This is a genomic window from Photorhabdus noenieputensis (genome assembly GCF_018448935.1).
In the GTDB taxonomy this organism is placed as follows: Bacteria; Pseudomonadota; Gammaproteobacteria; order Enterobacterales; family Enterobacteriaceae; genus Photorhabdus; species Photorhabdus noenieputensis.
In genome coordinates this window covers 1-57,671 of record NZ_RCWC01000024.1, presented here as the reverse complement: position 1 = coordinate 57,671, position 57,671 = coordinate 1, and the positions used below count along the sequence as shown (strand labels likewise).

Annotated in this window: 62 protein-coding genes; 35 read left to right on the top strand and 27 right to left on the bottom strand. The window is 39.5% G+C overall.

Annotation, left to right across the window (positions count from 1 at the left end; translation table 11 throughout):
* Positions 1-37: 37 nt before the first annotated feature.
* Complete coding sequence (gene msrB / locus EAE91_RS15545) at positions 38-448, bottom strand: peptide-methionine (R)-S-oxide reductase MsrB (RefSeq protein ID WP_214089295.1); 411 nt, start codon at positions 446-448, stop codon at positions 38-40.
* Between the two features lie 457 nt (positions 449-905).
* Here msrB and gapA point away from each other — a divergent pair, with 457 nt between their 5' ends.
* Positions 906-1,901: a glyceraldehyde-3-phosphate dehydrogenase gene (gene gapA, locus EAE91_RS15540; protein ID WP_214089294.1), complete on the top strand. Its 996-nt coding sequence runs from the start codon at positions 906-908 to the stop codon at positions 1,899-1,901.
* Between the two features lie 137 nt (positions 1,902-2,038).
* Here gapA and EAE91_RS15535 read toward each other — a convergent pair whose 3' ends face one another.
* The 4 genes from EAE91_RS15535 to fadR form a co-directional block, all read right to left on the bottom strand.
* A complete protein-coding gene (locus EAE91_RS15535) occupies positions 2,039-2,791 on the bottom strand; it encodes a MipA/OmpV family protein (RefSeq protein ID WP_214089293.1) in 753 nt (250 codons plus the stop codon).
* A gap of 375 nt (positions 2,792-3,166) precedes the next feature.
* On the bottom strand, positions 3,167-4,249 hold the full coding sequence (gene dadX / locus EAE91_RS15530) for a catabolic alanine racemase DadX (protein ID WP_214089292.1): 1,083 nt from the start codon (positions 4,247-4,249) through the stop codon (positions 3,167-3,169).
* A gap of 6 nt (positions 4,250-4,255) precedes the next feature.
* Positions 4,256-5,566 (bottom strand): D-amino acid dehydrogenase, encoded by a 1,311-nt coding sequence (locus tag EAE91_RS15525; RefSeq protein ID WP_214089308.1) that lies wholly within the window; start codon positions 5,564-5,566, stop codon positions 4,256-4,258.
* A 512-nt stretch (positions 5,567-6,078) separates the two neighbouring features.
* Positions 6,079-6,807, bottom strand: coding sequence for a fatty acid metabolism transcriptional regulator FadR (fadR, locus tag EAE91_RS15520; protein ID WP_214089291.1), 729 nt, complete (start codon positions 6,805-6,807; stop codon positions 6,079-6,081).
* A 222-nt stretch (positions 6,808-7,029) separates the two neighbouring features.
* On the opposite strand from fadR, the gene nhaB reads away from it, so the two are divergent.
* Positions 7,030-8,577 carry a sodium/proton antiporter NhaB gene (nhaB, locus tag EAE91_RS15515; protein WP_214089290.1) on the top strand — a complete coding sequence of 516 codons (1,548 nt, stop codon included), beginning with the start codon at positions 7,030-7,032 and terminating at the stop codon, positions 8,575-8,577.
* A gap of 181 nt (positions 8,578-8,758) precedes the next feature.
* Positions 8,759-9,268, top strand: coding sequence for a disulfide bond formation protein DsbB (gene dsbB / locus EAE91_RS15510; RefSeq protein ID WP_214089289.1), 510 nt, complete (start codon positions 8,759-8,761; stop codon positions 9,266-9,268).
* A 137-nt stretch (positions 9,269-9,405) separates the two neighbouring features.
* On the opposite strand, the gene EAE91_RS15505 is transcribed toward dsbB, so the two are convergent.
* From EAE91_RS15505 to EAE91_RS15495, 3 genes are all read right to left on the bottom strand, one after another.
* A complete protein-coding gene (locus EAE91_RS15505; RefSeq protein WP_214089288.1) occupies positions 9,406-9,723 on the bottom strand; it encodes a putative hemolysin in 318 nt (105 codons plus the stop codon).
* A 53-nt stretch (positions 9,724-9,776) separates the two neighbouring features.
* Entirely contained in the window at positions 9,777-10,109 is a 333-nt protein-coding gene (locus EAE91_RS15500) for a DMT family transporter (protein ID WP_214054479.1), read from the bottom strand.
* A gap of 530 nt (positions 10,110-10,639) precedes the next feature.
* Positions 10,640-11,119 carry an Hcp family type VI secretion system effector gene (locus tag EAE91_RS15495; protein WP_011146791.1) on the bottom strand — a complete coding sequence of 160 codons (480 nt, stop codon included), beginning with the start codon at positions 11,117-11,119 and terminating at the stop codon, positions 10,640-10,642.
* A gap of 425 nt (positions 11,120-11,544) precedes the next feature.
* Here EAE91_RS15495 and EAE91_RS15490 point away from each other — a divergent pair, with 425 nt between their 5' ends.
* The 7 genes from EAE91_RS15490 (at position 11,545) to EAE91_RS15460 (ending at position 15,695) form a co-directional block, all read left to right on the top strand.
* Positions 11,545-12,033: a hypothetical protein gene (locus tag EAE91_RS15490; RefSeq protein WP_214089287.1), complete on the top strand. Its 489-nt coding sequence runs from the start codon at positions 11,545-11,547 to the stop codon at positions 12,031-12,033.
* Positions 12,026-12,553 (top strand): hypothetical protein, encoded by a 528-nt coding sequence (locus tag EAE91_RS15485; protein WP_214089286.1) that lies wholly within the window; start codon positions 12,026-12,028, stop codon positions 12,551-12,553. The genes EAE91_RS15490 and EAE91_RS15485 overlap by 8 nt, the downstream gene beginning before the upstream one ends.
* Positions 12,554-12,654: 101 nt before the next feature.
* Positions 12,655-12,963 (top strand): hypothetical protein, encoded by a 309-nt coding sequence (locus EAE91_RS15480; protein WP_244868871.1) that lies wholly within the window; start codon positions 12,655-12,657, stop codon positions 12,961-12,963.
* Positions 12,964-12,992: 29 nt separating this feature from the next.
* Entirely contained in the window at positions 12,993-13,412 is a 420-nt protein-coding gene (locus EAE91_RS15475; protein WP_214089284.1) for a hypothetical protein, read from the top strand.
* Between the two features lie 312 nt (positions 13,413-13,724).
* Positions 13,725-14,129, top strand: a complete 405-nt coding sequence (locus tag EAE91_RS15470) for a hypothetical protein (protein ID WP_214089283.1) — start codon at positions 13,725-13,727, stop codon at positions 14,127-14,129.
* Between the two features lie 548 nt (positions 14,130-14,677).
* The gene (locus EAE91_RS15465) at positions 14,678-15,085 is read left to right on the top strand and encodes a hypothetical protein (protein WP_214089282.1); all 408 of its coding nucleotides are present in this window, start codon (positions 14,678-14,680) and stop codon (positions 15,083-15,085) included.
* A 292-nt stretch (positions 15,086-15,377) separates the two neighbouring features.
* A complete protein-coding gene (locus EAE91_RS15460) occupies positions 15,378-15,695 on the top strand; it encodes a hypothetical protein (RefSeq protein ID WP_214089281.1) in 318 nt (105 codons plus the stop codon).
* A 124-nt stretch (positions 15,696-15,819) separates the two neighbouring features.
* Here EAE91_RS15460 and EAE91_RS15455 read toward each other — a convergent pair whose 3' ends face one another.
* The gene (locus tag EAE91_RS15455; RefSeq protein ID WP_011146791.1) at positions 15,820-16,299 is read right to left on the bottom strand and encodes an Hcp family type VI secretion system effector; all 480 of its coding nucleotides are present in this window, start codon (positions 16,297-16,299) and stop codon (positions 15,820-15,822) included.
* 425 nt (positions 16,300-16,724) lie between these two features.
* On the opposite strand from EAE91_RS15455, the gene EAE91_RS15450 reads away from it, so the two are divergent.
* The 8 genes from EAE91_RS15450 to EAE91_RS15415 all read left to right on the top strand — a co-directional run bounded on the left by EAE91_RS15450 (position 16,725) and on the right by EAE91_RS15415 (position 21,471).
* Positions 16,725-17,726 (top strand): hypothetical protein, encoded by a 1,002-nt coding sequence (locus EAE91_RS15450; RefSeq protein WP_214089280.1) that lies wholly within the window; start codon positions 16,725-16,727, stop codon positions 17,724-17,726.
* A 1-nt stretch (position 17,727) separates the two neighbouring features.
* Positions 17,728-18,135 (top strand): hypothetical protein, encoded by a 408-nt coding sequence (locus tag EAE91_RS15445; protein ID WP_065391538.1) that lies wholly within the window; start codon positions 17,728-17,730, stop codon positions 18,133-18,135.
* A 29-nt stretch (positions 18,136-18,164) separates the two neighbouring features.
* Positions 18,165-18,581, top strand: coding sequence for a hypothetical protein (locus EAE91_RS15440; RefSeq protein ID WP_214089279.1), 417 nt, complete (start codon positions 18,165-18,167; stop codon positions 18,579-18,581).
* A 539-nt stretch (positions 18,582-19,120) separates the two neighbouring features.
* Positions 19,121-19,528 carry a hypothetical protein gene (locus EAE91_RS15435; protein WP_214054474.1) on the top strand — a complete coding sequence of 136 codons (408 nt, stop codon included), beginning with the start codon at positions 19,121-19,123 and terminating at the stop codon, positions 19,526-19,528.
* 29 nt (positions 19,529-19,557) lie between these two features.
* Complete coding sequence (locus EAE91_RS15430) at positions 19,558-19,965, top strand: hypothetical protein (RefSeq protein ID WP_214089278.1); 408 nt, start codon at positions 19,558-19,560, stop codon at positions 19,963-19,965.
* 29 nt (positions 19,966-19,994) lie between these two features.
* Positions 19,995-20,402 (top strand): hypothetical protein, encoded by a 408-nt coding sequence (locus EAE91_RS15425; protein ID WP_214089277.1) that lies wholly within the window; start codon positions 19,995-19,997, stop codon positions 20,400-20,402.
* Between the two features lie 218 nt (positions 20,403-20,620).
* Positions 20,621-21,025 (top strand): hypothetical protein, encoded by a 405-nt coding sequence (locus EAE91_RS15420; protein WP_244868870.1) that lies wholly within the window; start codon positions 20,621-20,623, stop codon positions 21,023-21,025.
* 29 nt (positions 21,026-21,054) lie between these two features.
* Complete coding sequence (locus EAE91_RS15415) at positions 21,055-21,471, top strand: hypothetical protein (protein WP_214089275.1); 417 nt, start codon at positions 21,055-21,057, stop codon at positions 21,469-21,471.
* On the opposite strand, the gene EAE91_RS15410 is transcribed toward EAE91_RS15415, so the two are convergent.
* Positions 21,460-21,600, bottom strand: coding sequence for a hypothetical protein (locus EAE91_RS15410; protein WP_214089274.1), 141 nt, complete (start codon positions 21,598-21,600; stop codon positions 21,460-21,462). The two genes, EAE91_RS15415 and EAE91_RS15410, sit on opposite strands and share 12 nt — an antisense overlap.
* Before the next feature lie 123 nt (positions 21,601-21,723).
* Here EAE91_RS15410 and ttcA point away from each other — a divergent pair, with 123 nt between their 5' ends.
* On the top strand, positions 21,724-22,653 hold the full coding sequence (gene ttcA / locus EAE91_RS15405; protein ID WP_214054499.1) for a tRNA 2-thiocytidine(32) synthetase TtcA: 930 nt from the start codon (positions 21,724-21,726) through the stop codon (positions 22,651-22,653).
* Positions 22,654-23,273: 620 nt separating this feature from the next.
* Here ttcA and zntB read toward each other — a convergent pair.
* Positions 23,274-24,257 carry a zinc transporter ZntB gene (gene zntB / locus EAE91_RS15400; RefSeq protein ID WP_214089273.1) on the bottom strand — a complete coding sequence of 328 codons (984 nt, stop codon included), beginning with the start codon at positions 24,255-24,257 and terminating at the stop codon, positions 23,274-23,276.
* Between the two features lie 14 nt (positions 24,258-24,271).
* Entirely contained in the window at positions 24,272-25,894 is a 1,623-nt protein-coding gene (locus EAE91_RS15395) for a peptide ABC transporter substrate-binding protein (RefSeq protein WP_214089272.1), read from the bottom strand.
* A 173-nt stretch (positions 25,895-26,067) separates the two neighbouring features.
* Between EAE91_RS15395 and tpx the strand changes: the two genes are divergently transcribed.
* Positions 26,068-26,571 carry a thiol peroxidase gene (tpx, locus tag EAE91_RS15390; protein ID WP_214089271.1) on the top strand — a complete coding sequence of 168 codons (504 nt, stop codon included), beginning with the start codon at positions 26,068-26,070 and terminating at the stop codon, positions 26,569-26,571.
* A 167-nt stretch (positions 26,572-26,738) separates the two neighbouring features.
* On the opposite strand, the gene tyrR is transcribed toward tpx, so the two are convergent.
* The 6 genes from tyrR to pspA all read right to left on the bottom strand — a co-directional run bounded on the left by tyrR (position 26,739) and on the right by pspA (position 32,390).
* Complete coding sequence (tyrR, locus tag EAE91_RS15385; protein WP_214089270.1) at positions 26,739-28,322, bottom strand: transcriptional regulator TyrR; 1,584 nt, start codon at positions 28,320-28,322, stop codon at positions 26,739-26,741.
* A gap of 257 nt (positions 28,323-28,579) precedes the next feature.
* Positions 28,580-29,644 carry a YcjF family protein gene (locus tag EAE91_RS15380; protein WP_214089269.1) on the bottom strand — a complete coding sequence of 355 codons (1,065 nt, stop codon included), beginning with the start codon at positions 29,642-29,644 and terminating at the stop codon, positions 28,580-28,582.
* Entirely contained in the window at positions 29,641-31,038 is a 1,398-nt protein-coding gene (locus tag EAE91_RS15375; protein WP_214089268.1) for a YcjX family GTP-binding protein, read from the bottom strand. The genes EAE91_RS15380 and EAE91_RS15375 overlap by 4 nt, the downstream gene beginning before the upstream one ends.
* A 69-nt stretch (positions 31,039-31,107) precedes the next feature.
* Complete coding sequence (pspC, locus tag EAE91_RS15370; RefSeq protein ID WP_214089267.1) at positions 31,108-31,461, bottom strand: envelope stress response membrane protein PspC; 354 nt, start codon at positions 31,459-31,461, stop codon at positions 31,108-31,110.
* The gene (gene pspB, locus EAE91_RS15365) at positions 31,461-31,679 is read right to left on the bottom strand and encodes an envelope stress response membrane protein PspB (protein ID WP_011146806.1); all 219 of its coding nucleotides are present in this window, start codon (positions 31,677-31,679) and stop codon (positions 31,461-31,463) included. The genes pspC and pspB overlap by 1 nt, the downstream gene beginning before the upstream one ends.
* Before the next feature lie 36 nt (positions 31,680-31,715).
* Positions 31,716-32,390 (bottom strand): phage shock protein PspA, encoded by a 675-nt coding sequence (gene pspA, locus EAE91_RS15360; protein WP_214089266.1) that lies wholly within the window; start codon positions 32,388-32,390, stop codon positions 31,716-31,718.
* Positions 32,391-32,573: 183 nt separating this feature from the next.
* On the opposite strand from pspA, the gene pspF reads away from it, so the two are divergent.
* The 9 genes from pspF to gstA all read left to right on the top strand — a co-directional run bounded on the left by pspF (position 32,574) and on the right by gstA (position 42,414).
* Positions 32,574-33,578, top strand: a complete 1,005-nt coding sequence (pspF, locus tag EAE91_RS15355; RefSeq protein WP_214089265.1) for a phage shock protein operon transcriptional activator — start codon at positions 32,574-32,576, stop codon at positions 33,576-33,578.
* Between the two features lie 258 nt (positions 33,579-33,836).
* A complete protein-coding gene (gene sapA, locus EAE91_RS15350) occupies positions 33,837-35,501 on the top strand; it encodes an ABC transporter substrate-binding protein SapA (RefSeq protein ID WP_214089264.1) in 1,665 nt (554 codons plus the stop codon).
* A complete protein-coding gene (gene sapB, locus EAE91_RS15345; protein WP_214089263.1) occupies positions 35,498-36,463 on the top strand; it encodes a putrescine export ABC transporter permease SapB in 966 nt (321 codons plus the stop codon). The genes sapA and sapB overlap by 4 nt, the downstream gene beginning before the upstream one ends.
* On the top strand, positions 36,450-37,340 hold the full coding sequence (gene sapC, locus EAE91_RS15340; RefSeq protein WP_214089262.1) for a putrescine export ABC transporter permease SapC: 891 nt from the start codon (positions 36,450-36,452) through the stop codon (positions 37,338-37,340). The genes sapB and sapC overlap by 14 nt, the downstream gene beginning before the upstream one ends.
* Positions 37,340-38,332, top strand: a complete 993-nt coding sequence (gene sapD, locus EAE91_RS15335) for a putrescine export ABC transporter ATP-binding protein SapD (protein ID WP_214089261.1) — start codon at positions 37,340-37,342, stop codon at positions 38,330-38,332. The genes sapC and sapD overlap by 1 nt, the downstream gene beginning before the upstream one ends.
* Positions 38,333-39,142 carry a putrescine export ABC transporter ATP-binding protein SapF gene (gene sapF, locus EAE91_RS15330; RefSeq protein ID WP_214089260.1) on the top strand — a complete coding sequence of 270 codons (810 nt, stop codon included), beginning with the start codon at positions 38,333-38,335 and terminating at the stop codon, positions 39,140-39,142.
* A gap of 172 nt (positions 39,143-39,314) precedes the next feature.
* The gene (gene fabI, locus EAE91_RS15325) at positions 39,315-40,103 is read left to right on the top strand and encodes an enoyl-ACP reductase FabI (RefSeq protein WP_214089259.1); all 789 of its coding nucleotides are present in this window, start codon (positions 39,315-39,317) and stop codon (positions 40,101-40,103) included.
* 566 nt (positions 40,104-40,669) lie between these two features.
* Positions 40,670-41,428, top strand: coding sequence for a hypothetical protein (locus tag EAE91_RS15320; protein ID WP_214089258.1), 759 nt, complete (start codon positions 40,670-40,672; stop codon positions 41,426-41,428).
* A 380-nt stretch (positions 41,429-41,808) separates the two neighbouring features.
* Entirely contained in the window at positions 41,809-42,414 is a 606-nt protein-coding gene (gene gstA, locus EAE91_RS15315) for a glutathione transferase GstA (protein WP_214089257.1), read from the top strand.
* Between the two features lie 61 nt (positions 42,415-42,475).
* Here the strand turns inward: gstA and pdxY are convergent, their stop codons facing one another.
* The 4 genes from pdxY to anmK all read right to left on the bottom strand — a co-directional run bounded on the left by pdxY (position 42,476) and on the right by anmK (position 46,871).
* Entirely contained in the window at positions 42,476-43,339 is an 864-nt protein-coding gene (gene pdxY, locus EAE91_RS15310) for a pyridoxal kinase PdxY (RefSeq protein ID WP_214089256.1), read from the bottom strand.
* Positions 43,340-43,535: 196 nt separating this feature from the next.
* Positions 43,536-44,810 carry a tyrosine--tRNA ligase gene (gene tyrS / locus EAE91_RS15305; protein WP_214089255.1) on the bottom strand — a complete coding sequence of 425 codons (1,275 nt, stop codon included), beginning with the start codon at positions 44,808-44,810 and terminating at the stop codon, positions 43,536-43,538.
* Between the two features lie 245 nt (positions 44,811-45,055).
* Complete coding sequence (pdxH, locus tag EAE91_RS15300) at positions 45,056-45,709, bottom strand: pyridoxamine 5'-phosphate oxidase (RefSeq protein WP_214089254.1); 654 nt, start codon at positions 45,707-45,709, stop codon at positions 45,056-45,058.
* 49 nt (positions 45,710-45,758) lie between these two features.
* On the bottom strand, positions 45,759-46,871 hold the full coding sequence (gene anmK / locus EAE91_RS15295) for an anhydro-N-acetylmuramic acid kinase (protein ID WP_214089307.1): 1,113 nt from the start codon (positions 46,869-46,871) through the stop codon (positions 45,759-45,761).
* Between the two features lie 347 nt (positions 46,872-47,218).
* On the opposite strand from anmK, the gene EAE91_RS15290 reads away from it, so the two are divergent.
* Entirely contained in the window at positions 47,219-47,689 is a 471-nt protein-coding gene (locus EAE91_RS15290) for an outer membrane lipoprotein (protein WP_214054453.1), read from the top strand.
* An 86-nt stretch (positions 47,690-47,775) separates the two neighbouring features.
* Here the strand turns inward: EAE91_RS15290 and slyA are convergent, their stop codons facing one another.
* Together slyA and EAE91_RS15280 are read right to left on the bottom strand one after the other, a co-directional pair.
* The gene (gene slyA / locus EAE91_RS15285) at positions 47,776-48,207 is read right to left on the bottom strand and encodes a transcriptional regulator SlyA (RefSeq protein WP_036805437.1); all 432 of its coding nucleotides are present in this window, start codon (positions 48,205-48,207) and stop codon (positions 47,776-47,778) included.
* Between the two features lie 558 nt (positions 48,208-48,765).
* Positions 48,766-49,005, bottom strand: coding sequence for a DUF1289 domain-containing protein (locus EAE91_RS15280; protein ID WP_214089253.1), 240 nt, complete (start codon positions 49,003-49,005; stop codon positions 48,766-48,768).
* A gap of 172 nt (positions 49,006-49,177) precedes the next feature.
* Here EAE91_RS15280 and gloA point away from each other — a divergent pair, with 172 nt between their 5' ends.
* Entirely contained in the window at positions 49,178-49,591 is a 414-nt protein-coding gene (gene gloA / locus EAE91_RS15275; RefSeq protein WP_214089252.1) for a lactoylglutathione lyase, read from the top strand.
* The gene (gene rnt, locus EAE91_RS15270; protein WP_214089251.1) at positions 49,591-50,247 is read left to right on the top strand and encodes a ribonuclease T; all 657 of its coding nucleotides are present in this window, start codon (positions 49,591-49,593) and stop codon (positions 50,245-50,247) included. Before gloA ends, rnt begins: the two co-directional genes overlap by 1 nt.
* A gap of 238 nt (positions 50,248-50,485) precedes the next feature.
* Here rnt and EAE91_RS15265 read toward each other — a convergent pair whose 3' ends face one another.
* The gene (locus EAE91_RS15265) at positions 50,486-50,833 is read right to left on the bottom strand and encodes a Grx4 family monothiol glutaredoxin (protein WP_214089250.1); all 348 of its coding nucleotides are present in this window, start codon (positions 50,831-50,833) and stop codon (positions 50,486-50,488) included.
* A gap of 841 nt (positions 50,834-51,674) precedes the next feature.
* On the opposite strand from EAE91_RS15265, the gene purR reads away from it, so the two are divergent.
* Positions 51,675-52,700, top strand: a complete 1,026-nt coding sequence (purR, locus tag EAE91_RS15260) for an HTH-type transcriptional repressor PurR (RefSeq protein ID WP_214089249.1) — start codon at positions 51,675-51,677, stop codon at positions 52,698-52,700.
* 6 nt (positions 52,701-52,706) lie between these two features.
* On the opposite strand, the gene punR is transcribed toward purR, so the two are convergent.
* Positions 52,707-53,615, bottom strand: a complete 909-nt coding sequence (gene punR, locus EAE91_RS15255) for a DNA-binding transcriptional activator PunR (protein ID WP_214089248.1) — start codon at positions 53,613-53,615, stop codon at positions 52,707-52,709.
* A gap of 147 nt (positions 53,616-53,762) precedes the next feature.
* On the opposite strand from punR, the gene punC reads away from it, so the two are divergent.
* The gene (gene punC, locus EAE91_RS15250; RefSeq protein ID WP_214089247.1) at positions 53,763-54,959 is read left to right on the top strand and encodes a purine nucleoside transporter PunC; all 1,197 of its coding nucleotides are present in this window, start codon (positions 53,763-53,765) and stop codon (positions 54,957-54,959) included.
* 296 nt (positions 54,960-55,255) lie between these two features.
* The gene (gene cfa, locus EAE91_RS15245; RefSeq protein ID WP_214089246.1) at positions 55,256-56,407 is read left to right on the top strand and encodes a cyclopropane fatty acyl phospholipid synthase; all 1,152 of its coding nucleotides are present in this window, start codon (positions 55,256-55,258) and stop codon (positions 56,405-56,407) included.
* Between the two features lie 120 nt (positions 56,408-56,527).
* Here cfa and EAE91_RS15240 read toward each other — a convergent pair whose 3' ends face one another.
* Positions 56,528-57,505, bottom strand: a complete 978-nt coding sequence (locus EAE91_RS15240; protein WP_214089245.1) for a CgnE/CgnB domain-containing protein — start codon at positions 57,503-57,505, stop codon at positions 56,528-56,530.
* Positions 57,506-57,671: the final 166 nt, after the last annotated feature.

Here is a 57,671-nt window from a genome sequence, read left to right as displayed (position 1 = left end):
GCGTAAATTAAGATTATGTCCGCAATGATAAAAACGATTAACCTACTGTTTTTTCGCCTGTATTTTCATCAGTAAAACTTAATGCAGCCGAGTTGATGCAAAAACGTTCTCCTGTCGGTTGTGGGCCATCGGGGAACACATGCCCCAAATGAGCATTGCAATGACTGCAACGTACCTCAATACGATGCATATTGTGACTATTATCATCAAGATAGTGCACTGCATCTTGAGTAACAGGCTGGTAAAAACTCGGCCAGCCACAACCAGAATCAAATTTAGTGTTGGACATAAATAACGGCTGCTCGCAGCACAAACAATGATACACGCCACTTTTCTTATTATGTAGCAATTTTCCTGAGAATGGCGACTCTGTCCCGGCATTCTGGGTTACATGACGCTGAATATCAGTAAGTTCTTTATAGAGGGAAACATCAGGATTCTTAGCCATAACGACCACCTTAATAATAAGACTCATGTTCTCAATAAAATTGATTAATAATAACAAAAAATTAACATTACAGCAGTGGAATTTATTTTAAGCGGTTAACTGAATCTGTCTATACCCTATGGATTTCAAGATGCATCGCGACGGCAAGGGAACGAATCCCCAAGAGCATAGAGAACGATGTGAGCGAGTGCGGCCAACAAAGAGGCAATTGAAAGATAACGGGTATATTCTACTATTTGTGATGTGACTCGCATATCTAACTAATTAACTTTCAATATCTGTCTGTGCCTTGATAATGATGGCGGCTCGATTGCCAGTACCCGATAGCAAGCGCCTAAATGGTGAACTCAAAGCTAATGTTTTTCAGCTATTGACACGATTCCGCTTGACGACTGGCAAGGTTTTGGTAACTTTAGTAATAATTTTTAATTCACTAAAAAATAGCTGGTGGAACACTATGACTATCAAAGTAGGTATCAACGGTTTTGGTCGTATTGGCCGTATTGTTTTCCGTGCTGCACAAGAACGTTCAGACATCGAAATCGTTGCAATCAACGATTTGCTGGATGCCGAATACATGGCTTACATGCTGAAATACGATTCAACTCACGGCCGCTTCAACGGCACTGTTGAAGTAAAAGACGGCCACCTGATTGTTAACGGAAAAGTTATCCGCGTTACAGCAGAAAGAGATCCAGCTAACCTGAAATGGAATGACGTGGGCGTTGATGTTGTTGCAGAAGCAACAGGTATCTTCCTGACTGACGAAACCGCCCGTAAGCACATTGCCGCTGGCGCGAAAAAAGTTGTTCTGACCGGCCCGTCCAAAGATGACACGCCTATGTTTGTTATGGGTGTTAACCATAAAACTTATGCAGGCCAGGACATCGTTTCTAACGCTTCCTGTACCACTAACTGTCTGGCACCGCTGGCTAAAGTTATCAATGATAAATTCGGCATTGTTGAAGGTCTGATGACCACTGTTCACGCAACAACGGCAACTCAGAAAACAGTTGACGGTCCTTCTGCGAAAGATTGGCGTGGCGGTCGTGGCGCTGCTCAAAATATCATCCCATCATCTACCGGTGCGGCTAAAGCTGTTGGTAAAGTTATCCCTGAACTGAACGGTAAACTGACGGGTATGGCTTTCCGCGTTCCTACTCCTAACGTATCGGTTGTTGACCTGACCGTGCGTCTGGAAAAACCAGCTACTTATCAACAAATCTGTGATGCCATCAAAGATGCTGCCGAAGGTGAACTGAAAGGCGTTCTAGGCTACACCGAAGATGACGTCGTATCTAACGATTTCAATGGCGAAAAACTGACTTCTGTATTTGACGCCAAAGCAGGTATCGCTTTGAACGACAACTTTGTGAAACTGGTTTCTTGGTATGACAACGAAACCGGTTACTCTAATAAAGTTCTGGATCTCATTGCTCACATCGCCAAATAACTGAGCAACTTCCTTGCCTGAAAAGAGCTGCCCTTCCCCGGCAGCTCTTTTATATCTCACCCATTCACATCAAAAAGACTGAATACTATCTAGCGTAGCGAATTCAGTCTCTATTCAATATTAATTGCTACCGGCAATTAAAAACTATATGTAATACCTGTCCAGACTATACTTGAATATGACTTATTAACCATCGGACTATCTTTAACTTCACTCGGTAACCGCTCAACACGCCCCATCATAAATGCAGACCATTCCTGGTTAAATTTATAATTGGCAGATAATTCCACATAAGGAGTCCAACTATCATCTGGCGTATATTTTTCTAGTCCGCTACGGCGCGATTCATTACCTTCAATGCCATATTCATAACGATTTTGTTTTTTACTATTCCAAACCACACCTAATCCTGGCTGTAATGACCAATCATCACTTTTGAATTCATACAAATAAGCCAGGTCAATCGTTATGCCTTTACTTTTACTCAACGTATCCGCAGCAAAAGAGCTACGCAACGTTCCCCAATCTTCAATATGACGATAGCTAAAACCACCCATCATAGTATCATGACGACGATCCAGCTTTTTCATCTGTTTATCTTCATTATCTTTTGGGCGGAAATTTTGAGGATAGTAATAGACATCTAAAGATAGCTTATCTTTTGGTTGATTCCACAAATAGTACCCGGCGGCTAAAGTATGAAAATAGAAATTGTCACTTTCATAATTAACCATTGGAACAAACAACACTTTATCTTTATTCTTTACCCCTTTATAAGGTAATGCCCCAGCCAAAACAGAGGCACCAATTGACCACTGCCCCGCATAAGCTAAAGATGAAGAAAGACAACAAGTGACGACTGTGGCTAAAATTTTAGCTTTGTTGATCATGATTAACTATTTCCTTTAAAACAATTATGCGATTAGCTATATCAAGTGTAAAAGATCATTTCCCTCATTTCCAAGTAATAATGTCCTATTTTTCTTAAAGAGCACAATATGTTTAGTGCCCTCCAACTCTTCTGACGAAAATAGACAGATTATACAAAACAAAAATATATTAATTTAGCGAAGGCGGTAACTTATTTCCTGAAATAATACCAGACGCCAACGACTATTTGACACTCTGTCTGGCATTTAACGACATCATATATACCCGTCATCTTTCAAGTTGCCTCTTTGTTGGCTGCACTTACTCACCCCGGTCACATCGTCCTCTATGCTCCCGGGAATTCGCTCCTTTGCCGTCGCGATCCATCTTGAAATCTATAAAGGTATAGATACCGGGACCCGATCTGCCAATGCGCACAATAATTCATAGCCAATCGTTCCGGAAATCTCGGCCACATCATCCACCGGCAAATTTTGCCCCCACAATTCAACAGGACTGCCAATTTGGGCCTGCGGACAAGGCGTTAAATCCACCGACAACATATCCATTGATACTGTACCTAATACTTGGGTCCTAACACCATCGACAATAATCGGCGTCCCCGTCATTGCACGACGGGGATAACCATCAGCATAGCCACAGGCAACTGTGCCAACTCGCATAGGACCTGATGCTGTATATTCACTGCCATAACCAATTTTGTCTCCTGCTTTGAGATTCTGAATGGCAATAATTTCACTTTTCAGGCTCATCACTGCTTTCAATCCAATATCGGCAATATCTTTCCACTTTCCACTCGGTGAAGCACCATACAACACAATACCGGGACGTACCCAATCTCTATGAGTTTGTGGATACCACAAAGAAGCGGCTGAATTAGCCAGACATTGAGAAATATCCAATCCATGACCGACCGAATTAATAACGTGAAGTTGTTCAGCAACGCTAATCTCTTTATTATCCTTATCCGCATTAGCAAAATGTGACATTAATGTTATTTGCCCAATTTGCCGGATACGCTTTGCCGATGATAAAACCGTTCTATATTGATCCGCAGGAAATCCCAATCGATTCATACCGCTATTGAGTTTGAGATAAATATCGATTGGCTTACTTAAATTGGCCATCTCTATTGCTTTTAGTTGCCAATAACTATGCACTACGGTTATTAACCGATACTCATCAATTATCGACAAATCTTCGGGTTTAAAAAATCCTTCCAATAGCAAGATTGGCCCCTGCCACCCCCGTTCCCGTAATAAAATCGCCTCATTAAAATCAAGTAAAGCAAATCCATCAGCCTGATCGAGATCCTGCCATATACGACTCAAACCATGCCCATAAGCATTTGCCTTAACAACAGCCCAGATCTTACTATTACCGACCTTATTACGAATAATCGCCAGATTATTTTCTAACGCATCAAGATGAATCGTTGCCGAAATCGGACGTGGCATATTCTATTAGCCTCTCAGTTCAGTGTGTAATTGATGGCTAAATGGTGCCAATTTTGTATTAAAACCATTAATATAACGAAATACTGATAAATCATCAAATGCAATGGCGGGCTTTTTACCCGAAATAATATCAGCCAATAATTGACTGGAACCACATGCCATTGTCCATCCCAATGTACCATGCCCTGTATTTAGGTAGAGATTATGATATTCAGTCGGGCCAACTATTGGGGTACCGTCTGGTGTCATTGGACGTAATCCTGTCCAAAAGTGGCTCTGAGTAATATCGCCTCCACCTGGATAAAGGTCTTGCACCACCATTTTCAATGTTTCATAGCGTGCTTTAAGTAGCTCCAAATTGAAACCTACAACTTCTGCCATTCCACCCACACGAATACGGTTATCAAACCGGGTAATCGCAATTTTGTATGTTTCATCCAATGCAGTAGATACCGGAGCTCGTTCTGCATCGACAATAGGCATAGTTAATGAATAACCTTTCAATGGATATACTGGAATTTTGACAAGACCTTTTAGCAATCCGGTGGAATAGGCTCCCATAGCAACAACATAGCTGTCTGCTGTCATAACGCCATCTTCACACTGGACACCGGTAATTCGATCTCCTTCCACCAATAACTGTTTGACCTGTTTATTAAACAGAAACGTTACACCCGCCGCTTCCGCCATTTTTGCCAACTCTTTGGTGAAAAGCTGGCAATCACCCGTTTCGTCGTTCGGTAATTGCAAGCCCCCTGTCAATTTGTGAGCGACATGCGCTAACGCCGGCTCTACTGTCGCCAATTTATCCGCCGTTAATAAATTGTAAGGAACACCTTCCTGCTCAAGAACAGCTATGTCATTCACGGCATTATCAAACTGCTTATGAGTACGAAATAACTGAAGCGTGCCACCTTGACGCCCTTCATACTGAATACCCGTATCTGCCCTCAACTGCCTGATACAGTCGCGACTGTACTCTGCCAGTCGTACCATCCGGCTTTTATTTATCGCATAGTGACTGGCATCGCAATTACGCAACATCTGCCACATCCAGCGTAACTGAAACAGCGATCCATCAGGACGAATAGCCAATGGAGCATGGCGTTGAAACATCCATTTAATGGCTTTCAATGGAATACCCGGCGCTCCCCACGGGGTCGCGTATCCCGGCGAGATCTGCCCGGCATTAGCGGCACTGGTTTCCTCAGCAGCACTTCCCTGACGATCAATGACAGTGACTTCATGACCTTGCTGTACCAAATACCAGGCACTGGTTACACCAATAACACCACTACCTAAAACAAGGATTTTCATCATAGCCCTCGGACGATTTAAAATTTTAAGCAAGCATAATATGCTGTTTATAAAAAACCAATATAGAACAATCATCGGTCACGTCAATAATCTACATTTATGATTTAGGTCACAATTAAATTACATTTACGTAACAGATTCATTTGTGACTCATACATAACCAAATTATAAAAATTAATATTAAAATCATAAAATTAAGATAATAATCACGATATGAACCGCATGCTAATTATTTCATATCAAGTCATTATTCTGAGTTTTTCAGCGAAAAAAACGAATCAATTAAACAACCACAAGATACCAATAACCATCAATTAATCGAAATAAAAATCCAAATAAAAGCCATAAATTCAGAATAATACTCTGAAATAGAGATATTAACGATTGGCTTGAGATTGAGTGAGAAAAAAGAAACAAAACACCCGATACAGAATGCTCCGTACCGGGCCAATTCAAAATAATTTTGATTTGAAACTAACTAGATCGGATAAGGCCAGAAATTAGGTAAAATACTAACGAGATATCAGCGACAATTCAGATAAATCATTTGGCATCGTACTTTGCATACTGTGCCAAATGACACCGCTCTCTTTACCATAGTTACGTACACATTCCATGACATTATCGTAGGATTTATCGCGGCATAATATCACCAGTTGCTGATAAAAATTCAGCGCCAATTTACGCGCCTCAGGATTAGAGAAGTAATAACGCCCTATACGGGTATATAGCCCTTTCAACCCATTGATAATAAGGCCGTAAATTGGATTACCTGAAGCAAAAGCCAGACCGCGGAAAATATCATAATCTAACGCACTAAATGACTCTGAGTTATCTTCCACCTGCTCTTTTTCTGCCAGTACTTCCAATGACTTACCCGGATTATGCCTAAAAGCTGTGCGAATAAATATCGCCGCAATATTCGTTCTTACCGCCAGTAGGTTATCAATCAATTCAGGAACGCGATCGTGATCAAGACGGGCCAGAGTCTCTAAGATATTAAGACCCGATGTTTCCCAAAAATTATTCACTTTTGTTGGTTTGCCATGCTGAATAGTTAACCATCCATCGCGTGCCAAACGTTGCAATACCTCACGCAGGGTGGTCCTTGTCACACCAATTAACTCAGATAATTCACGTTCTGCCGGAAGAATGGAGCCAGGAGGAAAACGGCCGTTCCATATACTCTCAATAATATACTCTTCCGCAAAACCTGCGGGACTTTGAGCCTTAATGACCATATTTTTGTTATTCCAACGTGATTTTTTCAACTAATAATAGATGAAATTATATCAGAATACGCAACTTCAATATAGCTATGTAGTCTAGAAAGCGTAAAGACGGTCATAAAAAAAGCGTACTCATGCTTAAACTATTCCTCATTTCCCTTAAAATATTCCGCTTTAAAGCGTATTATTGTTTAAAGAACACGATCTTACGAATTTAGAGGAACTTTAATTGCAATGGAAACCAATATCCTAAAAACAGCAGCAAAAAACTTTCTCGGCAACTCGCCAGATTGGTATAAGCTAGCTATCATCATCTTTCTCATCACCAACCCATTGATATTTTTCTTTATTAACCCATTTGTCGCAGGCTGGCTGCTTGTTATTGAATTTATCTTTACTTTAGCAATGGCACTTAAATGTTACCCGTTACAACCGGGTGGCCTGTTGGCAATTGAAGCGGTCATCATCGGCATGACCTCGCCTCAACAAGTTGGTCATGAAATTGCTAATAATTTGGAAGTCATCCTGTTGCTGATATTTATGGTGGCGGGAATTTACTTTATGAAGCAATTACTCTTATTCGCTTTCACTAAACTCCTGCTCTCCATAAAATCTAAGCGTATGCTTGCCTTGGCATTTTGTCTGGCTAGCGCATTTCTATCAGCATTTCTTGATGCCCTGACAGTTATTGCAGTGGTTATTAGTGTCTCCCTTGGCTTCTATTCCATCTACAACAACTTTATTACCGATCAACATGATGTAATTAATTCTAAACATGACAATCACATTGACACAGCAAAAAAGAAACAAACTCTCGAACAATTTCGTGCTTTTTTACGCAGTCTGATGATGCATGCCGGTTTAGGTACTGCCCTCGGCGGCGTGATGACAATGGTAGGAGAACCACAAAATCTGATTATCGCCAAAAACGTTAATTGGGATTTTGTCACCTTCTTTATGCGCATGGCTCCGGTTACCTTACCTGTCTTTATTTGCGGGCTGTTAGTCTGTTTTCTGGTCGAACACTTTAAGCTGTTCGGTTATGGTGCAGAATTGCCAGAACGTGTCCGACAGGTATTAGAAGATTATGATAAAAAAACCAGCGCAAAACGAACACCTAAAGAAAAAGCGCAACTTATTGCTCAAGCGTTGATAGGTATATGGCTCATTGTTGCGCTGGCATTTCATCTGGCAGAAGTTGGTCTGATCGGCCTTTCAGTTATCATTCTAACCACGTCGTTCTGCGGTATTACCGAAGAACATGCACTGGGTAAAGCATTTGAAGAGGCACTACCATTCACGGCATTACTGACTGTATTTTTTTCTATCGTTGCAGTCATCGTTGACCAGCAACTGTTTACGCCATTTATTCAGTTCGTATTACAGGTTTCTGAAACTTCTCAACTTTCCCTGTTCTATCTGTTTAACGGCCTGCTTTCATCAGTATCAGATAACGTGTTTGTCGGTACGGTTTATATCAATGAAGCGAGAGCCGCTCTGCAAGAGGGGCTAATTTCACATAAACAATTTGAATATCTGGCTGTTGCGATTAATACCGGCACTAACCTGCCTTCCGTTGCAACACCTAATGGACAAGCCGCATTTTTGTTCCTGTTGACTTCGGCATTATCGCCATTAATTCGTTTATCTTATGGCCGCATGGTGATCATGGCATTGCCTTATACCATTGTCATGACGCTGGTCGGTTTGCTGTGTGTAGAATTTCTGCTAATTCCCGTCACTGACATGATGGTTCATTGGGGCTTAATTGCTTTACCATAACCGGCAATAATTCATTTTATCGCATTAATCAACCAATACCGTATTGAGCAATGATAACGCTCAGTACGGTATTATTTTTCCGCGAAAAAGCTAGATTTACCTTAATTGACTTTTTTTGTTAGCTGTAAGTCGGCAAAATAGGCGCTCAATTATTTATCTTAATCTGCATGGAAAAACGGAAATGATGCGATTTTTACACCACTGTTCTCAAGGACGAAGCGCATGGCTGTTAATGACCTTGACGGCCCTGATACTGGAAGGCTCGGCATTATACTTTCAGCATGTGATGAAATTACAACCCTGCGTGATGTGTATTTATGAACGTGTTGCTCTGTTTGGTGTATTAGGTGCCGGGGTATTGGGTACAATCGCACCAAAAACGCCGTTACGCTGGCTGGCTATTATTTTGTGGATCTACAGTGCCTGGAGTGGCCTGCAACTCGCATGGGAACATACAATGATACTGTTGCACCCTTCTCCATTTAATACCTGTGATTTCTTCGTCAACTTCCCTGCATGGTTGGCGTTAAACCAATGGCTTCCTGCTGTATTCGAAGCTACAGGTGATTGTTCAGTAAGACAGTGGCAATTCCTGACATTAGAGATGCCACAATGGCTGGTCGGTATTTTTGCTGCTTACCTAGTTGCTGCTGTATTAGTATTAATCAGTCAATTTTTTAGCCGTAAATAATTTCCAACTTAGATAGTTGAAAATGATTGTCTGATGAATCAAATATACTCACAGAATCATGCCCAAGGCTCCTAATAACCGGATATCCGAACGGCATGTTCCTGCTCATATTAGTTGCTTGATTTCTATCTCACCTTTCAACTTGATGCACAAGAACCTTGCAATAACGCCCTTTCATCACAACGCTTACCATTTGCCAATTGGCAAACAGGTATTTGCGCACCATTTAATTGTATTGCTAATGCAGGCATACCACCGACATAAGAACAGATTGCTCTGGCATTATCCCTAAGAGCAACTTCCGGTTGAGAATTCTCCGGTTGAAAGTATTGTACCCCCTGATATTGGCTAGCTGTTTTCCCTGCCTGGCGACTACAACCAGCTAATACAGTAATACTAAAGAGTACTCCTAATAACACTGTCTGAAATCCTTTCTTATTACTGGCGTTTAACATATTTCTTCTCCAGAAAACGATTCAGGGAAAACAGAAGCACCGTTAATTGTTAATTAATGTGCACTGCTGTTAGAAAGCAGATTTATTACCATTACACCGGCAACAATAAGAGCCATACCTAAAATAGCCGCCCAATCCAGCTTCTGTTGATATAAAAATATCGCGGCAACAGAAACCAGCACAATACCCAAGCCAGACCATATGGCGTAAGCAATTCCTAATGGCACAACTTTGACCACCTGAGATAACCCCCAGAAAGCGATGCCGTATCCAACAATGACCAGTATAGAAGGGAATAATTTACTAAACCCATCGGAGGCTTTTAATGAAGCCGTTGCGATAACCTCAGCAACAATTGCCATTGCTAAATATGCAAATCCATTCATATCCTTACTCTCTATAGTAGAAACAACAAATCGACCAATATTAATAGACAAAAACGGATTGAATTTATCACAAACGCTTTAAGGTGTAACGTAACAAAATTGATATATTTCGTTCCTTAAATCCAATTCAAACCTTATTTATCCCCGCTTAAGAGGTACCGCTCAGGCAGGAAAATCGTTGAACAGATTTTACAGAGAATATGGAAAAGTGCTAACGATAGGTTCCAGCTTTGAGATTTAGATCAGAATCATTCGCATGACCCCCTTTAGGATTTCTAAGAGAGCATAGCGCGGTAGAATTAAAAACGTGTACATTTATAAGCTAAAAATAATCTTATCATTTGATTAAACCATGATGATGACGAAACGATAAGGAAGTTATGTTGCCTAACGTCGAGTCAACATATGTTGCTCTTGGAGCGGCAATTGAAGGATTAGCTGCTGGAATTTACATGGCGGGTGATTATAGTACTTACTTTTAAAAACACGCTTAGCTATTAAATGAAAACTAAGCGTATAAACTGTATTTATCAATAAACCATCTCATCCCAAATGCAATATCCTGATGTTCCCGCCATATGATGCCGACAAGTAATATTAACATACTGAACTGAAATAACTTCCTCCGGCTGGCCGTTATTATCATTAATAACATGTGGACAATTAACATTTAAATCACAAATTTTTGCCCCGGTGAGCAAGATGGAATAAAAAAGTTCCTGTGATCCTATTTGAGAAGTCCGATAAATATCAAATGTCAACTCCAGTCTTTCATGATTAGCTGCCGCTATCATTAACAATGGGGAAGATTTATCTAATAGTTTAATGAAGTTTACCGGCTGATAATTAACATTTTGAGCAACTGTCAGACCATGATTGAATTGCAACACCATAATTTGATTTTCATGTCCATGCTGATACCGATTACCAATAGAATCTAAAGTCGAACATCCTTGAGAAATAAGCCCCTGAGATTCACCTTTTATCGTCACATAAATCATATTTGCCATAGCTATACCTACTTAATTTACCTTATATTCTGCCTCTCATTCTGAGTTATTTCCCTTTGATTTCAATAAAATAATTGTAATTTTCATAAGAAAATTGTAACAAATTGTTAATTACCTTATATAAATGTAAATATTGAAGACTCGTAGTCAGACCAAATATATAAACAAATTACGCTCACTATTGCTATCCTTTAGCAAAGAAAAAACCGCAAATTAATCAATATCAACCGACAAAATCAGATTGAATTTATACATCACCTACTCCCTATAAATTCTCATTCTGTAGAGATTAGAAACCCATTTATTATATGTTGAAAATAATCCGATTATCTGATTAAGTTATGCCCATGAAGCTACCAAAAAGTTATGTTTCCTAACGTTGGGCCAGCATGTTAGCAGCTACTACGGGAACAAATAGAGTATTTATGAAAAGAAACATACAACCCGGTTTCTGTGTTGTACAGCAACCCGGAGGATTGAGCTTTCAAGCAAGTCTGTTATTCAGCCATTCAAATAGCGAAGCGGCCCGCTATTTTATGGAATTAAATTCAAATTACCGATTCCTGAAACCGGGACAAATTCTGCTGGTGGCAGATCCAGACTCTTATAATCCCCCGCATCTCATACAGCTATTGAAACAATCTCAGTATGAAGTCAACCAATCCGTTTCAGCTCTGCCTAATGAATATGCTGAGTTTTTGCATCGTCATTTTGGCCTGTTTCACTATGTACTGGATCAGGGAGGAACCTTAGTTGGTACCGCATCATCAATGGGTGACACTTATTTTTCCCAAATCAAAAAAAATCTGTCAAAGTTACAGAAGCTTTATCAAAAAGAATATCGGTTAAATGGGCTAAACCGAAAATTTATCAGTACCGAGTTTTATGTAGAAAGACAACTGAATTATGGGTAACTTAAAGAGATTATTAAATAAAGTTGGCCGACTCTCTTTGAAAATCGACCAACATCCTAATTTAAAACACGCGCTAAAGTTATCAACCAAAGCCATTGCTCACCAATGGGATAAAGCAGGGATTGGCGCAATAAAGGGATATAGTCAAACAATTTTACAAAGTGAAAAAATGATTAAATGGATGAAATATGGTGGCCGGGTTGCCATTGGTCTGGATTTTGTTGATACCACCGGGCAGGTTATTGATGCCTGTAATTATGGGCAAGCAGGAAAATGTGAAAAAGTGACAATTAAGGAATATAGTAAATTTGTTGGTAGAACGGGTGGTGGGATAATCGGAGGAACTTATAGCAGTATGGCGGCAGGTACAGCATGTGTTGCTCTTGGAGCTGCAACAGGAGGTTTAGTTGCCGGACTTTACATGGTTGGTGGTGGTTTAGCTGGTGGTGCTATAAGTAGTTATGGATTAGAGAAGGCTATGGGATTTTTCGCAGATCTATTTATAGAGCATTTATTATGAACATATTAGACCTAATAACCATCATTTTCGTTATTTCCGTTATTTTTCTCTTCTTTTTTTTCATTATATCAATAACTATTTACAAAATAAACCAAAGTAAAATGGATAAAATTATTGAATCATATATAGGAAAAGGACTTTATTTATCAGCAGGCGTAAAGTTGGGCCGTTTTTTAGGTGTTTATGGTCAGTATCAGGTTGCGATATTTTTCTATATGCTACTCACTGGAAGAAGAATGAGAATCAATGAAAAGGATAGCAAATATATGTATCAAGAATCTTATAACTTTATTCAAAACCTACCTTCCAGTTTAACTCATTGGATAAAGATATATTTCATCACCATTAATATAAGTGGTGTATTCTTCTTCATAACAATGATAACATTTCTATTTATAGAATACGCTTAACTATACTGGACATTCAATGAGGTTTTAATATGAATAGAGTTACTTTTATCATCTTGGTTATTTCTTATATCTCTTTCAATCTTTTTCTCATTATATCAATAGCCATTTACAAAATAAATCAAAAAAAGATGGATAAAATTATTGATTTATATATGGAAAAAGGTTTTTGCTTATCATCAGCAGCATACATTGGTCATTCTATGGGTATTCATGGTCAGATTCATCCTGCCGTATTTTTCTATAAGTTATTAACAGGGAAAAGAATAAGGATAAATGAGCCTGGTAGTAAATATATGCCACAAGAATCTTATGATTTCATTCAAAACTTACCCTCCAATTTGACCCACTGGATAAAAATATATTTCATCACCATTAATATAAGTTTTATATCCTTCTTTATATCAACAGTAACGGCTTTACGTCATAAATACTCTTATATTTTTAACTGAATTCAACTTAAAATACGCACTAAAATTCGGAGATCAAATTAAGAATAAAAATGAAAAATGTAATGGGTAAATCTGCTATTGAGTATTTTTTAGATATGAATATACACAGAGTAATTCCTCTTGTTGTTATTATCTCTTAATCAGTTTATTATCTTTCGCTATTGGAATAGTATTTCTTACATATGATAAATATATCTTACCGTTTTTTAATTAAGAATTTTTTAGAAGAACACGTAGCCAGGAAGGCTATAGGTAACTATGGATTTGAGAAAACTGCGGAATTTACTGTAGATTTTTTATAGGAAATTAACTATGATCATATTAGATTTGATAATGACAATATGTCTTTTCTTATCTCTTTTATTTTTGGTTATATCAATAGCCATTTATAAAATAAATCAAAAAAAGATGGATAAAATTATTGAATTATATATAGAAGAAGGACTTTATTTACCAACAGGCATAATAATACAACGCTTCGGAAGGATGCGTGATCAGATTCACGTCGTTTTGTTCTTCTACATGCTGTTAACTGGAAAAAAAATGAAGATAAATCAGCCTGATAGTAAATACATGCACCAAGAATCTTATTACTTTATTCAAAATCTACCCTTCAGTTTAACGCATTGGATGAAAATATGTATCATTATCACTTATATAGGTGCGGCATTTGCTCTCATATCAACAATAATAATCTTAATTCAAAAGTATTATTAATCGTGCTAAATGGATATGTGTGACTGTCGGCAGTGTCGTAGGTGGAGCTGCCGGAAGCACAGAAGAAAATTTTTTAACCGATAAAATAGTAAGTGAATAATATGAATATCTTAATTAATACAGTTAACTTTATCATGCTTTCTTTATTTTTAGTTAGTATGTTTTTGTTACTATTTTTATTCGCTTTTTATGGAATAAATAAAAAATCCTTCGAAGAAATCAGAGACGAATATATACAAAATGGTTTTTTCATACCACAAATTATATATGTAATATCGTTTTCTGGCTTTTATGGTAGTTATTATCTATCATGTTTCTTCTACCAGGCAATAACTAGAAGAAAGACTATAATATCTCGTACTCTTATAGGTAATTCTATACCACAAGAAGCATATGAGTTCACAAAGAGTATACCTAAAAAACTTGCCTCAATAATGATTATCTATTATTATTTATTTTCCACTGCTATATTTTCATTCATCTTAAGTAGTATACTTATCTTGTTATACAAATGTTTAACGAATACATAAAGCCAATAGGAAATTAACATGAACAGATTAACCCTTATCATTATGATTATCCTTTATCTTTTATTTCTTGTTTTTTTAGTTGTGTCAATCATTATTTACAAAATAAATCAGAGTAAGATGGATGAAATTATTGAATCATATATAGGAAAAGGACTTTATTTATCAGCAGGCGTAAAGCTAGGTCGTTTTTTAGGTGTTTATGGTCAATTTCAAGTTGCTATGTTCTTTTACCAATTACTAATTGGAAAAAGAATGAGAATCAATGAAAAGAATAGTAAATATATGTATAAAGAGTCCTACGACTTTATCCAGAAATTACCGAAAAATATGACAAACTGGTTAAAACCCTATATTTTAACCACCTCTATCAGCATATTATCCTTCTCTATTGGAATGATATTTGTTTTATATTTAAAATACACCTGAAAGACTAAAAATTTATATTTAATATTAATAATAGCAGAGTAAAACACATCATTTTTTTATTTCGCATATTTCATTATCTATTTTTATGATTATATTTATAGTCATTTTCAAAATAAATAAAAAAACAGATAAAATCATTGAATTATACACAAAAACTGTACTATATATGTCAGGACGAGCAAAAATGAGCTATTTTTAATTAAGATTTTTTTAGGAAAACACTTAGCTAGCTATGCTATGGATTAGAGAAGACTATGGGATTTTTCGCAGATCTATTTATAGAGCATTTATTATGAAAATATTAGACCTAATAACCATCATTTCCGTTATTTTTCTCTTCTTTTTTTTCATTATATCAATAACTATTTACAAAACAAACCAAAGTAAAATGGATAAAATTATTGAATCATATATAGGAAAAGGACTTTATTTATCAGCAGGCGTAAAGTTGGGCCGTTTTTTGGGTGTTTATGGTCAGTATCAGGTTGCGATATTTTTCTATATGCTACTCACTGGAAGAAGAATGAGAATCAATGAAAAGGATAGCAAATATATGTATCAAGAATCTTATAACCTTATTCAAAGCTTATCTCCCAAATTAATTCACTAAATAAAATTATATTTCATTACCATTAATATGGTATGGGCATTCTTCTTTATATCAATGGCGATGTAGTTACTTTTAAAAACACGCTTAGCTATTAAATGAAAACTAAGCGTATAAATTGTATTTATCAATAAACCATCTCATCCCAAATGCAATATCCTGATGTTCCCGCCATATGATGCCGACAAGTAATATTAACATACTGAACTGAAATAACTTCTTCCGGCTGGCCGTTATTATCATTAATAACATGCGGACAATTAACATTTAAATCACAAATCTTTGCCCCGGTGAGCAATATGGAATAAAAAAGTTCCTGTGAACCTATTTGAGAAGTCCGATAAATATCAAATGTCAACTCCAGTCTTTCATGATTAGCTGCCGCTATCATTAACAATGGGGAAGATTTATCTAATAGTTTAATGAAGTTTACTGGCTGATAATTAACATTCTGAGCAACTGTCAAACCATGATTGAATTGCAACACCATAATTTGATTTTCATGTCCATGCTGATACCGATTACCAATAGAATCTAAAGTCGAACATCCTTGAGAAATAAGCCCCTGAGATTCACCTTTTATCGTCACATAAATCATATTTGCCATAGCTACACCTACTTAATTTACCTTATATTCTGCCTCTCATTCTGAGTTATTTCCCTTTGATTTCAATAGAATAATTGTAATTTTCATAAGAAAATTGTAACAAATTGTTAATTACCTTATATAAATGTAAATATTGAAGACTCGTAGTCAGACCAAATATATAAACAAATTACGCTCACTATTACTATCCTTTAGCAAAGAAAAAACCGCAAATTAATCAATATCAACCGACAAAATCAGATTCAATTTACACATCACCGACTCCCTATAAATTCTCACTCTGTAGAGATTAAAAACCCATTTATTACATGTTGAAAATAATCCGATTATCTGATTAAGTTATGCCCATGAAGCTATCAAAAAGTTATGTTGCCTAACGTTGGGCCAGCATGTTAGCAGCTACTACGGGAACAAATAGAGTATTTATGAAAAGAAACATACAACCCGGTTTCTGTGTTGTACAGCAACCCGGAGGATTGAGCTTTCAAGCAAGTCTGTTATTCAGCCATTCAAATAGCGAAGCGGCCCGCTATTTTATGGAATTAAATTCAAATTACCGATTCCTGAAACCGGGGCAAATTCTGCTGGTGGCAGATCCAGACTCTTATAATCCCCCACATCTCATACAGCTATTGAAACAATCTCAGTATGAAGTCAACCAATCCGTTTCAGCTCTGCCTGGTGAATCCGCAGCATTTTTGCATCGTCATTTTGGCCTATTTCACTATGTACTGGATCAGGGAGGAACCTTAGTTGGCACCGCATCATCAATGGGTGACACTTATTTCTCCCAAATCAAAAAAAATCTGTCAAAGTTACAGAAGCTTTATGAAAAAGAATATCGGTTAAATGGGCTAAACCGAAAATTTATCAGTCACGAGTTTTATATAGAAAGACAGTTGATTATGGGTAACTTAAAGGGATTATTAAATAAATTTGGCCGACTCTCTTTGAAAATCGACCAACATCCTAATTTAAAACATGCGTTAAAGTTATCAACCAAAGCCATTGCTCACCAATGGGATAAAGCAGGGATTGGCGCGATAAAGGGATATAGTCATATAATCACCCGCAGTGCTAAAATGGTTAAATGGATGAAATATGGCGGCCGAGTTGCTATTGGTCTGGATTTTATCGATACCACCGGGCAGGTTATTGATGCCTGTAATTATGGACAAACAGGACAATGTGAAAAAGTAGCTATCAAAGAATATAGTAAATTTTCTGGTCGGACAAGCCTGGGCTTTTGGGGAGGATATTACGGCGGAATTGCAGCAGGCACAGCATGTGTTGCTCTTGGAGCTGTAACTGATGGCTTAACTGCCGGACTTTGCATAATGGGCGGCGGTCTTGCTGGTGGTTATGCCGGTAGTAAAGGTGGAGAATGGCTCTTTGAACTTATTGTTGAATCTTCAATGGGACTTTAATATGAATAGAATAACTTTTATCATCTTGGTTATTTCTTTTATCTCTTCTAACATTTTTCTTATTATATCAATAGCCATTTACAAAATAAATCAAAAAAAGATGAATCAAATTATTGAATTATATATGGAAAAAGGTTTTTGCTTATCAACAGCAGCATACATGGGTCATTTGATGGGTATTCGTGGTCAGATTTATCCTGCCATATTTTTCTATAAACTATTGACAGGAAAAAGAATAAGAATAAATAGACCTGATAGTAAATATATGCCTAAAGAATCTTATAATTTCATTCAAAATTTACCCTCCAATTTAACCCACTGGATAAAGATATATTTTATCACCATTAATATAGGTGGTATGTTCTTCTTCATAATAATGATAACATTTCTATTTAGAGAATATTTTTAACTATACTGGACATTCAATGGGATTTTAATATGAATAGAGTCATTTTTATCATTTTACTTATTTCTTGCTCTTCTTTTATTGGTTTTTTCATTATATCAGCAGCTATTTACAAAATAAATCAAAAAAAGATGGATAAAATTATTGAATTATATATAGAAGAAGGACTTTATTTACCAACAGGCATAATAATACAACGCTTCGGAAGGATGCGTGATCAGATTCACGTCGTTTTGTTCTTCTACAGGCTGTTAACTGGAAAAAAAATGAAGATAAATCAGCCTGACAGTAAATATATGCACCAAGAATCTTATAACTTTATTCAAAGTCTACCCTCCAGTTTAACGCATTGGATGAAAATATGTATCATTACCACTTATATAGGTGCAGCATTTTCTCTCATACCAACAATAATAATCTTAATTCCAAAACATTATTCATTGTGCTAAATGGATATGTGTGGCTGTCGGCAGTGTAGTAGGTGGAGTTGCCGGAAGCAAAGCAGGAGATTTCTTAATCGATAAAATAGTAAGTGAATAATATGAATATCTTAATTAACACAGTTAACTTTATCATGCTTTCTTTATTTTTAGTTAGTATGTTTTTGTTATTATCTTTATTCGTTCTTTATGGAATAAATAAAAAATCCTTCACAGAGATCAGAGATGAATATATACAAAATGGTTTTTTCATACCACAAATTATATATGTAATATCGTTTTCTGGCTTTTATGGCAGTTATTATCTATCATGTTTCTTCTACCAGACAATAACTAGAAAAAAGACTATAATATCTCGTGCTCTTATAGGTAACTCCATACCGCAAGAAGCATATGAATTCGCAAAGAGTATACCTAAAAAACTTGCCTCAATAATGATTATCTATTATTATTTATTTTCTACTGCTATATTCTCATTCATCTTAAGTAGTATACTTATCTTGTTATATAAGTGTTTAACGAATACATAAAGGCAATAGGAAATTAACATGAACAGATCAACTATTGTCATCATGCTTATTTTTTATATTTTATTTATTATTCTCTTAGTTGTATCAATAGCTATTTATAAAATAAACCAAAAAAAGATGGATGAAATTATTGAATTATATATAGGAAAAGGACTTTGTTTATCAACAGGCGTAAATATTGGTCGTTTCCTAGGTGTTTATGGTCAGTTTCAGGTTGCTACGTTTTTCTACATGTTGTTAACTGGAAAAAGAATGAGGATAAATAGACCTGATAGTAAATATATGCCCCAAGAATCTTATGATTTCATTCAAAACTTACCCTCCAATTTGACCCACTGGATAAAAATATATTTCATTACCATCAATATAGGTGGGATATTCCTCTTTATATCAATGGCAATGTTCTTATTTGAAAAATACGCTTAACCATACTAAACACTCAATGGAATTTTAATATGAACAGAGTCACTTTCATCATCTTGGTTATTTCTTATACCTCTTTCAATCTTTTTCTCATTATATCAATAGCCATTTACAAAATAAATCAAAAAAAGATGGATAAAATTATTGATTTATATATGGAAAAAGGTTTTTGCTTATCATCAGCAGCATACATTGGTCATTCTATGGGTATTCGTGGTCAAATTCATCCTGCCGTATTTTTCTATAAGTTATTGACAGGAAAAAGAATAAGAATAAATGAGCCTGGTAGTAAATATATGCCCCAAGAATCTTATGATTTCATTCAAAATTTACCCTCCAATTTAACCCACTGGATAAAAATATATTTCATCACTATCAATATAAGCCTTGTATCCTTGTCTATATCAATGGCAATATACCTGCTTGAAAAATACGCTTAACCATACTAGATATTCAATGGGATTTTAATATGAATAGAATCACTTTTATCATCTTAGTTATTTCTTTTATCTCTTCTAACATTTTTCTTATTATATCAATAGCCATTTACAAAATAAATCAAAAAAAGATGAATCAAATTATTGAATTATATATAGAAGAAGGACTTTATTTACCAACAGGAATAATAATACAACGCTTCGGAAGGATGCGTGATCAGATTCACGTCGTTTTGTTCTTCTACAGGCTGTTAACTGGAAAAAAAATGAAGATAAATCAGCCTGATAGTAAATATATGCACCAAGAATCTTATAACTTTATTCAAAATCTACCCTCCAGTTTAACGCATTGGATGAAAATATGTACCATTACCACTTATATAGGCACAGCATTTTTTCTCATATCAACAATAATAATCTTAATTCAAAAGTATTATTAATCGTGCTAAACCTAATATCAATAGCTATTTACAAGATAAATCAGCGCAACATCAATAAAACCATTGAATTATACACAGAATCTGTACTATATATGTCAGGACGAGCAAAAATGAGCTATTTTTAATTAAGATTTTTTTAGGAAAACACTTAGCTAGCTATGCTATGGATTAGAGAGGACTATGGGATTTTTCGCGGATATATTTATAGAGCATTTTTTATGAGCATATTAGACCTAATAACCATCATTTCCGTTATTTTTCTCTTCTTTTTTTTCATTATATCAATAACTATTTACAAAATAAACCAAAGTAAAATGGATAAAATTATTGAATCATATATAGGAAAAGGACTTTATTTATCAGCAGGCGTAAAGTTGGGCCGTTTTTTGGGTGTTTATGGTCAGTATCAGGTTGCGATATTTTTCTATATGCTACTCACTGGAAGAAGAATGAGAATCAATGAAAAGGATAGCAAATATATGTATCAAGAATCTTATGACTTTATTCAAAGTTTACCTTCCAGTTTAACTCATTGGATAAAAATATATTTCATCACCATTAATATAAGTGGTGTATTCTTCTTCATAACAATGATAACATTTCTATTTAGAGAATACGCTTGACTATACTGGACATTCAATGAGATTTTAATATGAACAGAGTCACTTTTATTATTTTACTTATTTCTTGCTTTTCTTTTATTGGTTTTTTCATTATATCAGCAGTTATTTACAAAATAAATCAAAAAAAGATGGATAAAATTATTGATTTATATATGGAAAAAGGATTTTGTTTATCATCAGGAGCATACATTGGGCATTTTATGGGTATTCACGGTCAGATTCATCCTGCCGTATTTTTCTATAAGTTATTAACGGGGAAAAGAATAAGAATAAATAGACCTGATAGTAAGTATATGCCCCAAGAATCTTATGACTTTATTCAAAATCTACCCTCCAGTTTAACGCATTGGATGAAAACATGTATCATTACCACTTATATAGGTGGAGCATTATTTTTTACAGCAACAATAATAGTCTTAATTCAAAAACATTATTCATTGTACTAAATCAAGAGGATCAATATAAATAACAGTCAGACCATGATTAAATTGCAGCACTGCAATCTGATTTTCATCTCCATTCTGACACCGGCTACCAATAGAATCCAGAGTATGCGCACTCTTCATCTTCGACAACAGAAAAAACCATCAATTGATTAGCATTAACAGGTAAAAATAAGCGGAATCTATCACAAACTCTTTTAAGGTGTAAGGTCATAAAAATGGTATACTCCACCGCCTAAATCCCATTTAAACATTATCTACAGAGTGTCCGTGGTGGATCAGAAACAACAATATAACCTGAACAAATTACAGAAGCGTTTACGCCGTGATGTCGGTCAAGCAATCGCTGATTTCAATATGATTGAGGAAGGCGATCGCATTATGGTCTGCCTTTCTGGTGGTAAAGACAGCTATACCCTGCTCTCTATCCTGCAAAATCTGCAAAAAAGTGCTCCGGTTAATTTTTCACTTGTTGCAGTTAATCTGGATCAGAAACAACCCGGTTTTCCTGAGCATATTCTTCCCGCTTATCTGGATGAACTGGGTGTCGAATATAAAATTGTCGAAGAAAACACTTATGGCATAGTGAAAGAAAAAATACCCGAAGGTAAAACAACTTGTTCACTCTGCTCCCGTCTGCGCCGTGGCATTTTATATCGCACAGCCACTGAGTTGGGCGCAACGAAAATTGCATTAGGCCATCACCGCGATGATATTTTGCAAACCCTATTTCTCAATATGTTTTATGGCGGCAAACTAAAAGGTATGCCGCCAAAGTTGATGAGTGATGATGGTAAACATGTTGTTATTCGCCCTCTCGCTTATTGCCGTGAGAAAGATATTGAGCGCTATGCAACCGCCAAAGCATTCCCGATCATTCCTTGTAATCTCTGTGGTTCACAACCCAACCTGCAACGTCAGGTTATCAAGGATATGTTACGGGAATGGGATAAGCGTTATCCGGGCAGAATTGAAACTATGTTTCGTGCGGTACAAAATGTCGTTCCATCGCATCTCAGCGATTTTAATCTATTCGATTTCAAAAATATCACTCACGGCAGCGAAGTGATTGATGGTGGTGATCTCGCCTTTGACCGCGAAGAATTACCAATACAACCCGCCAGTGATATGGAAGATCAACCCGATTATCAATCAGAACGATTGGATGTTATTGAAGTCAAATAGTTATTCTTACTGCCTATCCCAATAGCAGGCTCTTAATCACACCGCTCTGGATATATTTCAGAGCGTTAATTTCTTATTCTCTTTCGCCTTGATTTTTATTTATTTTCCTACAACAACAATGAAAAATAAAAAAAGCCGACATTATAAAATAATATCGGCACAAGAATGGGCAATTATTCTGTATACCCGTCATCTTTCAAGTTGCCTCTTTGTTGGCTGCACTCTCTCACCCCGGTCACATAGTTATCTATGCTCCCGGGGATTCGTTCCCTTGCCGCCGCGATGCATCTTGAAATCCATTGGGTATATAAAGACTTATGTGAGAAAAACTACAATTACGGAGAACAACGTTCATCGCTTAACGTTGTTTTCACCTGCGAGAGCTATCATGCCTCAATGACGTCTGGTGAATATTGATATATCTCAAATTAAGAACTGATTTTCGTAACACTTTCCCACAGTCGTGTTTTATCTCTCCAAATATACCCGTTATCTTTCAAGTTGCCTCTTTGTTGGCCGCACTCGCTCACCCCGGTCACATAGTTACCTATGCTCCCGGGGATTCTCTCCCTTGCCGTCGCGATCCATCTTGAAATCCATTGGGTATAACTATTTAATTATCATAGCCATTTACTTCGCTTTAACCACCAAGCAACAAATATAATCAATCCCAATAACAGCAAACAAAAAATACTAAAACCTAGAGGGTTTTCATTACCAGGAATACCGCCAAGGTTGACACCAAATAACCCGGTCAGGAATGTTGTTGGTAAAAAAATCATTGCAAGTAATGACATAGTATAAGTACGACGGTTCATCGCATCCGCCATCATGGATGTAATTTCATCTGAAATAATCGCTGTGCGAGCAATGCAACCATCCAAATCATCCAATTCTCTTCCCAGGCGATCAGATATTTCCTGCATTCGGTAACGATCTTCATCACTCATCCAAAGTAATTTTTCACTCGCAAGCCGGGCAAATACATCTCTCTGAGGTGCCATATAACGACGCAGAATAATCAATTGCTTACGCAGCAAAGCTAACCCACCCCGCCCCGGTGTCCGTTGCTCAAGAATCATATTCTCAAGCTCAATAAGGTTGTCATGAAGATCTTCAATAAAATTACCCACTTCATCGGTTATTGCATCAACCATTTCAACCAACCAGTGCCCGGTCGTTTTCGCACCTATACCATTTTGTAAATCACTCACTACCTGTTCAAGCGAATGAACTTTACGATGACGACTGGAAATTACGATCTGAGAATTAATATAAATACGAAATGTTACCAGTTGATCGGGACGTTCACTTTTATTGCTATTAATTGTTCGCAGAGTAATCATCGTACCATCGCCGGTACGCACTATTTTCGGCCTAATACTCTCTCCTGCCAGCCCCTTTTTGACAGTTTCCGGCAACAAATCAGTGTCCATTATCCAGCGATAACTCTTGGAATTATGGTAATCCAAATGTTGCCAGAAAGGTTGAGCTGGTGTGGCTAATCCATTCATATCAATCGGCGTCATGCCGCCTTGACCATCAAACTGACAAGCATAGACTGCATCAGCCTCTTTCAATGATGCGCCATAAATGGTTTCCACATCCAGCTCCTTACTTAGTGCTTAATTATGTACATAGTATGACTATATGCCACATCTTCTGGATTGGTGATCGGGTATCCTTTTAACCACGGTTTTATCAACCTGCCGTTAGTGTACTGATAAATCGGTGCAATAGGTGCCTGTTCAGCAATCATTTGCTCCGCTTTGTTATAGTCATCGTTTCTTAAGTCATCATCTGTTCGCAAACTAGCAGATTGCAGTAATTTGTCATAATTTGCCTGATGGAATTTAGCAATATTGCCACTATGCGTTGAAGTTAGCAGGCTTAGAAATGTAGAAGGTTCATTATAATCACCCACCCAAGATGCACGAATAACATCAAAATCGCCCGTGTTACGGCTATCAATATACGTTTTCCATTCCTGATTCATCAAACTCACTTGCACCCCCAGTTTTTTCTTCCACATAGAGGCAATAGCAATCGCAATTTTCTGATGGTTTTCGGAATTATTATAGAGCAGAGAAAGTTTCAATGGATTGTTCGGCCCGTAACCAGCGGCTTGTAATAAAACCTTAGCCTGTTGGTCCAGTTCTGCCTGTGTATGTTGTTCCATGTCACTGAGCGCAGGATGGAAACCCGCCGTCACATCCGGCGTAAAATTCCAGGCAGGTTTCTCTCCTGTCCCCAAGACTTTTTCCGTAATGACTCTGCGGTCAATTGCCATAGAAAGCGCTTTACGCACTCTGGCATCATTAGTGGGTGCCCGTTGGGTGTTAAAAGCGTAATAATAGGTTCCTAACTGATCCGGCGTATAGACTTGCCCGGGTAATTCATGTTGCAATTTTTTATACATATTTTTCGGGAAGGATTCAGTGATATCCAAATCATCCGCCAGATAGCGTTTAGTCGCGTGTGATTCCTGATTAATGGGTACAAATGTGACTTTGGTCAGGACGGTTTTTTTATGATCCCAATAATAAGGGTTTGGTGCCAGAACGATTTTCTCATTAACAATTCGATCATGTAATTCGAAAGCGCCATTCCCCACCAAATGACCAACCTTTATCCACTCTTTCCCATATTTTTCTACTATTTTCTTATTTACCGGGTAGAGACTGAAATTCGCAGTCAGGTTGGGAAAATAAGGCACAGGCCGGTTTAGTGTCACCTTTAGGGTGTGTTTATCAATGGCCTCAACACCCAGTTTTGCCGGTAGCAGTTTGCCGTCAATAATTTCCTGGGCATTTTCAATACCTGCAAGTGCGGCAAACCAGGCAAAAGATGATGTATTAGCCGGAGTGACCAACCGCTGCCAACTATACACAAAATCTGTCGCAGTAACAGGCTCGCCATTTGACCAACGGGCATCAGAACGCAAGGTAAAAAACCACGTTTTGTTGTCTACCGTTTTCCACGTTATTGCTACGCCGGGAATGGCCTTGCCATACGCATCCTGATTCACTAACCCTTCAAACAGATCACGCTGAACTTGCGCTTCTGTCAGACCCACAGCATTCATCGGGTCTAAGGACGCCGGTTCGTCTTTTAGATGACGCACCAATTCCTGCTTGTCATTAAGCTGAGTACCAGCAGGAACTTCCGCAGCAAAAGCAGAAACGGTGATAAGAGAACTATTGATAAGTAGTGCACAAGAAATCAGATTCAAATAACGCATAAGGTAATAATCTGCCCTGTTATAAAATAAATATCCCAATATTAAATTATAAGCCATTGTCGAGATGACACAATCAGACAATTTTACTCTCACAAGTACTATTTTTGATGGGCAAGAGCCGAATATTCTTCTACACTGAGCAATCGTGGTTCATTTATCAGAGGAAGAAAACTATGACACAAACAGTAAAATTTCAAGGCAATGATATCTCCGTAAGCGGCCAGTTCCCAAAATCAGGGGAAAAAGCGCAAGATTTTACTCTGACAGCCAAAGATCTCTCCGATGTCTCTCTTAGCCACTATGCCGGAAAGCGTAAGGTGCTGAATATTTTCCCAAGTATCGATACCGGTGTTTGCGCGGCATCAGTGCGTAAATTTAATCAGGCAGCGAATGATTTGGAAAATACCGTCGTACTGTGTATTTCCGCCGATCTGCCTTTTGCTCAATCCCGTTTTTGTGGCGCGGAAGGGTTATCAAATGTTGTCATGCTCTCTACTCTGCGTGGCGGCACTTTCAGTGAAGATTATGGCGTTGCCATCAGCAACAGTCCTCTGAGTGGCCTCACAGCCCGTGCAGTTGTTGTGCTTGATGAAAGCGATAATGTGATTTATAGCCAACTGGTTGATGAAATCACTAATGAGCCAGATTACGATAGCGCACTGGCCGTACTGAAATAAATCCCGTGATTTATACCCTATGGATTTCAAGATGCATCGCGACGGCAAGGGAGTGAATCCCCGGGAGCATAGATAACGATGTGACCGGGGTGAGCGAGTGCAGCCAACAAAGAGGCAACTTGAAAGATGGCGGGAATATATAATGCCCACTTCCGGTGGGCATTAATTTATTCGTCATCATCTGGTTCATATTCAGTAGCATGTTTCCTGCTACTCAGACCATATTCTCTCAATTTATTGGCAATCGCAGTATGCGATACCCCAAGACGTTTAGCCAGTTTACGCGTGCTTGGATAGTGCCGATAAAGACGCGTCAACACTGAACGTTCAAAACGTTTACTGATTTCATCCAGCGAGCCGTTGAACACATCTTCACTAAAAGATACCTCTGTTTCAAACTCTGGCAGTTGTATATCCCGCGGCGTCAGCTCCATATTTTCGAGCTGAGTTAACGCTCGATAGATGGCATTTTGTAACTGCCTTACGTTACCGGGCCAACTGTAACTCGTCAGGAAATGAGGAAGCTCAGGAGACAATTTAGGTTTCAGTACCCCTTGTTCTTCAGAAAAGCGCTCAATAAAATACTCCACCAGCGGCATAATATCCGCTTTACGATCACGCAACGGAGGAAGTGTAATGGCCAACACATTAAGGCGATAATAGAGATCTTCGCGAAATTCCCCCCGCTGCACTAATTCAACCAGATTTTTTTGTGTAGCACAGATAACTCTGACATTCACTTTGACTTCGTTTTCTTCCCCTACTCGGCGAAAAGTCCCGTCATTTAGAAAACGCAGTAGCTTAATTTGCATCTGTGGCGACATTTCACCAATTTCATCCAGTAGAACTGTGCCGCCATTAGCCTGCTCAAAGAAACCTTTCTTTCCTTCAATCGCATTAGGATAAGCGCCGGCAGCATAACCAAACAGCTCACTTTCTACTACATCATCCGGCATCGATGCACAGTTCAACCCCAAAAAGGGTTGTTTTCCGCGTAAGCTGTGCAAATGACAAGCTTTTGCCAGAATATCTTTGCCCGTCCCTGTCTCGCCAATCAACAACAGTGGCGCATCCAGCATCGCCATTTTACGAGCCTGCTCAATAACTTGAGTCATCTTGGGGCTAACAGCGATAATTTTCTTAAACTCACTCCCATCATTAACAGTCAGTTTTTTCAGTTGATTCCCGATTCGGGCAGCAGATTTGAGCATAATCACCGTGCCAACACACTGCATTTTCTGCTTTTCATCCATCAGTTGGATGGGAGTAATATCCATCAGGTAGTCCAGACCTTTGAGAGTTATCCTTTCCACACGTTGTTGGATATTTTTATTTTCAAACCAACGTGAGAAGTTATAACCGCTGATAAACTGCCCAATAGGTTTTTGATAAGTTTGTTCCTCACTCACACCAAACAGCTTAAACACCGCAGAGTTAGCAAGCTCAATATTGCCTTTCAGATCAACTGAAAAAACAGGCTCAGGCAAGGACTCCAACAGTGCGCACATCGCTTTGTGTTCTCTTTCCGAAGGCATAAAAGAGACGGTACGAACATCAATAACACCATTAATACGGCGAATTTCCGCCATCAATTTACGAAATACATTGAAATCAACTGGTGAAAAATTAAGGTAAATCCGGCCGATTTGGGATATTTCTATCCCTTTTAAATCAATATTTTCTAATACCAGTAGATCGAGCAATTCACGGGTAAGCCCAATTCGATCATGGCAAATAACTTCTAAGCGCATCTGTTTTGACCTTATTTACACTAATACATATAATTTTTTAAAATACTACTCTCTACGATTATTCATATGAAGCATTCTGTCAGTAAAAATTGACCAGACTCAGGTTTTTTCAATGTCGTAAATAACACAGCATTTGAAACTTTCACTAAAATAAACAAGTTCTACAATTGATTATAAAACAGATTAATAAAATAACGTAAAACGTTAGCGTTATCTGGATATTTTGTGCCTTCATATAGAATGAAAGCATATATCATTTAATCAACTATATTCTTAGATTTATTTGGCAGGATATTCTTAAGTTGAGTGATTAGCTGACGACGGAAATCTCCTAATTTAGGTTTATCACCATCTATCCAAGGTAATGGCCTGCATAACTCCATCGCTTTAATACCCAACCGAGCGGTCAGTAAACCTACACCGATCCCTTGGGCGGCTCTGGCAGAAAGACGCGCAGTGATATCCTGCGATAACCAATCCATACCAACTTCCCGTACCATTTCTGAGACACCAGAAAAAATAATATTCAGCAGAACAAGGCGAAAAAGCCGAATACGACTGAAATATCCCAGTTCAATACCATATAGAGCGGCAATTCGATTAATTAACCGGATATTACGCCAGGCAATAAATGCCATATCGACAACCGCCAACGGGCTAACAGCTATCATTAATGCCGATTCCGCAGCATAGCGGCTGATTTCAGCGCTGGCTTGAGCATCCAAAACAGGTTGAACCCATTTACTGTACAACACCACCACTTCACGATCGTTATGTGTATCATGTAAAGCGGCCCGCCAGCGCTGTAACGCCGGGTTATGCTGTTCGATACCCGCCTGACTGGCCAACTTCTCACAAAATTCTCGCCCTTTACCCACACCATGATGCTGTAATAACGCTTTCGCCGTATCGCGCTCCTCAGACCGCATTCTTAATCGATAAAGACGACGCCACTCACTGACAAGAGACCCTATACCCGCAAAGACAATCATGCCCCCTGCCGCCGCGGTACCTAATGCGCTCCAATCCTGTTGCTGCCATGATTGATAAATCCACTGCACACACTGAGCAACAGCGCTCACGCCCAATAAAATCAGGGCACTATATACCATTTTACGCCAGCAACTACGTTTGGGTTTCAGTGCTGTATTAACTATCCCTTCTACCTGACCTTCGCGCTCTTCCGTCTCAAGCTCTGGCGATACAGGATAGAAATTGGCCATATCTTTTTCATCGAAAATCTGAGCGGGTTTTAAAACCGGCTCTTGTGGCTCTGATAAGGGTTCTTCAAAGTCAATTCTTGGCTTCAATCGCTCCGTCATCTCACTTTATCTCCCACTAAAAATTCCAGCACGGTATCTAACCGAATATGAGGCAATGGTGTATCAGTATCTACCGGGTAAGGGCCAAACTCTTCGAAAGAGAAACCCTGTTTTTGCCAGAAATTATCATCAGGTAAACGCCGCGGCACCTCACCGGGAAAAAATGTCAGTGATTTACCATCTGTAAGTCGATATCCCTTCAACGCCGGAATCTTTTCACCGTTATGTTCAATCATGCCACTTTCTGTCGCCCGTATTGATGCCAGGCCAACACAATCCATGCTGATACCTTCAAAAGCCGCATTTTGTCTGGCTTCCTGAACCAATTGTTGCAGTAAAGAAACCAAATTAGCATGTTGATCCGCGGTAACATGATCCGCCTTACTGGCGGCAAACATTAATTTATCAATGCAAGGGGAAAACAGACGGCGGAAGAGAGTTCGTTTACCATAATGAAAACTTTGCATTAATTGTGTCAACGCCAAACGCATATCATTAAATGCTTGTGGTCCACTGTTCAATGGCTGTAAACAATCTATCAGCACAATCTGCCGATCAAAACGTAGAAAATGTGCCTTATAAAACCCTTTCACAACCGACTGGCAGTAATATTCAAAGCGCTGACGCAACATACCGATATTGGTGTGTTGATCTGCCTGAGCAAATTGTGACTCAGTGATGTGGTTGATATCCGGCCACGGAAAAAATTGTAAAGCCGGAGCGCCCATCATATCACCGGGCAGAACAAATCTCCCCGGCTGAATAAAATGCAACCCTTGCTCTTTGCATTTAACCAAATATTCCGTATAGGTCTGAGCAATAGCAGCCAATAGATTCTCATCTGCGGGTGCCAGTGGATCGCACTGTTCACAAAGTTTCAGCCAAGGCTTTGCCCATTCAGCTCTTTGTCCCTGCAATAAGCTATTCATCTGGTGTGACCATGTTGAATAGCTTTGTGCCAACATCGGTAGATCTAACAACCATTCACCGGGATAATCCACAATTTCCAGATATAATGTGGCGGTTTCTTTAAAATGACGCAGCAGAGAATCCTCAGAACGGTAACGAAGTGCCAGACGGATTTCACTGACACCCCGTGTCGGCGTCGGCCAGGCAGGTGGTGTGCCGTAAAGTGCGGTCAACCCTTCGTCATAAGTAAAACGAGGAACGCCTAAATCGCGTTGAGGAACCCGTTTTACACCCAACAAGCGACCGTCACGTACAGCGGAAAATAGCGGCAACCGAGTGCCGCTATGGAGGTTAAGTAACTGATTAACCAAAGATGTGATAAATGCTGTTTTACCACTACGACTTAATCCTGTTACAGCTAGCCGTAAATGGCGATCCATCCCACGATTAACTAGCGCAGTTAATTCATTTTGTAGCCGTTTCATGTCTATCCTGTGTTAAATATTACGATCAGGCAATACCAGTTACATCATTTAACTTTTCCTGCATTATTATCAAAGCTGCCTGAAACGACTGCGAACGCTGAACGTTTCTGAGGTAACATAACGTTCCATTTGACGCAGACGAATCTCTCCCGATTTCAATTGATAATCGATTTCATTCAGCAAGTTTTGTGTTGAAAAATGGTCCTCTTGAGTATAACCCGGCGGTGCCGGGTCAAGGACGAAAACCATTACAATATAAGCGACAACCACAAAACCAAACAGGCCAAAAAAGAGTGACAATACCGCGATGACACGAATCAAGCGCACCGGCACATCAAAATAATAGGCCAACCCGGCACAAACACCTTTAATTTTGCCCTTTTCGGGTATTCGATACAGTTTCCGACGGTTACTATTCGACATTATGATTGCCTCCAATCAGGATGTTCTGCATCCAGAATATCTTCCAATGTTTTGATTCGTGCCTGCATATGTTGTACACGCTCTGCCAGACGCTGAATTTCATTCTGATCCAACTGGCTTTGATTGGAATTCCGGCTGTTATAATGCAACCACAACCAGATAGGTAACACAAAAAGTACAAAGATAGTCAGTGGAATGCCAAGAAATATAGAGCCCATCACTTTTCCTTAATGGTTAGTTGAGTGCGCCAACACTTAATGTTGTTCTTTATTGGCATTTATTTTAACCTTCATTGCCGCTAACTGCGCACTGATTTCATCGTCTGCTTTTAATTCAGCAAACTGTTGATCCAGCGATTTTTGTTTTCCCATACCCACGGCTTCTGCTTCCGCTTCCATATGATCGATACGGCGCTCAAATTGCTCGAAGCGAGCCATTGCCTGATCAATTTTACCACTGTCTAACTGATGACGAACTTGTCGGGAAGAGGCCGCCGCCTGATGACGCAAGGTCAACGTTTGTTGTCTTGCTCGGGTTTCACTCAGCTTATTTTCAAGCTCAACAACCTCCCCTTTCATACGCTCAAGCGTCTCTTCCAGGATGGTTAATTCATGTTTTAATGTATCCACTAAAGCAGCCACTTTCTGTTTTTCGATCAAAGCTGCCCGCGCCAAATCTTCTCTCTCTTTATTCAACGCCAGTTCCGCTTTTTCCTGCCAATCGTGCATTTGTTGTTCACCTGCGGTAATGCGGCGAGACAACTGCTTTTTCTCTGCCAGAGCACGGGCGGAAGTTGAGCGAATTTCAACTAAAGTATCTTCCATTTCCTGAATCATCAGGCGAATCATTTTCTGCGGATCTTCCGCTTTATCCAGTAATGAAGAGATATTGGCATTCACGATATCAGCAAAACGAGAGAAAATACCCATAATAAATTATCCTCTTTGGTTAAGGTTAGTTAATACTATTCATGTCACTCCTATAATTTATCAAGAATCGTGCCAACTTTTTATTTGTTCTATTCTCATGAAATACAAAGAGAATTTTTTATTTGACTTTTTATCACAGGGGAACAAAATGGTTAAAATAACCAATTATTGGTGAAAATAACCATGAATGACGCCACAGAAAATCTATTAGGTGAAGCAAACAGCTTTATCGAGATCCTGGAACAGGTATCCACACTCGCAAAATTAAACAAACCCGCTATTGTTATTGGGGAACGCGGAACCGGCAAGGAGCTGATTGCCCGCCGTTTGCATTATTTATCCCCCCGCTGGCAAGGGCCATTTATCTCCCTAAACTGCGCGGCTTTGAATGAAAATTTATTGGATTCAGAATTATTTGGTCATGAGGCTGGCGCATTTACTGGCGCGCAAAAAAAGCATCAAGGCAGATTTGAACGTGCCGATGGGGGAACGTTATTTCTTGATGAACTGGCAACCGCACCAATGCAAGTTCAGGAAAAACTATTGCGCGTCATTGAATATGGGCATCTTGAACGCGTTGGCGGCAGTCAACCATTACAGGTCGATGTTCGACTCATATGCGCAACCAATGATGATCTGCCCGCAATGGCAGCTAAGGGGCAATTCCGCGCTGATTTGCTCGATAGACTGGCTTTTGATGTGGTCAAAATCCCTCCATTGCGCCAACGACAACAAGATATCATGTTGCTAGCACAACACTTTGCTATTCAGATGTGCCGCGAACTTGATTTGCCGCTATTTCCCGGTTTCACTGACCAGGCAAAACAGCAGTTACAGAATTACACTTGGCCCGGAAATATCCGTGAACTGAAAAATGTCGTGGAACGATCAGTTTATCGTCACGGCGAGAATTCAGATCAACTTGATAATATTATTATTAACCCATTCGCCTCCACACCGCATTTTATAGCCAATGTTGATGATAGTAATGATTTATCTTCTCAACCTCTGCCGTCACTGCCTGTTAATTTGAAACAGTGGCAACATGACAGCGAACGACAATTAATAGAGTTATCACTAAAAGAGAGCAAATTTAGCCAAAGAAAAGCGGCGGAGAAACTACGGCTGACCTATTATCAATTACGAGGCTTAATGAAGAAACATGATATCAACGTCGGCGATAAGTGATCCGAATGACAGATAAAAAAAAAGCCAGCACCCGAGCTGGCTAAAAAAACACTGGAAGCAATGTGAGCAATGTCGTGCCCTTCTTGGGATATAGAAACTGTTCCCCGGAAGTGCGGTATAGATGATAATGGTTCTCAATACGTTTTGTAAAGCACTTTATTGAGAATTTTTCTCATTATCATCACCGCAGCGTTTTTTTGGGCTCAAGCGCTATTTGAGATACAATGTGTCAATTCTAATTAATAACAGATGCCTTATATGCGCAGTTTGATTTATTGGATCATATTATCCCTTTCAGCTCCAGCTATTGCAGAAACAATGGCTATGCCTGAAAAACAGCCCCACGTTCCGGCTGACATTCAGCAACACGGGTTTATTTATTGCGTTAATGGCAATCTGAACACCTTTAATCCTCAACTGGCTAGCAGTGGCTTAACTGTCGATACGCTGGCCGCCCAACTTTACGAACGCCTATTAGATGTTGATCCTTATACTTACCGTCTGCTCCCTGAATTAGCCTCCCATTGGGAGGTACTGGATAATGGCGCTACTTACCGCTTTTATCTACGCCGTAATGTCTCATTTCAATCAACAGACTGGTTTACTCCGACCCGTACAATGAATGCTGATGATGTCATCTTTAGCTTTAAGCGTCTGTTTGATAAGCAGCACTATTATCATAACGTCAATGGCGGGCATTACCCCTATTTTGACAGTCTCCAACTGGCCGACTCAATTCAAAGTATCCGTAAGATTAATGAATATACAGTGGAATTTCGCTTGAACGAACCAGATGCCTCTTTTCTTTGGCATTTGGCAACCCACTATGCCCCAATACTTTCACAAGAATATGGGCAACAATTGCATCAAATGAACCGCCATGAACAAATTGATTGGAAACCTGTCGGCACCGGCCCGTTTATGTTGAAAGATCATCGGACCAGACAATTTATCCGTCTGGTTCGCCATGATAAATATAGGAAGGGCAAACCACAAATGCGGCAAATAGTTATTGATGTCGGTGCCGGTGGCACCGGCAGGATGTCTAAGCTTTTAACCGGTGAATGTGATGTATTAGCGTATCCCGCTGCCAGCCAGCTTACAGTTTTACGAGATGATCCCCGCCTGCGTCTGACGTTACGCCCAGGAATGAATATCGCTTATCTGGCTTTCAATACCAGTAAGCCACCACTTGATAAACTACAGGTTCGGCAAGCCATTGCCTACGCTATTAATAACCAACGGCTGATGCAATCCATCTATTATGGTACGGCGGAAACAGCTTCATCAATTTTACCTCGGGCGTCATGGGCTTATGATAATCAAACTAAGATTACGGAATACAACCCAAAAAAATCACGCAAAATGCTTAATGCTCTTGGATTAAACGGCTTGCAATTAAGCTTATGGGTACCTTCCGCCTCCCAATCATATAATCCAAGTCCACTCAAAATGGCAGAGCTGATTCAGGCAGATTTAGCACAAGTTGGTATTACCATGAGTATTAAACCTGTTGAGGGCCGCTTTCAGGAAACCAAGCTGATGGATAAATCTCACGATATGACCCTATCAGGTTGGTCAACTGACAGTAATGACCCAGATAGTTTTTTCCGGCCACTGTTAAGCTGTGCTGCTATCGCTTCACAGACCAATTTCAGCCATTGGTGTGATCCAGCATTTGATAAAATTTTGCGGGAAGCTTTGATTAACCAGCAATTATTATCCAGAATTAAGTACTATCATGCAGCTCAACAAATCCTTGAACAACAATTACCTGTATTACCATTAGCCTATTCTCTGCATTTACAGGCTTACCGTTACGATATTAAAGGGCTAATACTTAGTCCATTTGGTAATACCTCTTTCGCCGGTGTTTATCGGGAAAAAGAGACTGATCAAATGACTCAGAAGGAGGGCAAATGATTATTTACACTCTCCGTCGTCTGCTATTGCTGATTATTACCCTGTTTTTCCTGTCACTGATAAGTTTTAGCCTCAGCTACTTCACCCCCAACGCCCCTCTCAGCGGGGCATCCCTGTTTGATGCTTATATATTCTTTTTCCACAGCTTATTACTATGGGATTTTGGCGTATCCAGCATCAACGGTGAACTTATCAGCGAACAACTATGGGAAGTGTTCCCCGCCACAATGGAGCTTTGTATTCTGGCTTTCTCTGCCGCCTTGCTAGTCGGCATCCCTCTCGGGATTATTGCGGGAGTATGGCGTAACAAACCTGCGGATACTGTTATCACCTCCATTGCCTTAATCGGATTTTCTATCCCGATTTTTTGGCTAGCATTATTGCTCACTCTATTCTTTTCTCTTTATCTCGGTTGGCTACCGGTCTCAGGACGTTTTAATCTGCTATATCAGATTGAACCTGTGACAGGTTTCTCATTAATTGATGCCTGGTTATCAAAATCACCCCATCGTAATGAGATGATCATTAGCGCCGTGCAACACTTGCTGCTACCCGTTATTACACTCGCAGTTGCACCGACAACCGAAGTTATTCGGTTGATGAGAAACAGTACAGAAGAAGTTTTTGGTGAAAACTATATCAAAGCCGCCGCAACCCGCGGTTTATCCAGGCTGACAATTATCCGTCGTCATGTGTTACACAATGCATTGCCCCCCATCATTCCGAAACTAGGATTACAATTTTCCACCATGCTAACACTGGCAATGATGACGGAACTCGTATTTAACTGGCCGGGACTTGGCCATTGGTTAGTCAGTGCCATTCGTCAGCAAGATTATTCCGCCATTTCTGCCGGTGTTATGGTGATTGGCACACTGGTGATTTCTGTCAATGTTCTGTCTGATATTATTGGCGCAATAACTAACCCTCTGAAACATAAGGAATGGTATGCCCTTAGATAATTTTTATCGTGAAAAGAAAATGCCGTCACCGATAAAGGTCATCTGGCGCTTTTTCTATTCCGACATATTGGCAATGATGGGGTTTTACGGGGTGCTTATTCTGATTGCCCTAAGTCTGTTTGGTGGCTATCTAGCCCCTTATCAGCTAGATCAACAATTTCTTGGTCACCAGCTACTGCCACCTTCATGGTCATATCACGGTAATATCGCATTTTTTCTAGGTACCGACGATCTTGGGCGCGATATTCTCAGCCGATTGCTAATAGGTACGGCATCCACGTTCGGTTCAGCGCTGTTAGTCACTTTAGCAGCCGCTTTATGTGGTTTGATTATCGGCTGTCTGGCAGGTATGACACGAGGGCTGAAATCCGCGATACTCAATCATATTCTCGATACATTACTCTCTATCCCATCACTTTTGTTGGCAATTATTGTCGTCGCCTTTGTGGGTGCCAGTTTGCAGCATGCAATAATCGCTATTTGGTTGGCGCTATTACCACGTATCGTTCGCACGGTTTACAGCGCCGTTCACGATGAGCTAGATAAAGAATATGTTATTGCCGCTCGTCTGGATGGTGCCTCTAATTACCATATTCTATGGTATGCCGTATTACCAAACATTACCGCCGCCTTGGTCAACGAGTTAACACGCGCCATTTCTATCGCCATACTTGATATCGCTTCACTTGGTTTTCTTGATCTTGGTGCCCAACTCCCCTCACCAGAATGGGGAGCCATGCTGGGCGATTCACTGGAACTAATCTATGTTGCGCCCTGGACTGTTATGTTGCCCGGCGCGGCAATCATGTTCAGTGTTTTGTTAGTTAATTTATTAGGTGATGGATTACACCGTGCAATTAATTCCGGGGTGGAATAATGCCATTACTCGACATTCGCAACCTCACTATTGAATTTATGACTGCCAAAGGGCCGGTTAAAGCGGTTGATCGCGTCAGTATTTCACTGGTAGAAGGTGAAATACGTGGTCTGGTTGGTGAATCCGGCTCAGGTAAAAGTCTGATTGCCAAAGCAATAAGTGGAGTCACTAAAGATAATCTCAAAGTGACGGCTGACCGTTTTCGCTTCGATGATATTGACCTGCTCCGTTTGACTCCACGGCAGCGCCGAAAAGTGATCGGCCACAATATCTCAATGATTTTTCAGGAACCACAATCCTGTCTTGATCCTTCTGAAAATATTGGTCAACAACTCATTCAAGCCATCCCTAGCTGGACTTATAAAGGCCGTTGGTGGCAACGTTTCAAATGGCGAAAACGCCGGGCTATTGAATTACTCCACCGTGTGGGAATTAAAGATCATAAAGACATCATGAATAGTTTCCCTTGCGAATTAACGGAAGGAGAATGTCAGAAGGTCATGATCGCTATCGCATTGGCTAACCAGCCACGTCTGCTGATTGCAGATGAACCAACCAATGCGATGGAACCGACCACCCAAGCTCAGATTTTCCGTCTATTAGCACGATTGAATCAGAACAATAACACCACCATTTTACTGATAAGTCATGACTTGCAAGTCATGAGCAAACTGGTGGATCGCATTAATGTTCTGTATTGTGGTCAAACGGTCGAAAGCGCCGTTCCCGATGAATTACTGATAACGCCTCATCATCCCTACACACAAGCGTTAAGCCGCGCTATTCCTGATTTTGGTAGCTCTTTGCCTCATAAAAGTAGGTTAAACACCTTACCAGGCGCTATTCCATCCCTTGAGCACCTCCCCATCGGCTGCCGTTTAGGTCCGCGTTGCCCTTATGCGCAAAAAACGTGTATTGAAACACCACGGTTGCGGGTGATTAAAAACCATGCTTTTGCCTGCCACTTTCCATTGAATCTGGAGGAACAGTAATTGGTTAATACTCTGCTAGAAGTCAAAAACTTGGCTAAAACTTTTCGTTATCGAACGGGTTTTTTTCACCGTCAACATCTTGATGCGGTAAAACCCGTTAGTTTTACTTTACAAGCTAAACAGACACTGGCGATTATTGGTGAAAACGGTTCCGGAAAATCAACACTGGCAAAAATGCTTTCAGGAGTCATCGAACCAACTTCTGGTGAAATCATGATCGAAGGCCATAAACTCACTTATGGTGATTACAGCTATCGCAGCCAACGCATTCGCATGATATTTCAGGACCCAAGTACATCGCTAAATCCTCGTCAGCGTATTGGGCAAATTCTTGATATTCCCCTTCTGCTTAATACCGCGCTTAATACAATGGAGCGGGAAAAACGGATCAACCAGACATTACGACAAGTTGGCCTGTTGCCGGACCATGCCAATTATTATCCACATATGTTAGCCTCAGGCCAGAAACAGCGGGTAGCACTGGCGCGCGCATTAATATTACAACCTCAGATTATTATTGCTGATGAGGCATTAGCATCACTCGATATGTCTATGCGATCTCAAATCATTAATCTGATGTTGGAATTACAGGAAAAACAAGGTATTTCTTACCTCTATGTCACCCAGCATCTTGGCATGATGAAACATATCAGCGATCAGGTGCTGGTCATGCATCAGGGGGAAGTTGTTGAGCGGGGAAATACAGCAGAAGTGTTGGCTTCTCCTCTGCATGATATGACCCGCCGTCTGATCGCCAGCCATTTTGGTGAGCCACTCACCGCTGATGCCTGGCGGCAGGATATTCCTTGACATATAAAACGATACTCACTGCTCGGAGCAGAATGCAAAATACAGCATATTTCTCTCTAGCGTGATAGAATTACTGGGTTTATTAACAATAAAACGTCATATTGATATTGTCTCTGTGAACAATTTTAATCCATGAATATCATTACCGGCGTTATCACACAAGGATACTGTTATGGGTTTTATGACCGGCAAGCGCATTCTGATCACTGGCGTCGCCAGTAAACTCTCCATCGCTTATGGTGTTGCAAAAGCAATGCATGACCAGGGAGCTGAGCTGGCTTTCACTTATCAAAATGACAAGTTGAAACCTCGTGTTGAAGAATTTGCTGCTTCCCTGAACTCTACTATCGTTCTGCCATGCGATGTAGTCGAAGACGAAAGCATCGCAGCCCTGTTCACTGAATTGGGTAAGGTCTGGCCAAAATTCGATGGCTTTGTTCACTCCATTGGCTTTGCACCTGCTGATCAACTGGATGGTAATTATGTCAGTTCCGTTACCCGCGAAGGTTTCAGAATCGCACACGACATCAGCTCTTACAGTTTTGTTGCTATGGCAAAAACTTGCCGTGAAATGCTGAACCCAAATTCTGCTTTGTTGACACTCACCTATTTGGGAGCAGAGCGCTCAATCCCTAACTATAACGTAATGGGTCTGGCAAAGGCATCTCTGGAAGCTAACGTTCGTTATATGGCTAACGCTATGGGTGCCGAAGGTATTCGTGTTAACGGTATCTCCGCCGGCCCTATCCGCACTTTGGCTGCGTCTGGCATCAAAGATTTCCGTAAAATGCTGGCTCACTGTGAAACCGTTAACCCAATTCGCCGCACGGTAACAACTGAAGATGTTGGTAACGCTGCGGCATTCCTGTGTTCGGATCTGTCCGGCGGTATTACCGGTGAAATCCTGCATGTTGATGGTGGTTTCAGCATTGTCGCAATGAATGAACTGGAATTGAAATAATCTGATTAATAATCAGTAAATTTCAATTCACAAAACAAGGCCCGAAAAACTAGTTTTTCGGGCCTTTTATTATCAATAAAATGATAGATTAATCACTTTACCCGTCATCTTTCAAGTTGCCTCTTTGTTGGCTGCACTCGCTCACCCCGGTCACATAGTTATCTATGCTCCCGGGGATTCACTCCCTTGCCGTCGCGATCCATCTTGAAATCCATAGAGTATTCATTAAATCATCACTAATAGGTAAAAATTAATTTTAAATCAAAATATAAAAAAACTATTAGAGCGAATTATTAAACCCTTTGTAATTAAAGAGTTAAACGATATTACCTTATAATTATTTTACTGAAATAAAAAATATCATCTTGTTTCCTTGCACTAATCAGTAATATGTCCTTTAATATAATCAACAACTTAATTTTATAAAATCGATTATCAGTACAATATTTCCAGTTAAATATTTTTAATGCAATATTTTATTATTATTTTACCATTTTGGTTTGAATATTATATTTCATGCTTTTATACAATTTAATGATATTTATTATTTTAGCAAGGTGCATAAAATGAAAAATGATTTTTTAATTATATCCAATATGTTTAAATCAATCACCAATATAAAACTGCCAGAATGCCTGAAAGATCATGATCTATCCCAAGAAATTGTAACTTCTTGGAATGAATTTAGTGAATCATTATATCACTGGCCATCAGCACTGGAAGATTATGAATATGTATATAATTCCGATCAACAAGATATTGATAGAATTATTAAAAATATAAACAAAGCAACAACTTATTTAGGTTCACTTAGCAGTGGATATTTAGGTCATGGTTATATTGCCAGAGTCGATCATGCATTGAAAGAAATTGAATCAGATTTTAGTAAGCTAAATGATTTCATCTCTAAACTGCCACAACTCTTTGAAATATCTCAAATTGATTTTGAACACAAGAAAAACTTCGCAGAAAAAACACATATAAAGATACAACAATTATTAAAGAATATTCCCGATGGGAAAGATAAAAAGCAAATATACAAAGTCTCTTTATTGATGGAAGAAATCACGTTAAATATATCAGACGTTTCATTTAGCCTTAGAAATATAAATAATTCCGTCAATAGACTTAATGGACAAATAGAAACAATTAATAATATTTACAAAGAGTTAGTCAAAAACTTTAATCAAGAGAATAAAAAAGATATTTTCACAAGAAACTATAGACAATGCATGGTCTATTTTAGTGACTTTACAAATAAATTCAATTTATTTTCCTATGATTACAAGTCATTTAATAAGAATAATATATTAATTATCTTATAATCAATATAAGATGAATTTTTGCAACTATCAATAATCGCCATTATTTATTCCATATAATATAACCAGTTGTAAAATATGCTATATGACACAAAATACGGGGAAGTTTTAGATAAGTCACCTCATCCAAGACTCCCCTCTAAATTTCTAGATTATTACAACCAATCTACTTGAAAATAATGATAAAAAAATCCAATAAATTACTTCTATAACAGAGTATAGAAAAGGGTTATTCACGATACAATCACACCACCTTATATCTATTTAAATATTCATTTGATATAACATATTTCCATCTGTCGTGGTAGTATATATCCAGGCTATGAAAATGCCTTACTGAGTTCCTTTGTTCTATTTTACCGAAAATTTTTAAGGAGCCATACATGAAACTTTATTACCAACCTGGAGCTTGTTCTCTCTCTCCCCACATTATACTTCGTGAAGCAGGACTTGATTTCAGCGTGATTAAAGTTGATCTGAAAACTAAAAAAACGGAGAACGGCGACGATTTTTTCGCAATCAACCCAAAAGGCCAGATACCCACTCTTCTGTTAGATAACAATGAGATCCTCACCGAAGGATCTGTTATTGTCCAATATATTGCCGACCAGAAACCGGACAAAAAATTAATTGCACCAGCCGGAACGATGGAACGATATCATCAACTTGAATGGCTTAGCCATCTTTCCAGTGAAATTCATAAAGGATTTTCGCCCCTGTTCATGCCAGGAACACCAGAAAATTATCGTCCTGTTGCTATTAATAATCTACTTAAGAAATTCAAGTATATAGATGAAGTATTAGCAAAACAGCCATACATTGCCGGGGAGCATTTTACTGTTGCTGACGCTTATTTATTCACGCTCAGTAACTGGGCACCTTTAGTGCAATTGGATCTATCTGATTTGGTTCATCTTAAAGCTTATCAAGGGAAGATCGCAGAACGTCCAAATGTTCGTGATGCACTGAAAGCCGAAGGATTGATTTAAAAATAAAAAACCGTTCCATGCAATGTCATTCCACACAATGTCAGTGGAACGGTTAAATATCTTAATTCAATTGTGTCGCACAGAATTTATGGCCAGGCACCACCATTCTGTCCTGAGCAGCCACAATTTGTAATTCGTATTCGCCCATATCTTTCGTTGTTACCATCACTTCATAAACCGCAGCAGCGACATGTTCGAGGGCAGTTTGTAAAGACTCGCCTTTTAATAGATTAACCAATAACAAACCGCTGGTTAAATCACCCACACCAACTGGCTGACGTTCGCCAAAGTCCACCAAAGGCCGACTCACATGCCAACTATGTTCTTTCGTCACTAATAGCATTTCAAAACGATCAGTCTGATAACCAGCACGACTAAGATGTTTAACCAGTACAATATCCGGCCCTTTATCACATAGTGTTCGAGCAGCTACGACAGCCTGTTCTACATTAGTCACTTTCTGCATACTGAGTGTTTCAAGCTCCAGCAAATTTGGCGCAATGATATCACTGACAGGAAGCGCTTCTTCACACAGAAATTCAGCTACCCCAGGTGCAACAATACAACCTTTTTCTGGGTGCCCCATGACAGGATCGCAGAAATACCAAACATCAGGATTCACCGCTTTTACTCGTTTCACTATATCGATAATATGGCTCCCCTGCTCCGGTGAACCAATATATCCACTCAGTACCACATCACAAAATTTGAGCTGGTCAATTTCTTCTATGCCTTGGACGATTTCCGTAAGATGGTTCGCTGGCATAACACACCCTTTCCATTGAGCATATTGGGTGTGATTTGAAAACTGTACTGTATTCAACGGCCATACGTTTACCCCCATCCGACGCATAGGGAACTCCGCAGCGCTGTTACCAGCGTGACCAAAAACAACATGAGATTGAATTGAAAGAATATTTTTCACAATAACGGCCTATATTTTTATTCTGGCTTCTGTTTATAAGATTTAAGATTAAAGTTACGGTAAGAATAGTAAGAAGAAGGGCAACATTATTGTTGCCCCATCATACCCGTTATCTTCCAAGTTGCCTCTTTGTTGGCTGCACTCCCTTGCCGTCGCGATGCATCTTGAAATCCATAGGGTATATATGCAACCTTGGTTATTTCCAGCAGATCAAACAATCGTGTTTTTTACCACGACGCAACAGGGTGTAACGACCAAACAGACGGTTACTGTCAGTAAACAGGTATTCAGGTTCAGATTGTTTTTCACCATTAACCGCGACAGCGTTGGAACTGATCATCGTTCGCGCCTGACCACGAGAAGGCACTAATCCAGCATTAACCAAAGCTTGCTGCAAATCTGCCCCTTTTTCCAACTCAATTACCGGCATACCATCCTGTGCCAATTGAGCAAAATCCGCCTCGGTCAAATCAGCAACAGCCCCGGAGAATAAACTTTCTGTAATCCGTTTAGCGGCCGCCAGTCCTTCTTCACCATGTACCATACCGGTAACTTGTTCTGCCAATACATACTGAGCACGAGGAGCTTTACCGCTATTTTTATCTTCTTCTTCCAAAGCATCAATATCTTCAAGATTCATGAAGGTAAAGAATTTCAGGAAGCGATAAACATCAGCATCCGCAGTGTTAATCCAGAATTGATAGAATTTGTATGGGCTGGTTTTTTTCGGGTCCAACCAAACAGCGCCACCTTCTGTTTTGCCAAACTTAGTGCCATCAGATTTGGTGATCAGTGGAACAGTCATGCCAAATACTTGTTTCTGGTTGATACGACGAGTTAGATCAATACCAGAAGTAATATTTCCCCACTGGTCAGAACCACCAATCTGTAACTCAACACCATGTACTTCATTCAGGCGAGCAAAGTCATAAGATTGCAGTAGGTTATAAGAAAACTCAGTGAAAGAGATACCCACATCATCACGGTTTAAACGCTGTTTAACCGCCTCTTTGTTAATCATTTGATTAACTGAGAAATGTTTACCGATATCACGCAGGAAAGTCAGAACATCCATGTTGCCAAACCAATCATAATTATTGGCTGTTTTAGCGCTATTTTCGCCACAATCAAAATCGAGGAAAGGTGAAACCTGTCTACGAATTTTCTCCACCCACTCTTTAACGGTAGCTTCAGTATTCAGTTTTCGTTCAGTGGCTTTGAAACTTGGATCGCCAATCAACCCCGTAGCTCCACCAACTAACGCCACGGGTTTATGCCCGGCCAGTTGGAATCGTTTTAAACACAGCAAGGGAACCAGATGCCCCAAATGCAAGCTGTCAGCGGTCGGATCGAAACCACAATAGAGGGAGACAGGGCCCTGCGCCAGTCTCTCCGCTAACGCATTCTCATCCGTCACCTGGGCAATGAGGCCCCGCTCTTGCAGTTGTTTTATCAGGTTATTGCTAGACATTAATGACTCCATCAATTTGTATATTTTGTCTGTTGTATACCCGTCATCTTTCAAGTTGCCTCTTTGTTGGCTGCACTCGCTCACCCCGGTCACAGAGTTATCTATGCTCCCGGGGATTCACTCCCTTGCCGTCGCGATGCATCTTGAAATCCATAGGGTATATAAGTTGCTACTTATAAAAGAGTGCGGCATAGGATAAAACGCCAATACTATAAGTGCTAGTGTTAAAAACAATAATCCACGATTTATGGCGCAAGCCTGTCAATATGCCAGCTATCGCCTTGCCGTTGATAAATGAACCGGTCATGGAGCCGGTTTGCGCCACCTTGCCAAAATTCAACAGAATCAAAGGTCACTTTGAATCCTCCCCAAAAGCTAGGCAAAGGCACCTCACCATTCAAGAATTTCTGTTTCAATTCAAGGAACTTCCCTTCCAAAACACCGCGTGCGGAAATACGAGAAGATTGTTGTGATGCCCATGCGGCAATCTGACTATCTCTGGGGCGACTATGAAAATATTTCACCACTTCAACAGGAGAAAGACGTTCCGCTTTTCCAAGAAAAGAGACCTGCCTTTCCAGAGGATACCAAGGGAAATGGAGGCTGATTTTGTTATTGTGCGCCAGATGTTTTGCTTTTCGGCTGCCTAAATTTGTATAAAAAATCAAATTATTTGTATCAAAATGCTTCAATAAAACAATACGTTGATACGGTTGACCATTCTCATCGACCGTTGCTATACACATTGCAGTTGGATCACTCAACTTAGCTTCACATGCTTGCTTGAACCAACGCTCAAAAAGTTCGATAGGTTCTTTAGTCAAATCTTTACGTCTTAACCCACCACGAATATATTCACGGCGTAATTCTGCAACATCAAATTCATTATGTTCTGACATTAACGTAGCTCTGTTTATGACTCACTAAATACCAGACAGCTTATCATTGTTATTGATTATTAACAGGATAAACTGCCCCTAAAATGGTTTCAGTACTCGCACCGGTAACAGAGGGCAAATTCCCTGGCGCACCTGACATTGTACGGAATGCCAACCAGGCAAATGCCAGCGCTTCCATATCATCGCCACTTAGGCCATATTTATCTGTCGGGCAAACCTCCGTTCCCGGTAATAAGGCAGAAAGTCGGCTCATTATCTGTGGGTTACGTGCGCCACCTCCACAAACCAACAGACGTTCACATCCACCACTCAACATGATTTGCTGTGACACAGACACTGCTGTCAGCTCGGCCAGTGTAGCCTGAACATCAACTGGAGATATGTCAGGAAAATTAGCTAATTGCGCCTCCAACCAACTCATATTGAAATACTCCCGGCCTGTGCTTTTAGGCGCTGGCCGTGAAAAATAGTGATCAGAAAGCATTTGTCTAAGTAATGGGTTATTAACCGTACCTTCTCGTGCCCATTGCGCATCTTTATCATAAGGTTTTTTCTGATGACGCCATACCCAACTATCCATCAACATATTACCCGGACCTGTGTCATACCCTTTGACAGGTGATCCCGGTAATAGCGTCGTTATATTGGCAATACCACCGATATTGAGAATTATCCTGCGTTCTGTCGGATGACCTAAGACGGCGAAATGAAAAGCCGGAACTAATGGCGCACCCTGTCCACCGTATGCCATATCCCTCCGACGAAAATCACCAACCACAGTCATCCCAGTTAAAGCCGCGATACGGTTATTGTCGCCCAGTTGCATAGTGAAAGGCGTGTGACCATCTGGCTCATGCCAAACGGTTTGTCCATGACATCCCACAGCGATAATGTCACTTGTGGTTAACCCTGTTTTAGTCAGTAAGCCTTGTACCGCTTCAGCGAATAAAGAACCAAGTTCATAATCTAACCGACCAATTGCGGATAATGTTGTTTGTTGCCCTTGGCAGACTGAAAGAATTTTCTGTTTTAATTCGTGTGGAAATGGGTGCGAATAACTGGCTTGTTGAGCAACAACTTTATCATTGATTGCCGCAAGCACCACATCAACGCCATCCAGACTTGTACCCGACATTACACCAATATAACGACCTGACTTCATAACCATTTAATTTGCCTTCCTGCTTAAAATCTGTCTTGATAAAATCAGAAACCACGCCAATAACTATAAAGCGCAGTGGTTTTGGCTGTATATGACTAATAGACAAACTCAGGAATAAAACCTGAGTTTTGGAAACAACTTCACAAAAAATGCTGAATTTCTCATTAATAGCTATTTCTTTTAAAAATCTCTATTGACGTTTAATATATGTTTAGCACTAGATTGCTAATGTACTGGCATTCTATTTGAATAAGCTTTTTATTACTTATTGCTAATGCCAGTTGTTAGCCTGACCGCCCAGTAAGCTATCAGATTTACGCAGTCAGGCATCGAAATTAGGAGTTACTATGTTTAAGCACTTTTTAGTTAGCGCGGTTGCCGTCGCTTCATTATCAGGCTGTGTCAACACCGATTCTCTTTCTGGTGATACCTATACCGCTGGACAAGCTAAGCAGGTCCAGACTGTCTCTTACGGTACAATTGTTTCTGTTCGTCCTGTCAATATTCAGGCGGGTAGCGATGAAAATGTATTAGGCGCGATTGGTGGCGCGGTTCTGGGAGGTTTGGTTGGTAATACGATTGGTGGCGGCAGTGGCAACACATTAGCGACTGCCGCTGGCGCGATTGCCGGTGGCGTTGCAGGCCAAAATGTTCAGGGAGCTCTTAACACAACTAAAGGTGTAGAACTCGAAATTCGTCGTGACAGCGGCGAAAGCATCATTGTTGTTCAAAAACAAGGCAAAACTCTCTTCCATAAAGGTCAACGAGTAAGAATCGCAGGCCAAGGCAGTAATATTACTGTTTCACCTCGACAATAAAATATAGAGATAAGAAAACCGTGACTTCATTTTGGTAAGTCGCGGTCTTCTTTCATCCGGTCAGCATTTCATGGATATCGTAATTACTATCTACTCTGTAATTGGATAATATTTTGCTCTAACTTCTGCACTAAAGTGGAAAGAAAAGCAAGTTCCTCGCGTGAAATACCTTCCAGAATCTCATTTCTTGTGGATTCAATAACACCATCCAACTCCCTAATAACCGATGCAGAATCTTCAGTTAGCTTGATTCTTTTTGCACGACGATCATTGGCACAAGTATGCCGGGTGATAAGTTTTTTTTCCTCAAGTTGATCTAATGTCCTAACCAAAGATGGTTGCTCAATACCGATAGCTTTCGCCAACTGTATCTGAGATTGCTCCTGAGGTAACCGGCTAATATTGTATAACGTTACCCAATGAGTCTGAGTTAATTCTAACGGCTTTAAACGGTAGTCAATTAAAGCACGCCAAATACGAACTAACCGTGCCAGATCTGATCCCAATGTAGATTCCAATTGTCCCTCCTTAAATAACTAGCCTACTAAACATAACAGCCAAATTTTTCTAAATCAGGCTAACTAGCCTTAAAAAAGTATATATAACTTCTGTATAATCACAGTAAATTCTTAGCAACTAACTAATTCAGGTAACTATAACCAAGAACAACTAAACTTAATTTAAACTCAGAACAAAACAATTAACATACAATATTTTTACCATAAAAACTATCAGAACTATGAATACAAACAACCAGAAACCAATAAATATCATTCAATACTTTATTCAAAGTACTATAAGAATAGCTGTCATCTAAATGCTAAGCTATCTATTTTTACATTAATGTTGTTTTTATTTTACATTTGTCACACAATTGAGCTTAAAATTCCATTTAAAACATAAAGTTATAAAAACATTCAAATAAGCTCCCTTAGTCTTTTCGTTAAGTAAGAAATAAAAAAATAACAAACAAAATACTTAAGATTATAGTAGAACATTTATAACTTCGCCAAAAATATAACCCTATATAAGTAAATCATTGAATTGTTAACCCTAATAACATCAAAAATCTCTAATTAAAATAGTGATGGCTGTTCAGGTAGTTCTTCATCTGTCTGATTTTGTGCTCTCAATGCACGTAAATATCTTTGTCGGCACAGTCGCAATACTTCACGCTTTTGCCCATCAGACATTTTCATCCAATTAAATCTTTCTTCCCGGCTGCGATAACACCCCAGACAAAAGCCTCGCTCATTAGCCTGACAAATTCCTCGACAAGGACTGGGAATAGCAAAAAACTCCAGTTGCTCCGCCATCGCATCCCGTTTCCTATACAATTCACATACTATATTTAATTATAAACCTAGATAAGAATAAATTATAATTATGGGCAAATTGAACTGTAACCGTAAGACACGTTATAGTTAGTGGTTTTTGTGCGACCTACTGCACAAAAATATTGGTAAAACCATCAAATTAGAGGTAATTATGCGTTTACTCCATACCATGATCCGTGTTGGTGATCTACAACGCTCCGTTAATTTTTACACTGAAGTGTTAGGAATGCGCCTGCTCCGCACCAGTGAAAACACCGAATATAAATACTCACTCGCTTTCGTTGGCTATGCTGATGAGAGCGAAGGAGCAGTAATCGAGTTAACCTACAATTGGGGAGTTGACCATTACGAAATGGGAAATGCCTTTGGTCACATTGCATTAGGCGTTGATGATGTCGCTGCCACTTGCGACTCTATTCGCAAAGCTGGTGGTAACATTACCCGTGAAGCAGGCCCTGTAAAAGGCGGAACAACCATTATTGCTTTCGTTGAAGATCCCGATGGTTACAAAATTGAACTTATTGAAAACAAAAATGCCAGCAACGCCCTGGGTAACTCGATCTGATGTCTGATAAAAAAGAACCAAACGTCCTTAGTGGGCGTTTTCGAGGTTATTACCCTGTTGTTATTGATGTTGAAACTGGCGGCTTTAATGCCAAAACAGATGCATTACTTGAAATTGCCGCCGTTACACTGGAGATGGATGGTGAAGGTTGGCTGACGCCTAACGAATCACTTCACTTCCATATTGAGCCATTTGAAGGAGCCAATCTTGAACCAGCAGCCCTAGAGTTCACCGGCATTGATCCATTAAATCCGCTACGTGGAGCAGTGAGCGAATATGAAGCTCTACACGCTATTTTTAAAATGGTTCGTAAAGGGATAAAAAATAATCATTGTAATCGGGCAATTATCGTTGCTCATAATGCTAGCTTCGATCATAGCTTTGTTATGGCTGCCGCGGAACGCACCGGACTAAAGCGAAATCCGTTTCATCCGTTTGCAACTTTTGACACCGCTACTTTAGGCGGTCTGGTATTAGGACAAACAATTTTAGCAAAAGCCTGCATCACAGCCGGTATCCCATTCGACAATCATCAGGCTCACAGCGCTTTATATGATACTGATCGTACCGCTGAATTATTCTGTGAAATGGTTAACCGTTGGAAACAACTTGGTGGTTGGCCATTAACGACGGCAACAGAAGAAAAAACCGGATAAATAGCCGAACGGCTAGATTAATATAATCAAATCTATACCCTATGGATTTCAAGATGCATCGCGACGGCAAAGGAGTAAATCCCCGGGAGCATAGATAACTATGTGACCGGGATGAACGAGTGCAGCCAACAAAGAAGCAACTTGAAAGATGACGGGTATAAATTCAAGCAATAATACCCCCCCATATATCAATATATGGGGAGATAGCATAATAATCTGTCTATAAGTAATTAAAACATTACTCTGCCGCGTCTTCGTCCTGAGAGCGATATTTATCAGCAGTTTCTTTGATTAATGTTTGTAACTCACCACGCTGATACATTTCAATGATAATATCGCATCCACCTATCAACTCACCGTCCACCCAAAGCTGAGGAAAGGTTGGCCAATCAGCATATTTTGGCAATTCTGCACGAATATCTGGATTTTGCAAAATATCTACGTAAGCAAAACGTTCACCACATGCAGATAAAGCCTGAACAGCTTGCGCAGAAAAACCACAACTTGGCAATTTAGGCGAACCCTTCATGTACAATAAAATTGGGTTTTCTTTAATTTGGCGCTCAATCTTCTCAATAATCGTCATTTTTATTTCCTTTAAACCAACATTATGTTGATAACCAACATCGTCACAATATTACCGAGAATACCATTTTCTCTCACCAAGATGTATCCTGATCTTTTCTCATCCTGACATAGATGACATCGTTTTCACTGTTATTTATCGTAGAAGTTGTTAGGATGACCAGAAATTTACCGACACAACGTTACCAACACAACGTTACTGACACAATGGTGAAAGATTTTGGTTCTGAACCGGACTTAACGGGCTAAGAAAACAGATAGCAGTCTGGTTATCGTAAATATTTCTAATGCAGCGACTCCACTGGCAAGTTTCTGGGGGCTAATGAACTGGGAATTTGTTACAGAAAATCTGGCTTAACAACCATCAGATTAATTCATTACTATCTGTTTTAACACCCAAAGGCAAAGGGCAGATAAACCACCGAGACTATCTGCCCAATTTCCTTTCAACGTAAAGTCCAATTTTTAAATCATCTAATCAATTCAAAACATCAGGCAAAGATCAAGCAAAGAGCAGCAAAAATGGTAATCATCACTAACGTGCTAACAGCAGTAAATAAACCAAGTTTCAAATCGGTATTCATAGAGCCTCCTCAGAATAAAAAGTTTATAACGACACAAACCAGTCTATTGAGTTGGTTAATTGCCCTTACACAAGGAAAAGCATAAATAGCGATTACCATACATTTTATAACACTGATTATTGCTTTCACTTTTGAGCCAGATCAGACAAAATCCAGGATTTATCGCTAACTTATTATCAGTCCCCCGTGTAAAAGGGCTGGAAAGCGATTAACAAAACGTTTTAAATTTAGACCAAAAGGTCAGGAGTCTTTCACCTCATGGCAACGATCAAAGATGTGGCCAAGCACGCTGGCGTCTCAACCACTACCGTATCCCATGTTATTAATAAAACCCGCTTCGTCGCTGAAGATACTAAAGCTGCTGTTTGGGCTGCTATTAAGGCACTGAATTATTCACCCAGTGCCGTAGCTCGCAGTCTGAAAGTTAACCACACAAAATCGATCGGATTACTGGCAACATCCAGTGAAGCCCCCTATTTTGCTGAAGTCATTGAGGCCGTTGAAAACAGTTGTTATAGCAAAGGCTATACGCTGATTTTATGTAACTCGCACAATAACATTGATAAACAGAAAGCCTATCTCGCCATGCTGGCGCAAAAGCGTGTCGATGGACTGTTGATTATGTGTTCAGAATACCCAGAACAATTGTTGGGAATGTTGGAAGACTATCGCAATATTCCAATGGTCGTCATGGATTGGGGGCAAGCCAGAAGTGATTTCACCGATACGATTATTGATAACGCATTCCACGGCGGTTATCTGGCTGGTCGTTATCTTATCGAACGTGGTCATCGTGATATTGGTGCGATCCCCGGCCCTCTGGCACGAAATACCGGCGGTGGCCGCCATCAAGGATTCTTGAAAGCGTTAAAAGAAGCCAACATTCCGATCAGAGAAGAATGGATTATTCAAGGGGATTTTGAGCCAGAATCGGGCTATAAAGCCATGCATCAAATCCTGAGTCAAAAACAGCGTCCGACCGCGGTTTTCTGCGGCGGAGATGTTATGGCTATGGGGGCTATTTGTGCTGCTGATGAATCAGGATTACGCGTCCCGCAAGATATTTCTATCATCGGTTATGACAATATACGCAACGCTCGTTATTTCTCTCCGGCATTAACCACCATTCATCAGCCAAAAGAACGATTGGGGCAAATGGCGTTTTCTATGTTATTGGACCGAATAATCAACAAACGTGAAGATGCACAAACTATTGAAGTACATCCACGCCTGGTTGAACGACGCTCTGTCGTGGATGGTCCATTTATCGACTATCGTCGTTAATCCGCTTTATTCATCTTGAAGCCATTCAGCATTAAGAGTTTCACTATCGCCAAGATAGTCAAGCAGCCAACTTAATGCTGGAGAATGGCTGTTTTGTACCCATGCCAAACAACATGGACTGTCTGGTAAAGGCTGTTCCAATTCCAGCACGGTTAGTTTCTTCTGCCGAATAAGCGGCATTGCCCTATGCTCAGGTACCATTCCCACACATAACCCCTCGTTTAGACAAGACAGACCAGACTCCCAATCAGGAACCACCAACCTGCGCTGATTATCCAGATTCCAAGTGTCACGCTTCGGTAAATTACGAGATGTATCTTCAAGGCACAAACTTGGATAAGGCCGCATTTGATCATCAGATAGCGGCCCCGGCAACTGAGTCAACTCATGGCCTGCGCTAACCACACATAGCCAAGGCATAAACCCCATATCTCGGAAACTATATCTTTCCCCGATTGGGACTACCCGGGTTGCTCCAATTGCAACATCAACTCGACTATCCACCAGCGCGTCCCACACACCATTAAACACTTCCTGGTGAATAAAAAGTTCTATATCAGGAAAATAGTGGTAAAAATCAAGAATAAGCTGACGACTACGTTCTGGTTTGACAACGCGATCAATAGCAATATTGAATTGCCCTCTCCAGCCGTTCGCGACTTGTTGACACTGGTGACGAGTATCAATCATTTTTTTGATAACAGAGCGAGCTTCTTTAATAAAAATAGCGCCTGCCTCAGTTAATTCTACATCCCGGTGATGGCGTTCAAACAACGAAACAGCAAGCCACTCTTCCAATTGTCTTACGGTATAACTGATCGCAGAAGGGACACGGTGAAGCTCCGATGCAGCGGCACTAAAACTACCTGTTCTGGCAACCGCATCCACGACTTCAAGTGAATATTCCGACCACATAATTTTACCTTTCAATTTTTTTCACAGCACTATGCAAATATTACCATTTCACAAGTAAAAATCACGACGTATAGAATATGCGTCAATATTGTTATCTACCCATCACTGCAAATTATTTCAATCATGACATACAAAGAGAGCAATCAAATGAAAAACTCAAGTCAATTCATGTTCTACCTTGCAGGCTTGAGTATGCTAGGTTATCTGGCTATTGATATGTATCTGCCAGCGTTCGGTGCTATGCAACAAGAATTAGGTACATCGGCAAACGCAATTAGTGCCAGTCTAAGCATCTTTCTTGCAGGTTTCGCTTTTGCGCAACTTTTATGGGGGCCTCTTTCAGATCGCTTTGGTAGAAAACCGATTATCATCACCGGACTATCCCTGTTTTCTATTGGCTGTCTAGGTATGATTTGGGTAACAGATTCCACCCAACTTTTGGTTTTGCGTTTTATCCAAGCCATCGGTGTTTGTTCAGCCGCAGTCTCATGGCAAGCATTAGTTATTGATCGTTACGATTCCAATCGTACCAAACGTGTTTTTGCAACGATTATGCCCCTGGTCGCGCTCTCCCCTGCCCTGGCACCTTTGATGGGAGCCTGGCTGTTGCAACATGGCGGCTGGCGCACGATTTTCCTAGTCTTACTGGCAATTACATTATTACTGTTGTTTTTTACTCTGTTCTTGCAAGACAATCGCAAAAACCGTGAAATTCAAATGCAAACAAATAGTGTCTCCTTCTTTACGCTATTAAAATCACCGCTGTTTAATGGCAACGTTCTGATATTTGCATCATGCAGCGCCGGCTTTTTTGCCTGGTTAACAGGCTCTCCTTCGATTCTCGGTGAGATGGGATATTCCCCGGATGACATCGGTCTGAGTTATATTCCTCAAACGTTGGCCTTTATCGTTGGAGGTTATGGATGCCGCAGTATTTTGACCAAAATAAAAAGTGAGATTATTTTTCCTTATCTGTTAACTGGCTATGCTGTCAGCATGATTGTGCTCTATTTGATTGCAAAATTTAGCGAGCCAACTCTATTCACCATTCTGGTACCTTTCTGCTTTATGGCTGCGATGAACGGTGCGTCATATCCAATTGCAGTAGCAAACGCTTTATCCGCTTATCCACAAGACAGTGGCAAAGCTACGGCATTACAAAACACGCTTCAATTAGGGCTCTGTTTTATTGCCAGCCTGATTGTATCAGCATTTATCAGCAATCCACTTATATCCACAACTACTGTCATGGTTTCTACCGTTGTTCCAATGACATTAGGATATTTTATACAGTGGAAAAAAAACGCTGAGCGCCACACTCAAACAGTTGAACAAAATTATTGATATTAATCAAATCGTTATCTCAATAAAGGCTGCCAATTACCAATTAATTGCAGCCTTTATTTATTAATTGATGAAACAATTTTACGCCTTTATACTTAATAAAGCTCTTTATTATAAATCACCTGGAATTTGAGGTTTCAGGAGCAATGACTGCCCCCATTAAACTCATGGATTAGTCATCTTTAAGATTTTTTACTTTGATTTTTTGTTATTTTTTGCATTTTGCGTCTTCGCATCCTGCTTTGTTAGCTAAAACGAGCTCCTCAATATTCCATCACCCTAACGTTGGAGAGTATATGAGTTCATCCTGTATTGAAAACCCGAAAACAGCCATTAACTCTTGGCAGAGAATTGCTAATGAGATGCTAGAAGAAGCAGGTATTCAAATTAATGGTCACAATCCTTATGATATCCAGATAAAAAATCCTAATTTCTACAAAAGAGTTTTACAACAAGGTTCGATGGGATTAGGTGAAAGTTATATGGCTGGCTGGTGGGATTGTGAGCGGTTAGATATTTTCTTCTATCGCGTTTTACGTGCTGGATTAGAAAATAAAATGCCCAATAATCTCAAAGATACAATGAGAATCGCAATAACCCGCTTACGTAATCTGCAAACGCCAAAACGGTCATGGATTGTCGGTCATCAACATTATGATTTAGGAAATGATCTTTTTACCCGTATGCTTGACCCTTATATGCAATATTCCTGCGGATACTGGAAACAAGCTAAAACACTGGAACAGGCTCAGCTTGATAAGTTGAAACTTATCTGCGAAAAATTGGAACTTTCTCCAGGCATGACCCTATTGGATATTGGATGTGGTTGGGGTGGGCTATCAGCTTATGCTGCTAAAAATTATGGTGTTTCCGTCACAGGAATAACTGTTTCAGCCGAACAGCAGAAATATGCACAGAAACAATGTTCAAATCTGGATGTAAAGATCATTCTGAAAGACTATCGGGATTTACATGAACAGTTCGACCGAGTTGTTTCTGTTGGTATGTTTGAACACGTTGGACCTAAAAATTATGCGACTTACTTCGACGTTGTTCAAAGAAACTTAAAACCTGATGGCTTATTCCTGCTACATACTATTGGTTCCAACAAAGTTAAAGCCAGTGCTGACCCGTGGATCAGCAAATATATTTTTCCTAATGGCTGCCTGCCTTCGATTGAGCAAATAGCCCACACCAGCAAAAACTGTTTTGTTATGGAAGATTGGCATAACTTTGGCGCAGATTATGATCGTACATTGATGGCCTGGTATGAAAGATTTATTGCCAGTTGGCCTGAAATACAAAATAACTATAGCCCAACATTTAAACGCATGTTTAGCTATTATTTGAATGCCTGTGCAGGTGCATTTCGTGCTCGCGATATCCAATTATGGCAAGTCATATTCAGTCTAAACGGTATTGAAGGCGGATTACGGGTAGCCCGATAGTTAACCAAAAGCTACAGGTTTACACTGTAGCTTTTAGTCAATACAACATATCCATTTCTGACTCTAAATATTAACAGGGAAATCCCTATTCTAATTCTAAAAAGATCGCTCTGTTTTTCACTAACGGAAATCACTCACATAACCATTATCAAAGAAAACAGTTTGATCAAATGCTATTTTTCCACCAGAAAATATCAAATCTAAATGATGGCTCCCTTTTACACCACCACCTAAACCAAGATGTAAGCCAGGATGCCGCTCTTCAAAACCGGCATTTCTGCCATAAAGTGCTTTCACCCCAGTGTTAGTACCAATACCAAACTCTTCAACTATTCTATTTCCGTGATTATGGTTTAGATATAAATTAAAATCTCTACTAAATTCATCATTCTCACAATCAAAACCAATAATTTCCCCCTCTTTTATATTTATAGTCATCATATCATTGACAACTCCATACTTTATGGCAAAGGGTGCAGTACTCAAAAAGGTACCACTAAAGCTAATATTACCGTTAAGGTTCTTTATATGGCTTGCTATTTCCCCAGGAATAACATCTATATTCCCGATGCCATCAATAGAAGTCCATTTATGATCCTTCTCTAAATAACCTACAATCGAGTTCCTTTTATTATCTGTATATTGAATCTTCTGTGATCGACTCGACAATGCAATAAGTTTTTTATTTCTTTCTGTTATTGATGCTGGTGACTCACTGAATGCTTCAATAAAATGCGGACCATAATCTTTGAACAACACAGATTTCTTCCACGATTCAGTAATAAAGCTTCTTATTTTGGTTAGATATTCTGGCCCTTGTGGAGAGGCGTTCTTTAAGGTTGATGATGCATAAAGAAAAATAAACAAATCACAATTGGATATTTTTTGTTTTACATCGTCTGGTGACGATTTTTCCAACAAAGCAAAATCAGATTTCACATCGAAATTCCCTTTATACACATGCATCTTTTGCGCAATATCGCCATGCTCAATATCAGATCCGATAAATATTTTTACACATTCATCATTTCTTACTTTATCCGAAATCGCAGGATGATGTGATAAACAACGATACATATTCTCAAGACTTTTATCCATGAGGACAATCCTGTTTATTTTTAAGTAAGGGGAGACCCCCAGGGCAAGATCGTGAATATTTTGTTAAAAAAATCAGATTTGACCGACGGTAATAGTTATGATCTCATACTCTCTTTTTGAGAGCAAAAACCATGTGCTTTGATATTTTTACTGAACATTTCTCAGA

Coding starts and splice junctions, on each gene's coding strand:
- msrB (WP_214089295.1), bottom strand. CDS start 448: ATGGCTAAGAATCCTGATGTTTCCCTCTATAAAGAACTTACTGATATT.
- gapA (WP_214089294.1), top strand. CDS start 906: ATGACTATCAAAGTAGGTATCAACGGTTTTGGTCGTATTGGCCGTATT.
- EAE91_RS15535 (WP_214089293.1), bottom strand. CDS start 2,791: ATGATCAACAAAGCTAAAATTTTAGCCACAGTCGTCACTTGTTGTCTT.
- dadX (WP_214089292.1), bottom strand. CDS start 4,249: ATGCCACGTCCGATTTCGGCAACGATTCATCTTGATGCGTTAGAAAAT.
- EAE91_RS15525 (WP_214089308.1), bottom strand. CDS start 5,566: ATGAAAATCCTTGTTTTAGGTAGTGGTGTTATTGGTGTAACCAGTGCC.
- fadR (WP_214089291.1), bottom strand. CDS start 6,807: ATGGTCATTAAGGCTCAAAGTCCCGCAGGTTTTGCGGAAGAGTATATT.
- nhaB (WP_214089290.1), top strand. CDS start 7,030: ATGGAAACCAATATCCTAAAAACAGCAGCAAAAAACTTTCTCGGCAAC.
- dsbB (WP_214089289.1), top strand. CDS start 8,759: ATGATGCGATTTTTACACCACTGTTCTCAAGGACGAAGCGCATGGCTG.
- EAE91_RS15505 (WP_214089288.1), bottom strand. CDS start 9,723: ATGTTAAACGCCAGTAATAAGAAAGGATTTCAGACAGTGTTATTAGGA.
- EAE91_RS15500 (WP_214054479.1), bottom strand. CDS start 10,109: ATGAATGGATTTGCATATTTAGCAATGGCAATTGTTGCTGAGGTTATC.
- EAE91_RS15495 (WP_011146791.1), bottom strand. CDS start 11,119: ATGGCAAATATGATTTATGTGACGATAAAAGGTGAATCTCAGGGGCTT.
- EAE91_RS15490 (WP_214089287.1), top strand. CDS start 11,545: ATGAAAAGAAACATACAACCCGGTTTCTGTGTTGTACAGCAACCCGGA.
- EAE91_RS15485 (WP_214089286.1), top strand. CDS start 12,026: ATGGGTAACTTAAAGAGATTATTAAATAAAGTTGGCCGACTCTCTTTG.
- EAE91_RS15480 (WP_244868871.1), top strand. CDS start 12,655: ATGGATAAAATTATTGAATCATATATAGGAAAAGGACTTTATTTATCA.
- EAE91_RS15475 (WP_214089284.1), top strand. CDS start 12,993: ATGAATAGAGTTACTTTTATCATCTTGGTTATTTCTTATATCTCTTTC.
- EAE91_RS15470 (WP_214089283.1), top strand. CDS start 13,725: ATGATCATATTAGATTTGATAATGACAATATGTCTTTTCTTATCTCTT.
- EAE91_RS15465 (WP_214089282.1), top strand. CDS start 14,678: ATGAACAGATTAACCCTTATCATTATGATTATCCTTTATCTTTTATTT.
- EAE91_RS15460 (WP_214089281.1), top strand. CDS start 15,378: ATGAAAATATTAGACCTAATAACCATCATTTCCGTTATTTTTCTCTTC.
- EAE91_RS15455 (WP_011146791.1), bottom strand. CDS start 16,299: ATGGCAAATATGATTTATGTGACGATAAAAGGTGAATCTCAGGGGCTT.
- EAE91_RS15450 (WP_214089280.1), top strand. CDS start 16,725: ATGAAAAGAAACATACAACCCGGTTTCTGTGTTGTACAGCAACCCGGA.
- EAE91_RS15445 (WP_065391538.1), top strand. CDS start 17,728: ATGAATAGAATAACTTTTATCATCTTGGTTATTTCTTTTATCTCTTCT.
- EAE91_RS15440 (WP_214089279.1), top strand. CDS start 18,165: ATGAATAGAGTCATTTTTATCATTTTACTTATTTCTTGCTCTTCTTTT.
- EAE91_RS15435 (WP_214054474.1), top strand. CDS start 19,121: ATGAACAGATCAACTATTGTCATCATGCTTATTTTTTATATTTTATTT.
- EAE91_RS15430 (WP_214089278.1), top strand. CDS start 19,558: ATGAACAGAGTCACTTTCATCATCTTGGTTATTTCTTATACCTCTTTC.
- EAE91_RS15425 (WP_214089277.1), top strand. CDS start 19,995: ATGAATAGAATCACTTTTATCATCTTAGTTATTTCTTTTATCTCTTCT.
- EAE91_RS15420 (WP_244868870.1), top strand. CDS start 20,621: ATGAGCATATTAGACCTAATAACCATCATTTCCGTTATTTTTCTCTTC.
- EAE91_RS15415 (WP_214089275.1), top strand. CDS start 21,055: ATGAACAGAGTCACTTTTATTATTTTACTTATTTCTTGCTTTTCTTTT.
- EAE91_RS15395 (WP_214089272.1), bottom strand. CDS start 25,894: ATGCGTTATTTGAATCTGATTTCTTGTGCACTACTTATCAATAGTTCT.
- tpx (WP_214089271.1), top strand. CDS start 26,068: ATGACACAAACAGTAAAATTTCAAGGCAATGATATCTCCGTAAGCGGC.
- tyrR (WP_214089270.1), bottom strand. CDS start 28,322: ATGCGCTTAGAAGTTATTTGCCATGATCGAATTGGGCTTACCCGTGAA.
- EAE91_RS15380 (WP_214089269.1), bottom strand. CDS start 29,644: ATGACGGAGCGATTGAAGCCAAGAATTGACTTTGAAGAACCCTTATCA.
- EAE91_RS15375 (WP_214089268.1), bottom strand. CDS start 31,038: ATGAAACGGCTACAAAATGAATTAACTGCGCTAGTTAATCGTGGGATG.
- pspC (WP_214089267.1), bottom strand. CDS start 31,461: ATGTCGAATAGTAACCGTCGGAAACTGTATCGAATACCCGAAAAGGGC.
- pspB (WP_011146806.1), bottom strand. CDS start 31,679: ATGGGCTCTATATTTCTTGGCATTCCACTGACTATCTTTGTACTTTTT.
- pspA (WP_214089266.1), bottom strand. CDS start 32,390: ATGGGTATTTTCTCTCGTTTTGCTGATATCGTGAATGCCAATATCTCT.
- pspF (WP_214089265.1), top strand. CDS start 32,574: ATGAATGACGCCACAGAAAATCTATTAGGTGAAGCAAACAGCTTTATC.
- sapA (WP_214089264.1), top strand. CDS start 33,837: ATGCGCAGTTTGATTTATTGGATCATATTATCCCTTTCAGCTCCAGCT.
- sapB (WP_214089263.1), top strand. CDS start 35,498: ATGATTATTTACACTCTCCGTCGTCTGCTATTGCTGATTATTACCCTG.
- sapC (WP_214089262.1), top strand. CDS start 36,450: ATGCCCTTAGATAATTTTTATCGTGAAAAGAAAATGCCGTCACCGATA.
- sapD (WP_214089261.1), top strand. CDS start 37,340: ATGCCATTACTCGACATTCGCAACCTCACTATTGAATTTATGACTGCC.
- fabI (WP_214089259.1), top strand. CDS start 39,315: ATGGGTTTTATGACCGGCAAGCGCATTCTGATCACTGGCGTCGCCAGT.
- EAE91_RS15320 (WP_214089258.1), top strand. CDS start 40,670: ATGAAAAATGATTTTTTAATTATATCCAATATGTTTAAATCAATCACC.
- gstA (WP_214089257.1), top strand. CDS start 41,809: ATGAAACTTTATTACCAACCTGGAGCTTGTTCTCTCTCTCCCCACATT.
- tyrS (WP_214089255.1), bottom strand. CDS start 44,810: ATGTCTAGCAATAACCTGATAAAACAACTGCAAGAGCGGGGCCTCATT.
- pdxH (WP_214089254.1), bottom strand. CDS start 45,709: ATGTCAGAACATAATGAATTTGATGTTGCAGAATTACGCCGTGAATAT.
- anmK (WP_214089307.1), bottom strand. CDS start 46,871: ATGAAGTCAGGTCGTTATATTGGTGTAATGTCGGGTACAAGTCTGGAT.
- EAE91_RS15290 (WP_214054453.1), top strand. CDS start 47,219: ATGTTTAAGCACTTTTTAGTTAGCGCGGTTGCCGTCGCTTCATTATCA.
- EAE91_RS15280 (WP_214089253.1), bottom strand. CDS start 49,005: ATGGCGGAGCAACTGGAGTTTTTTGCTATTCCCAGTCCTTGTCGAGGA.
- gloA (WP_214089252.1), top strand. CDS start 49,178: ATGCGTTTACTCCATACCATGATCCGTGTTGGTGATCTACAACGCTCC.
- rnt (WP_214089251.1), top strand. CDS start 49,591: ATGTCTGATAAAAAAGAACCAAACGTCCTTAGTGGGCGTTTTCGAGGT.
- EAE91_RS15265 (WP_214089250.1), bottom strand. CDS start 50,833: ATGACGATTATTGAGAAGATTGAGCGCCAAATTAAAGAAAACCCAATT.
- purR (WP_214089249.1), top strand. CDS start 51,675: ATGGCAACGATCAAAGATGTGGCCAAGCACGCTGGCGTCTCAACCACT.
- punR (WP_214089248.1), bottom strand. CDS start 53,615: ATGTGGTCGGAATATTCACTTGAAGTCGTGGATGCGGTTGCCAGAACA.
- punC (WP_214089247.1), top strand. CDS start 53,763: ATGAAAAACTCAAGTCAATTCATGTTCTACCTTGCAGGCTTGAGTATG.
- cfa (WP_214089246.1), top strand. CDS start 55,256: ATGAGTTCATCCTGTATTGAAAACCCGAAAACAGCCATTAACTCTTGG.
- EAE91_RS15240 (WP_214089245.1), bottom strand. CDS start 57,505: ATGGATAAAAGTCTTGAGAATATGTATCGTTGTTTATCACATCATCCT.